Genomic DNA, 57671 nt, shown 5'->3' with positions numbered 1-57671 from the left:
GCTACCACCTCCCATTATCGCGATTTTTCCGGGCAAATCCATCGTATCACGCTTTTATTCTCCTACATTGGCTATCCAAGCTTCTATTTCTTGGATCGTAGGATTTTGCAGTTCTAACTTATATTTTTTATTAAGCTCACAAAGCTCTTGTCTTAATTTGTTGGCGTTCGCTTCTTTCAGCGTGTCAACCGTCAGGTAGCCGGCTTTCTGCAAAGCGGGAACCCACTCCTCGGAAATACCCAAGGCTACGTATTTGTCGGCGTTATCTTTCTTTGCGGTTTTCTCCGGACGCATTTGCGGGAAAAGCAATACCTCTTGGATCGTTGTCTGTCCGGTCATCAACATAACCAGTCGGTCGATACCGATACCGATACCCGACGTAGGAGGCATACCGAATTGAAGGGCGCGTAAGAAATCTTGATCGATGAACATCGCCTCGTCGTCCCCTTTCTCGCTCAAGCGTAATTGCTCCTTGAAACGTTCTTCTTGGTCGATCGGATCGTTCAGCTCGCTATAAGCGTTCGCCAATTCCTTCCCGTTTACCATCAACTCGAAGCGTTCGGTCAATCCCGGTTTGCTACGGTGCATTTTAGTCAGCGGGCTCATCTCAACCGGATAGTCGATGATGAAGGTCGGCTGGATAAACGTACCCTCGCAGAACTCCCCGAAGATCTCGTCGATCAATTTACCTTTACCCATCGTATCGTCGATCTCCATCTTCAATTCCTTGCAGATCGTACGGATCTCGTCCTCGCTCTTACCTTCCAAGTCGTAACCCGTCTTTTCCTTGATCGCCTCCAAGATCGGCAAACGGCGGAAAGGAGCCTTGAAGCTGATTGTCTTACCGTCGATCGTGCTCTCGCTCGTACCGTTCACGGCGATACAGATACGCTCCAACAGCTTCTCAGTGAAGCTCATCATCCAGTTATAGTCTTTGTATTGGACATAAAGTTCCATACAAGTGAACTCCGGGTTGTGCGTACGGTCCATACCCTCGTTACGGAAATTCTTACCGATCTCGTATACACCCTCGAATCCACCGACGATCAATCGTTTCAAATACAACTCGGTAGCGATACGTAAATATAAATCGATGTCCAAGGAGTTATGATGTGTCGTGAACGGACGTGCGCTAGCTCCTCCGGCGATAGATTGCAGGATCGGAGTCTCTACCTCCGTATATCCGGCCTCATCCAAAGCGGTACGCATGGTCTTGATGATAGCCGCACGTTTCATGAAAATATCTTTTACGCCATCGTTTACTACCAAATCCACGTAACGTTGACGGTAGCGAAGCTCCGGGTCATTAAAACCGTCGTAAGCGACACCGTCCTTATATTTAACGACCGGTAGCGGACGAAGTGATTTAGACAGAACTGTCAATTCTTGAGCATGAACGGAAATTTCTCCCATCTGAGTACGGAAAACGAATCCCTTGATCCCGACGAAATCACCGATATCCAGTAATTTCTTGAAAACGACATTGTAGGTGTCCTTATTCTCATCCGGACAAATATCGTCACGGGAGATATAGACCTGTATTCTGCCCTCGGAATCCTGCAATTCCATGAAGGAAGCCTTACCCATGATACGACGGCTCATGATACGGCCGGCGATACTTACCGGGCGTGGCTCAGCGTCGTCTTTGAATGTCTCTTTTATTTCTTTGGAAAATGCGTTCGTTACATACTCAGCTGCGGGATAAGGCTCTATCCCCATCTGACGCAACTGCTCCATGCTATTACGTCTTATTATTTCCTGTTCACTCAGTTCTAATAGATTCATTATGCTATTATTTTGTATAATACGGCGCAAAAGTACAAAATATTTCTGATTTATGCTGACTTATGTGGTAAAAGGTTGAGGTCACCGATCTTGTTTGTTCATGGATAAAGTATCTTAGGTTCATCGGTAAAGTATCTTAGGATCCTTGGTGAAGTATCTTAGGTTTGTAGGCCAATGAACTTAAGACCCAATAATTTTATCTTTACATCCTGTTTTGATCCCGGGGATGAGACAAATGGAATAAACAGCCCTCACTCCGATAAATCCGGTAGCCAAAACTCAACCAACGGTAATGTCTTTCTCCGTCCTCCAAGCCCCAGCCATAGAAATCCTCATTTTCCATACCCGCTTGCAGGTATTTGTTCGTTTGGACAAAAATCGCTCCTCCGACTGCCCCAATTACTCCTTCCACCATATACAAAGAGTTCATTTTTCTTTGGTGTTTTTTTAGGAAGTCAATGTCTCTATGTGTCCAGTAGTGTTCCCTCAATATATTTGAAGTGTCCAAAGCATTCCCATCGTATGGATAAGCTACCTCGTATGTCTTAGATCTTGTCAAGTCTATTCGCATAAATATCTTTGCTTAATGTTCAACAATGCCAATATCACACCGGGGAAACCATTCAGTAATCCTCGGTGTAACCGTTAGTTATTCACTTGACAAGGCTCAAATTATATATTTGGATACTCCAAAAAGATTATCGAGTGAGCCTGTTTTGATGTTACGGGGATCATCTTTAACGGCTGTGCTGTAAAACATGTTTTAATGGGAATTTTGGCAGATTGCCCTAAGATGGCAAAGCTGTAAATAATCACGGTATAACTTCCCTTCTCGAAGAATATATACTTCAAGTGGCATAGGATATATACTTCATAGCCCAAGTAAGTATATCTTCTATCGCAGGTATGTCACTGATTTGCTACTGACCCGAAATAAGGCCGCACTCCTTCCGGCAGGAAGAAACGGATATCCTTGCCGGTTTGGTAAGCGTTACGGATAAATGTGGAGGAGATTTCCATCAAGGGAGCGTCTACCTTTTTCACGTTCGGATAAATGGTTGGGATCGAGATATCGAATCCTAGGCGGGGATAAATCAGCAGTTTGTAGTTTTGGAGTATTTTTTCATATTCTTTCCATCGGGGAAAAAGCAGCCAGTTATCGGCTCCCATGATAAAATAAAAGTCCCTATCCGGATAGTTGCTGGATAAGGCTCGCAAGGTATCAATGGAATAAGAAGGTTTCGGCAGGTGGAACTCAATATCGCAGACCTTGAATTTCGGATATCCGTCAATGGCGGCTTGGGCCATTTCCAACCGTAGTGAGTCATCTAGCAAGTCATCCTTTTTCTTCAGCGGATTGTGAGGCGTGACTACGAACCACACCTCATCCAATCCCTCGAACTCACATAGCCAGTTCGCCAAGGCGAGATGGCCTATGTGAATGGGATTGAATGATCCACTGTAAATCCCGGTCTTGAGTCCCATACGATTTTTACTTAACCCTTCTTTTGCCAACCCTTATAGTTGATAAAACAAATGAATATATTAAATATCAGGGCACCCCCGATGATATACTCCTTATAATACAGGCTGATACCACCTAATACGAGGCTCGCTATCCCACAAACGATAGAAAGCCCCATCATAAAACGGGTATTCTTGAATATATTAGGCATAGACTATTTGTTTAAGAACTCACGAATGATCTTCAACGCGTCTTTTTGGGCAGTCTCCAGATCATCGTTTACGACAACCTTATCAAACTGTCCCGTGAACCCTAATTCATACTCAGCCTTGGCGATACGGCTTTCGATAACTTCCGGGCTGTCTGTTCCCCGTCCTTCCAATCGCTTCCGCAGGTCATCGATGCAAGGAGGTTGGATAAAGACAGACAGGGCACGGTCTCCATAGAATTTCTTGATATTGCATCCGCCTACCACATCCACATCGAAAATCACGTTGTCCCCTTCATTCAAGATACGCTCTACCTCGCTCTTTAACGTACCGTAATATTTATCGGTATACACCTCCTCATATTCCAAGAAGTCTCCATTAGCGATACGACTGCGGAACTCTTCCGGCGTAAGGAAATAATATTCCACACCATTCTTCTCGGTTCCCCGCGGAGCCCGGCTGGTAGCCGAGATGGAGAAACGAAGGTGTAAATCTTGTTTCAAAAGATAATTAATAATGGTTGATTTTCCGGAACCCGAGGGTGCGGAGAAGATAATTAATTTGCCAGCCATTCTCGTTAATCTTATTATAATACGTTTAGTACCTGTTCCTTGATTTGTTCCAACTCGTCTTTCATCTGGACCACGATCTTCTGCATCTCGGCGTGGTTGCTCTTTGATCCGAGCGTATTGATCTCACGCCCCATTTCCTGAGCGATAAAACCGAGCTTCTTGCCTTGGCCGTGACCGGATTCCATGGTTGAGATAAAATATTTCAAGTGGTTGTCCAAACGGTTCTTTTCCTCGTTGACATCCAGCTTCTCTATGTAATAGATCATCTCCTGCTCGAAACGATTCTTGTCGTAGTCCTTCTCGGCTATCTTTTGCAGGTTATCCATGATACGAGCCTTGATCTTCTCGATACGTTCCCCCTCGTATTTCTCCACTTCTTTCAACAGAGTGGCGATATTGGCTATCTTTTGCTCGAAAAGCTTTTGAAGCATGGCTCCTTCTTGGATACGGAAATCACACAGGTGCTTGATAGCGTCCTTTACCGTTTCTAAAACCACCTCCCATTCGGATTCGTCCGGTTCTACGGTCTCGGACTTGATTGCGTCCGGCATTCGGAGCAAGGTCTGGAACCAATCGTTCGGAACGCTGATATTCAGTTTCTCTGCGATCTCCTTGATTTGGTTGTAATAATTCTCTACGGCGGCAAGATTGATCTGTGTAGGAGTATCTTTGCCTATATATTCTATAAAGATATTGAACTCAACTTTTCCCCGCTCCAAAGATTGAAGTAACAGGCTCCGAAGCTCCATTTCCTTATCCTTGTATATGGAAGGGATACGGGTGGACAAATCCAATTGCTTACTGTTTAAAGCCTTTATCTCTACGGTTACTTTTTTTGAAGGGAGCTCGGCAGTAACCTTACCGAACCCAGTCATTGATTGTATCATTTTTCTCAAAAGTTTGCGCAAAGATAGAGATAAAAACTGAAAGGTGCTCTGTTATCCTTTAATATAGTTGTCGGTAAAAGGTTTAGAATATCTATTGCGTAAAAAATACGCATAAATACTTGTGGGTTGAATTAATCTTCATATCTTTGCGTAATAATTACGCAATATATGTGTGCTGCAAGAAATAAATAGCATGGAAGAATTAAATTATAGGTATAAATATCCTCATCCATCCATAACAACGGATTGTGTGATGTTCGGCTTTGATGGTGTGAATCTTAAGGTGTTATTAATTGAGAGAGGTCTTGATCCGTATAAAGGACATTGGGCTTTTCCCGGAGGGTTTATGCGGATAGATGAGACGGCTGAGGCATGTGCTAGGAGAGAGTTAGAAGAAGAAACCGGTTTTAAAAGTGGTTTTATGGAGCAGTTGCAAGCTTTTTCTGATGTTAACCGTGATCCAAGAGAGCGTGTTGTTACAATTGCTTTTTATGCATTGGTTAAAATTGCAGAAGTTAAAGGTGGGGATGATGCGGTTAAGGCACGATGGTTTGGGTTGAATGAGATCCCGCAATTAGCCTTTGATCACGATTTGATACTTCGTGTAGCGATGAGTAAATTGAAGGAAAGAATTCATTTTGAACCGATCGGTTTTGAGCTATTACCGGAAGTGTTTACGATGACAGAGTTGCAAAATTTATATGAGGCGATACTTGAGGTGAAATTCGATCGCCGGAATTTTTATAAGAAGATGATAAAATTGGGATTACTGACAGTCGTGGAAGAACGTTCGGGAAAGGTTTCGTTAAAACAACCGATTAGGTATAGCTTTAATGCGGAACAATATGAGAAATTGAAACAAAAAGGATTGAGATTAGAATTTTAGAATGAATCATTAAATTATTTATTATGTTTAAGACTATAGAGATTTCAGATCATCAACTTGTCCCAAAATATTCTTTGGATTGGGCTAAGGCATGTGTTTCTGATGGAAAGGATTTAAATTATTTGTTTTTCTGGGGACATACAAATAATGCGCCTCGATTGACAAAAGTTTGTTTTAGTCAATGGTGGCGTTGCGGTTTTGAGGTTGATGGGCGTATCTATAATTGTGCTGAGCAATATATGATGGCAGAAAAGGCTCGGATCTTTGGGGATATGAAAATTCTCCAAGCAATTCTTCAAGAGACGGATCAAAAAACGATTAAGGGGTTGGGAAGGAAAGTGAGGAATTTCGATGAGGCCATTTGGGATAAACTCAAATATGCGGTTGTAATTAAAGGTAATTATCACAAATTCTCTCAGAATAAGAATATGAGGGATTTCCTTTTGAAAACAGAAGATGCCGTAATAGTTGAAGCTAGTCCTTATGATCGCATATGGGGAATTGGGTTAAAAGAATCTGATTTGGATGCTCAAGATCCTTTTTCTTGGAGAGGTAAGAACCTTTTAGGCTTTGCGCTTATGGAAGTAAGAGACGAACTGAGATAATTTATTAGGATAAGTGACAGATCAATAATAATTCAAATATTTATATGCGCTTTACTATGGGGGGCTTATGTGTGCACCCCTATGGATATTTTAAGTTGAACTAGACTTGTTACTTAATCATTTAGTATCTTATTACAGATTAAGATTAAATTCTCTTTTTTTCTTTTCTTTTGTGCATTGAACAATTAAAAGTTAAATGTATGGAAAATCTAAAAAAGTTATGTGCTGGCTTATTGCTAAGTTGCATGATCTCATGTTCGGCTCCAATGGATGAACAGGTAGTAAAAGATTATTTATCCCAATCTCCTGCGGTTACTTTATATGCGCCCGGTTATAGCGAAAAGAAATTAGAAGGTTGTGATGAGGATTATTTGGGAAAGAAAGATGGGCTTTGGAAAAATTCGGAACCTACCTATTATTATAAGGCATATAATTATGAGGTGGATCGAATAGAAAAATTTAGAAAAGATGATTACCAAGCGGTTTGTATCGTTTATTTACTACCTGATAATTTAACCAAGGCAGGGAAGATCTTGGAAGACAATAGCCCCCGGAGTCCTTATAAGGCACAGCTTAAAGATGGCTTGGATTGTGAGGTCGTATTTAAGAAAATTGAAGGGGAATGGAAACTTATTGTTTTTAAATCGCTAAACTTCCAACGTTCTTATTGGTACGAAGAAGATCAACAGCCATATGGCTATACGAATTTGTTACAATGGGATGAATGAAATTTTTGATGGAATTAGTTTAATGAATAAGAGGAGTGCTAAATTCCTCTTATTTATTCTATCTCCTGTGAGACTGGATAGATTTTCTCAAAATGAATGGAGTCCAAGAATACCGAAAACTTGGGAATTTTAGAATACGGGTCATATAAATTGGTTTCTAGTTCATATTTAATGATATGCAATGGCAGTTCGGAGCAGAAAAACGCCGAGGTGTCTCTGATATTGAATGCATTGTCGAATGGTTTATGTATGGATAGATAATATTGTGCCTTTTGACTTAATACTTGATTGGAATCGTTTCTGAATCGTACGATAATGATGGAATTTTCAATGCTTTCGGAGCAGAATTGGTCTATTGTACATTCCTGCAAACCATCTATACCGGAAATCTCTTTAGATAAGGAGTGAATGATAGATATGGAGTCTTTTTCTTTTATGAGTATACCGCAATGTGAAATCTCGATGCTGTCGGCCAATACATTTTTAATGGTTTCACTTATAATGCCTTTTCCCATTCTTAGAATGATATCTCCATTTTTTATACTTGCCTTGATCTGGTCGTCAAGTATATAAGGAATGTCTGTTTTAGGATCATGGCAAGATCCTAAAGACAGACATATTAATGCGATATAAAAGAAAAGTATGATTATTTTATCTTGAAAATAACTTCCCATTTACCATCTTTTTTCTTTAGCTGGACATCTTGCAGTTTGGGCTTTTTCTGTATTCTTCCTGTTATGTCTACTGTATTTATCACTGAGAGTTTTACGATGGCAGTTTTCTGGTCATCGGAAAGCTCACAGCTCACTACGGTGGCTTTAACGTCGGCAGATTTTATGGCTTCTGTCGTTTCGTCGGATAGCATTTCTTTTAATTGGTCGAAAACTTCTTTAGAATCATTACTGCAAAGACTTTTCGCCTTCTTGAAGTCTGCCGTGTAAAAAGCCTCAGTGAATGTTTTAGCCACTGATTCGGGGGAGTTACTCCCTGAACATCCTGTCATACCGATAAAGATTAGTATGAAAATGAAAATGTTTGATAGTTTCATGGTGTATTATGATTTAAATGCTATTATACTGTCTTTTTTGCAAATGTATATATAGGAAATGATAAAAAGCTTGACATAGATTAAGTAATGTAGAGACACTACACGCTACTATCGCTTTGCGAAGGGTTAATTCACTAGTAAGGGTAAGATCTTTGTACTGTGATTTGTCCCAGTTGCTTACCTTGTAGATTAAATAGTATTACCATGAGAGCATTTCGCATGAATTATAAACATAAGAGGCTATTTCCTATATACTTTACATCGTCATCTGACAATGTATGGTGACACCCTACAAAAAAAGCATGTTGCGACATGTAAATGGCATTAGAGCAATTATCATATGATATTTTATTAGTAAAGGCTGGTTGTTGACAAGTAGCTCCTCCCATGAGTGTTCGTATCTCAATATTCTTTTTTTTGAGAAACTCATAAATATCATTCACGGACTTATTTTTACAAAATACAGGAAATACAAATGGAGAATCATGCCTTGCATTATGAAATGGGTATACATGCAAATTGGTATTAGCTGACACTATATCATATAAAGTCTGATAATTACGTTGTCTTTGGTTCTCTATCTCTTTCCAATTTTTCAACTGCCAACGTCCAAAGCAAGCATTGAGTTCCGACATCTCTATATTAACACTGATATTCTCATAAGTAAACTGATGGGCGGGACCAGATGGAACGAAACAGAGTTTCTCATCTATATGGCATTTACAAGCACGACCCCAATGGGCAATACTGTCTAAAAGTGAATAATCTTCTCCCGAAATTGAAAATATAGCCCCTCCTCCATAAGAGGAAAGATGATGTGGGTGATAAAATGACCAAGTGATTATATCTCCATATTTGTATAAAGGTTTGTTACCAAGGTAGGTGTCAAGTGTTTCACAAGCATCTTGAAGAATGAAACATTTTGTTAGTGACTGATATTTTTTTAGGGCCTCCATGTCGGCGGGAAAGCCTAGGAAGTGTGTTACGACTACTAAAGATGGGATTTCTTTCTCGGCAGTAAGTCTGTCAATAGACATATTGAATCCCGATTTATCCACATCTATTAGCTTTATCTTGAATCCGGCAAGCAGTAAGGAACTTACCGTTGTAGGAAAAGTGAAAGCAGAGGCAACAGCAGTTAAGGGTTTATTAGCCTTTTTGCATTTCTCTGCTATAGTAAGAGCTGCCACAAGGTTTGCTGAAGATCCGCTATTCACTAGCACTAAATGATCTGCGATATTGTCTCCTTGGGCAGAGATAAGATTCCCGAATTCATTTGCAAAAAGTCGAAGATTTCGACGTGGTTCACCAATTTCTTTTTCAAGATATGTGCCAAAGCCATCTATGTTGATGTTGCGTGTGCAAGGATATTTGTAATTGTTATCAATTTTTCTCATGTTTATAATGAATTAGAATAAAATAATGAAAATACTGCACCATAATGGCGGAATCCATTGGCGGTAATATATACACGTTCATTTTCAACAGAAACCAAATCATTAGCCAAACAAAAGTCTAGTTGTTTTTTGAAATAATCAATCGCGCTTTGTCCGATAAGCTTAGTCACATGATTCAATGAAAAAGATCCATTATAAGCGCCGATGGCTATATACTTTGATGCAAGTTCTGCTGGCGGCAATTTATAGATATATTCATCAAGGAATGAACTTGATGACAGAAGTTTTTTTAATTGGCAGGAGTTTTTGCCAATATTATATGATATGCCTTCATTGTTCATACTTTGGGCAGATAAACCAAAACCTTTATATGCCACCCCGTCAAGCATACGGCTACGAAGATATGAGGATACACCATGATCTGCAATATACTTTGAAAATGTATTTTGACCAAATCGGGCATGATATCCTAATGCTATTAACCCTTCATATAAACACCTATAGGCATAATAAAGCTCATCTTTTGACAAATAGGATGGTTCACGTATCATGTTCGTTCGCAATTCATAGAGCGTAACTTGTTCGGGATTTAGAATCTCAATAGCTTTCAAATCTTTGGCTATACTTTTTGTGGTTTGTCCCTTCAATCCATACATCAAATCCAGATTAACTTTCTCGATACCTGCATGATGTAGCATTTCGATGGTTTCTAACATTGAAGTAAGATTGACTGTCACACGGTGATTGTCTTTTAATACGTTGGGGTCGGTGGATTGAATACCAAGGGATACTCGTCGGATTCCTGCTTCTGTAATCATTCTTGCTTTGTTGAGGGTAATCGTATCGAACGTGGTTTCTATACTTGGTTCAAAATCATCATTCCTACTAAGGCGATCAATAACCTTTCGGAATATATTCAAAAGAAATTGAAAATTTTCTTCACTCAATGTGGTCGGTGTACCTCCACCAATATCAAATCCACGTAAAGGCATATTTGCGTGGGTATGGACAAAATGCAGAACATCCTTTTCAAGATTAACTAGATAATTATATTGTAACTCTATGCTAGGACATTCCATTCTAGTATATTCACAGAATGAACATAGTTTTTTACAGAAAGGAATATGGATATAATATGAAATGCCATCTTTTTCGTTAAAGATCAAGGAGGTGTCCGTTCGATACTTTACCCAGTCATTCGGTGATAATGGGTAGGACGTATTCCACTTAGAATTATTCTTTCTGGACTCGAAAATCTGAGTTATATCCATTGTTTAGCTAATTATTTTGTTGATTTCTTAATCTTGCGAAGAATCAATGTGCTGGAAAAATAGAGATACTGTGTTTTTCCAGTCATAATTCTTATTTTTCTTTTCTACGGAAACCTCCTATGACTTCCTCCCAATCATCACCTTTATCATCTGTATATGTACTACCCCATTTTTTTTTCAGTTCTCTGGTATAACCATTTTCGTCTGTGATTTCAAAGTTATCATCTTCAGGCTCTTTGTTGGACTGGTCTGAACTGCTGTTGTCGAATAAGAAATCGATAAAGCCACCTTTCTTTCCACTGCTACCTGAATTGCCTAATAAGGCTCCGAAAATGAACTTAAGCATCAAATAAAGAAAGACCAAAATGATAACTAGGATAACGCCAAATATAGAAGTGCAAAGTAGTAGGAATGTAGTGATAACATAGTAAACTCCTTTTAGTGCGCCTTTCTTCTTATCTGTTGCGGTAAAAGTGAAATAGAGGATGGTGCCGATCGCCAGCGCTCCCATTATGTAGAGGGTAAGATCTTCATATGGTTTTAGAACTGAACTGATGAAAGCTAGGATAACTCCTAATATACAGCCGATAATCAATGTGATTTTATGTACGAGAAGAGTGCTTGGAGTGACTTCAACCGATAAGAGTTTCCGCACTTTGGCTTGATACCATTCGGACTTGCGAAACATAAAAAAAACTAAAGTTAATCCGATGATTAATAGAATAAAAGATTCTGCTGACATGGTGTTTAATTTTTAAGTTGTTAATTAATGAGTGATTATATTCGATATTACTTTTACTTTTGCGTCTTTCAATTGTGGCATCGCCTTTCCGATTGGCGCATTGATATAGGTGGGGTCGCAAACCGTATATCTTTTTCCGGAAACGTTCACGAAGTCACCATTTATCGGTCCGTTGAAAAGGACCGCTGTGGCCAAGTGCTGCGGGTAATTGAGCAGTACGACATCTAGTCCTAATAGCTCTCTTACCAAATAGGCGTAAAGAACAGCACGGTCTTCACAATCGCAATAGGGATAATAGAATGTCTCTTCCACGAAGAATGGTTTTTCGTATCCGAACTGTTCATGATCGGTTTGATAGAGGAATGCCGTTTGGACAAAATTCAGTAAGATGTTTGCTGCGTCTGTCTCGCTTTTCCCTTGAATAGCTTCTTGTAATGGAGGTAATATAGAGCTTGTTACCTCATCGCTTACGGGAGCGCAGGCATAGACTGTGAATTCACATTGAGGATATTCCTTATAGAAGTCAATAAGATCTTGATTTAGATTAACGGTTACTTTTACCGGATATCTTTTGGCTTCCAATGTACGGCTGAAGAGGGTTGAACTCCCTGTTTGCTTATCTTGAATATGCATGTGAATAGTCTGCGTGGAAGCGGAGAAATCTTTCTTATAGGTATAAATCTCTTGTTGGCTGAGTTTGGGAGTATTGATAATAAAGTATCTTTCCTTATCTATTGTGAGATAAGGAAAGCCGTAAACAATACAATCCGTGGAGATCATAAGGAGTAGTTGGTCCTCGGTCCGGCCGTTTTTCACTTTATAGCCGGATTGACAAAGTAAGAACATCTGCATGAACGCTATCTCGTTCTTTGCGTTTTCCCCGCAAAAATGTTGAGCGATCTTTTGGGTTAGTAGGAAGTAGGCCCAATCACAAAGATGTGATTTTTTCCGGATATGCAAGCAATCGTCTATTAGCGTTTTGTAAGGGGTTTCGCTTAGTCTGCTCCATGCTTGGGATATCTCGTTTTCCGTGATGCCGGTCAAGCGGAATGGTGCATCCAGTATTTTTGATAGGCGTAAGGATGCTCCGTAAAAGGTGAGTATAAAATGCTCATCATCCTCTTGAGGTTGCGGATTCTCATGAGGAATTGGCCGTAGGGGACGGGGCTTGTCTTCCGGATTGATTTTTAGGGGAGGAACAGTTGGTACGTTTGGTATTCGGTCGGGTTCCCGCAAAGGGTCGGTATAGACTACCGGATTTACAGGTTCAGGCTGGGTAGGAGCCTTGATAGCTTCCTCCTTAGTATAGGGTTTCCAATAGTTTTTTAGGAAGGAGGCGAATTCTTGATTTTCCTTTCTGCGGAAATCATTATATTCTTGCTTTTGTTTCTTTATGAATTCCTTATATTCCGTATATGGATCTTGTGCATACAGTTTTCCTATAGGAATAAAGGTATGAATGCAAATTAGTATCAATAGAGCTTTTCTCATGGTATAGGAGATTTAAGTTTATTGGATCGTCTGAATCGACCAATCCAAGAAAATATGGTTGTTCTGTATGCTCAAGATGACCGGTCTGGCAGATAAGGAGCAACAGTTTTTTTCTCTGTATAACTGTTGGTTCGTATCTTGATAGCTCTCAAAAACTTCTTGGATGGTTACTCCCGGAAAGTCAAAGTTTGTGAGGGCATCGTTTAGTGATTCCAGCAGGGTACTCCAATATCCGCTTGAAAGAGGATATTCTTTTTTTTCTTGTGCCAGCAGCGTTCCTTTATCCTTGTATAGATATAGATCGGTCGGAAGAGGAAGCGAAATGTCATTGATTTGTGTGGAGATGATTAGCTTTTCTTTGTTCCCTTTGAGCGTGAATGAATGATTTTTGAGGATCGAGTCATTGTCGCAGCGTATCGAAAGAGATAGTCTTTCCTCTTGTCGTTCATGGGATTCTTGGCTGGTACTTAGCATGAATTCATAAAAAGAAGAGAGCGTACGTTGCTCCTTGCCTTGGCTATTTACGGTGAGCCAGACGAACTGTTCCCCATATATTGAGGTGTGTTCTCGGATGACGGAAAAAGAATAGGTCTGAGGCTCGGAATGTAGTGTCGCCATGACCATCATTTTCTCGTGTTTGTAATCATTCATATTGGTGGCGACTTAATTTATGATGAAATAGTCCGTCAGCATACTCATATGTGTGCCTCGCTTTAGCGAATACAGGAATAAGGCCCGTTGTATGGCTTGTTCCCGGGCGATTTCCGGGCATAGTCCGGGATCTGAAGTACCCATGGTTTCCTCATCTCGTAAAGCCAATGGAAAATCATGTGGGATATTTTCCAAATACCCACTAGCCCAATGATATGATTGCGTATAGTTCTCATTATCTTGGGCAAATAGGGCTGAGAACCCTGATAGGAAAAGGACTAAATGTATAAGCCGTTTGCTCATTCTTCGTCTTTAGGTGATTGGTAAACCGTTTGGCCGTCCCCCTTACTTCGGTGAAGAAGTGAGAGGGGACGGGTGGAACAGTTAGTTAAACATAGTAACTTTAATTTTCCTTGCTCATCTCTTCCTCGAATACTTTTTTGAATTTCTCGTACTCGAAGTCAATTCGAAGTTTATCATCATTCTTGATGGAATTGCTGATTCCTTCCAAAAGTTCGTTGCCGGCTAGTTCTAGTGCGATATACACCTTATATTTATTATCCGGAGTTCTCATTGTTTGTTCGCAAATCGTTCGCAACCCGTTTAGCTTCTGTTGTACGGTAGTTCGTGCGATGTCTTGAAAACGTCTTTTACTCTCGTCATTTTCACCATTTTGATAAGAAGACGTATAGTCTTCCACCATAGCTTTTACTTTAGCCTCGATAGCGGTAGCTATTTCCGTACGGGCAGATGACTGCGCTTTCTTTTTGGCGATAGTCATATCCGTAGATAACCCCATGGCGCTAGCCCGTATATATTGGCTATTGGTCATGTATTCAGGACCGGAGCAAGGTACGATCACGGCGACATCTTGTTGCGCTACGCTTTTAGGACCTCCACATGCGGTTAATAAAAAGACGATCCCCATCGCCATTCCCATTACATAATTTAATCGTTTCATTTTTATTCTTTTTTAATTAAAAGCCTACTCTATCATTGGGTTTTTCGGCCTCCCCCCTTATTGCTATTCTAAGTTCCTGAGTTTGATCGTTCGATGATTCGTATTCGTGAGCTGGAAAAGAGCGATCTTTCCCGTCTTCATTATCTCTACTTCCAATAAAGTAGGGGTATTGGGTACAATGGTAGCTTGTATGCCATAGCTGTCTGATTTGGAACCAATTTTCACGGTGATACATTTCATTTCCTCCCCATTTCCATTGACGATGAGCAGCTCACGGTTATACAGGCCTAGCTTGTAATCTTCTTGATTCTTGTTCTCTATGTTGAATCTAAGAAACGTACGGTCGCTCATATCTTTTTTCCCATTATAACTTATGAATATCCCCGGCTCCAACTCCGCTTCTGTTTTTTTCTTGGCAAGAGTAGGAGAGACCGTAGATTGAGGTTTCTCCACCGGTGTCTGGCTTGTGGGTTTAGGATGTATCACAATGACAGGTTGGCTGGGTGGGGTGCTTACATGGCTCGGTCGCTTAGGTGCCGGTGGTGTATCATTTACTTGAGGGATTTCCCCGTTCGTATCTATTTTTACCTCTTTCAATTGTTTGCCAAGTTCTCTGTTGATTATTTTCATGGCTTCTCGAATAGCAGAATTACGTGCGTTCGCTATTGATGTATTTGCGGGAGATAAAGTCCTCTTTTTTTCCAATAGGTAATTTAACAGGATAGCGCCACTGCGGTTATTTTTGATTTGTATACTTATCGTGGTGAAATATTCTTTCATGTTGTATATATCTCCTTCCACGATATTCCCTTGTGAAAAATCACTTTGGATGAGTATAAGGACATCCGCTTTGTTCTGAGAGTCAGTGATGTCAAAGTAATTATTCGTCAGTAGATTATGTATTCCTCTGACTAGACCTTCATTTCCTTGTTGCTTGGATTGGATATACGCACGGATGTTCTTCTCCGAATCGCTACTTACCAACACTTGGCATCTGGGCGTATTGGCTGATAACTGTCGCTTTAGGGTGTTGAACAGAGGGTTCTTGATCTGCGTGAATGGGTGTATGTCCAGCGTAAAAAGAATCTCTTGGTTCGTGTTCTTTGAAGTGATATTCTGTAGATAAACAGTTGTTTCCCCATTGTCATCCGTTGGGATGATCTCTGATAATGAGCCTCCGCCGGAGTTGAATTCTCCTTTGATGGGTAAATTTCTTAATGGAATATTGTTTTTGTGTATGGTTAGTATGATCGGGGTACGGGAGGCTTGAAATGCGCTCGCTTGGATTTCCGAATTGGACGGTTTTAGCTGGATACCATCGAACACGCTTTGCAGTGAGGTATATAGGGCGTTGCCTACTAAAATGGTCTGTCCTTCATAAGAGCAGCTTAGATCCTCGTTAACGCAGGGTTCGATAGCGGTCAAACCCTGCATGAATAAGTCTATAGCGGTCAATAGATCACCTTGCCGCAAGGCGTTCTCCCCGTTATACCAAAAATCGAATCCTTGCCGGATTGCTAGTTCCCTGCGCTTCTGTACTTGCTCGGCGTATGTCTCTTTGTCGAGGCGGTAATAGACCCAATAATTTTGTTCGTCTTGCCAGTTGTCTACTTGTTCGAAATCCTTGATATGTTGTTTCACGGATGTTTGGATGATCTCCGAGAAGTAGGAGGATACAGATTCGTCCTCCTTTTCCAAGGTCGTCATTAAGGAGCTAGCCTCTACCTTGATCTCGATCTCGGAGACAAGTTCGGCTATCGCGTTTTGTTTCGCTACTTGTTGGTAGTTGGGAGAAGACTTCGAGGCGCTTCCTATACCAATATAAAAGATAGTCCCGTTGGGGCGTTCTGTCAACCAGTCCGGCTTTTTCTCCGCATGTATAGTGATTGACAGGCTGCTTATAAGTAGCCAACTGATCAGTGCTATAATGTATCTCATATGTTTATTGTATCGTTATATAATAGGTTTTACCGCTTTGCCTACGATTGCAACTAATGCCTAACTCATCACGCAAATAGGTATACAAACTCAAGATGAATTCTTGCTCTTGCCCTTGCTGTATTTGAACTTGGTCAAACTTGATATATTCATCTACGCTTCCAGCCAGATGGTATTTTCCGTTAAAGGCATGTTTTTTTATCCATAGGGTTAATACGTCGGCTAGTGGAAAACCCATGCTACCTACTTCGGTGCTCATATCGATGGCCGATTCCGGGGCGATGGCGAAATTGATGGCATATTGGTTCCCATCCGTGATCTTGCTTGCCCAATTGCTGGTAAGCTGCTGGATGAAACCATCTAAGCAATTCTCTAGGGCTCTGTCGTAAAGATTCGCGATTATGTAATCTCTGTAACGTTTTGATTTCCCTTCGGCAGAGCTGAGCAAGTTGCCGGTTGATACCTCATAAGCTTTTAGGTTTACGACCCCCATACCGCCATCCGGCCTCCTGTTATTCGCTAGGTCGACCGTGATATATACGTCAGCTTGGGTTTGATTGATAAGCTGTTTATCGTTTGACATGACTGTCTTGTCCATCTCGAATTGCAGGTCTCTTTCTGCGGCAGCCACTACCGCTAGGAAATCTTTAACCTCATATTTCTTGGTTTTTAGCATCGCCTCGATACGTGTGATCGCATTTCGTATTTCATAATCATTTTTTAATATGCCGCTATAGGTGGTTCCTTCCGGTTTGAAAGGAACGACGGTCAACGTGAATTGAGGTATCTCTTGGCGGATCTCAGTCGTGTTCATTCTTTCCAAGTCCTTTTTTATGACTTTGGAACGAAGCATGTCTTTATATAAGGCATCTGTTTTTAATTCGAATTGTATGGTTGCCTTAAATTGTCTTGTGGGCATTTTTTCAGGGGAGCCGTTGACTTCTGTTACTAGACCGATAAATTGAGTGTATCGGTTTTCCTTAAATATGCGTTTTACATAATCTTTCTGTTCTTGGGTCTCTAACTCTCCAATGAGGGGCATATCATCATTTAGTCCTGCAATGCCGGAAAAGAAATAAGTGTCGAAGGCTGATAGTATAGCCATGGCTACAGCCTCTTTTTTCTTCTCGTGGATACCGGACGAAAGGATGATAGCGGTTCTCCCTTGGTCAGATACCAAGGTAGCGTCGTTCGTGAAATTTTCACTGGATTGAGCAGAGACCGTATTTGGGATTATTAAGCAAATTCCTAGAATATAGGCATACAAGTAAATGATAAATTTGTTTCGCATATCCAATGTCGTTATTGAAAAGGCCATGGGCTGCAGAAATGCGGCCCATGACTGAATTTATAAACTAATAATACTGCCGTTAGATTTAGAACGAGATTCGATGGATAATGACTGGTTTTCCTCTAGGGCTTGTATTTTCTCAAGGATCACCTTTCCTTCTTTGGTTACATTACATAATGAAATATCATCACCTTCAACAGCTTTCACTTTCAGCTCTCCTATTTTTTTTCGGCTATTTCTTCCAGCGATTACTCGTTGCTCAAATACATCGAAGATATCTCCCTTTTTCACGCCACTTGTTTCTCCAAGGCTAATGTATACTTCTTCTGCTTTTCCTTTTTTCTCGGATGCGACTTCAAGGATCGTTCCTTTTAATGGAAAACATCCTTCTGCAAACGATTTGGCCTTATTCTTAAGAACTTTACTAGCGTTGGCAATAGCTTCTTCTTCGGTGTTTCCTATTGTTGTTTCTTTGCCAATGCCTGTTAAATCTATAAGGGCGTTTCCTTCAGTTGTGATTGTCTTTGTCTCTGTAATGGTTCCACTCGCTACATCGATAATGTTGGCAGAAACATTGATGGCTGCGTCGTAGTAATAACTACCATCACTATATTTTTTTCGGACAGCTTCTACATGAGTGATAGTTCCTGCAATTACCCAACGAGCGTTCATATTCCTTAAGACTGTGAAGCCATATTCCTCCTCGGATACGGAGGCATCGGCTGCTCTTTTAGTCATTTCAGCTTGGAATTGGGCATCCGACTTTAAATCTTTTACGATGAGCCTTTTAGCGTCTATCAATCCTTCTATTATGTTGTTGCGGATGGCGGCGATGGTAGAGCCCTCTAAATTGCCGCTGCCTTTAAACTCATTTACAAAAACGATTTCTTTGCCGGTTGTTTCTGTTGTTTGTGCTCTCATACTGAACGCTCCGATCAATAAGAGAAGTAGAAGTGCGATTCGATTCATAATCATTTTTTTGTTTAATGTTATTTTGGTAATAATGTTTGTTATCTTCGTAATACCCCATGACTCAAGAGTCGGCTATATAATTTTTTACAAAATTATAAGGTAAAAAGGATAAAAATCTTGTCTTAGATTAACTTTTCGATTGTATGATCATTAATGTCACATAGTAATAGGTCTAGCCGAATATAAAGACATTAATTTTGTGTGAATCCTTGATCAAAGACCGTTTCTGTCGAGATACTGAGTTATTCTTTTTCGAATATCAATTCTCCGGATGAGGTTTCTTCTGGAAAATAGACGAAGGTAAGAATCATCTTCTTATTGTTTAGTTCAACAACTGTATATTGGTTCTCCATATTATCGCCTGTTATTTTTAGTCGCATGACAATCGTGTTACTCATTAGGGAATAATTAGATTGATTTTTTTTAGATGTGTATACCTCGGTCAATTTATATGCGTTTCCTCCATTGGATGTTTCGGTAAAGATGAGTTTACATTGGGCTAATGGAACGGATTGGCCCTCTTTTTTCTCGGAAACCAATCGCCAAGTTCCTTTGAGATTGTCTGGGGTTAGTTTATTGCTTGATTCTGCCCGGATCATTTCTTCCGGACTAGGGTCTGTCACAGAGTCGACATGCTTGGATAAAAAGTACCCAATACCTATATATAGAGCTGTACTACAAACAAGCGTTATGATTAAAGGAATACGTTTTTCCTCATTTGCCATTTTTAGAAGTAAGCGAAATGATGCGAATAAACCTCCCACAATTACGATTCCCGCAACGTATGGTAGCAGGAATATCGCTATCTCTATCAAAAAATATAAGGCATAGTAGATAATAAGCGTGACTATCGCAGGCTTGATAATGAAATTACTTAATAATGTAGCTATACAACCATCCGTAGCGTTCTCTTCCTTGTGACCATCGGCGTATGTGTCCACCGCTTTATAATCATCCCAGCCTGTACCAAAAGAGATGATAAGGCCTATGATGAATAGCCCTCCAAACCAACTGCCTCCTTCAAAAACATTCGAGTCGATAGGGTTGTCGGAGATTGATAAAGCTCCTTGGTAGATTGAGTAAATACTCCAAATACAAACTCCTGCTGTTATGATCAAGTATATGATAATTAATAGCTTGTTTTGTTTGATTGTTGTGTTTTCCATAATCATAAGTTGTTTTTGTTGGCCAAATATAAAGATTAGATATAAGATAAATCTTATCCGATATTAAGATTTGTTCTAGGGTATAATGGGTTAAGAGGGGATTTGTAGATACTGATGCCTTAGTCCTATCGGAACTAATACAATAATATTTTCGCAAAAATACAATATATATAATGTAGAGCCTATTACTTTTTGTTGAAATTTTAATAAAAATACGATTTGATAGTCCTACTATATTTCCGCAAGTGTGCCTTTCTTATATCTTTTTCAATTTGAGCATATTGTAATTCCGCTATTTGAAATAGTTCCGATAGGACTAAATTTATTGTTAAATGATACTAAACGTAAACTATTGTGAAACAAAGAATAGATCTTTTTCCAGACCGGGCTTATGAGAGATTGTTTACTTTGGTCAGTGAATATGTACCAGTCTCGGATCGTTTCCGTGAATTGATTTATGAGAGGAGCTATATGGTCTCTTTTGCCAAAGAGGAATTATTACAAGAGGAGGGAAAGCTCTGTAATTCACTTTTTTTTATTGCTGGAGGTTTTTGTGCTTCTTATTATAGTACGGTAACGAAGGAGTGTATATTAGGCTTTTTCGAAGAGGGGCAATTCTGCACCTCTTGGTATAGTTTCCAAAGTAAAAGAAAATCTTTTATGGCGATAAAAGCGGTAGTGGATACGGCTGCCGTGGTAATCTCATATGAGCATTATGACTTTATATTAAGGGAATGTCCGGAATTCGCTTATGTCATTTGTAGGGTCTTGTCAAATATAATCCAAGTAGGTGAAGAGAGGAGCTATGTACTGCGTAGCCGATCCGCCCGAGGACGGGTGCAATATTATAAAGATAATCATGATATCTATTATTTAATGAAGCATGTTCCACAGTATAGCATCGCTTCTTTCTTAAATATGACACCGGAAACCTTTTCGAAGATAATCTCCGAACGTGATAAAGATAGAAAGTGATTTTTTGTATACCTTTGCGACATAATCTAATTATAATGTTGGTATTCCTATAGAAGAGATGCTAACTATCAACTGTTAATAGTCTATTATTATGTCATTGATCTTAAATATCGAGACATCCACTTCCGTATGTTCAGTAGCCCTGTCGGAAGGGGAGGAGGTGGTCTTTGAGAAGGCTTCCTTTGAGGGGCCGTCTCATGCGGCGTTATTGGGCGTTTATATGGAAGAGGCATTAGAAGCCGCGAAGTCGAAAGGGATAAAACTGGATGCCGTGGCGGTAAGTAGCGGACCCGGATCTTATACGGGGTTACGCATCGGGGTGTCTGTGGCTAAAGGATTATGCTTTGGGTATGGTATTCCTTTGATCGGTATTCATACGCTGGATATTTTAGCGTCTGCCGCTATCCGGAAAAATAAGGAGGAGGCCGATTGCTTGTATTGCGCTATGTTGGATGCCCGTCGTATGGAAGTCTACTCTTCGATTTATGATTCCCATCTCAACACGATACGTGCCACGACTGTTGATATCGTAGATGCTGATTCGTATGCTTCTTTTTTAGAGAACGGTAAGGTTTGTTTCTTTGGAGACGGTGCCGCTAAATGTGAGACGGTAATCACTTCTTCGAACGCCTGTTTTATAGATGGTATCTATCCATTAGCTGTAAATATGGCATCCTTGTCGCAGCAAGCATATGATGATGGCCGTTTTGAGAATGTGGCTTATTTTGAGCCTTTCTATTTGAAAGAATTCCAAGCAACGATCGCTAAGAACAAAGTGCTGAACGAGGCGTTAGGGAAAAACAAATAAGAGTAAGGGTACACAACCAAATTCATGTTCCGGCTGTTTATTCTAAAATGAATAAATCAGTTAAAGACATGAGAAAGAAAAGTGTGAATACGCTATTGGTATTTGGTGTGGTTGTCGCTATAATCCTTTTGATGATCTGGTTGTTCCTCGGGACAACGTTGGTGGAGGATACGAGTACGGAGATTAGTCCGGTTCCTATAGAGCAAGCTAACTGAGAACAATAACATAAAAAGGCGGGATCCTTTCGGACCTCGCCTTTTTTAATATAGATAGTTGTTTTTATTAACCAAGGAATCCTAGCAAGATACCGGCAGCTACAGCGGAACCGATTACACCTGCTACGTTCGGACCCATAGCGTGCATCAACAAGTAGTTGGTCGGGTCATATTCCAAACCTACAACTTGTGAGATACGAGCTGAGTCAGGAACGGCGGATACACCGGCGTTACCGATAAGCGGATTGATCTTATTGCCGTCTTTCAATATTAAATTGAATAACTTAACGAACAATACACCGGCGCAAGTAGCGATCACGAATGATAACGCACCTAGACCGAAGATCTTGATAGAGTTCAATGTCAAGAACTGTGTAGCTTGGGTAGAAGCACCTACCGTGATACCCAATAAGATCGTGATTGTATCGATCAGCGGACCACGAGCAGTCTCTGCCAAACGACGAGTCACGCCACTTTCTTTCAATAAGTTTCCGAAGAATAGCATACCTAACAATGGTAAACCGGACGGAACCAAGAAGCAAGTAAGCAACAAACCAACGATCGGGAAGATAATTTTTTCCGTGGAAGAAACGGCTCTCGGCGGTTTCATACGGATCAAACGCTCTTTCTTAGTCGTAAGCAATCTCATGAACGGCGGTTGGATAATAGGAACCAACGCCATGTATGAGTAAGCGGATACCGCGATCGCACCCATTAAGTTTGGCGCTAACTTAGAAGACAGGAAGATAGCCGTCGGACCGTCAGCACCACCGATAATACCGATAGCACCTGCTTGGTTCGGCTCAAATCCCATTTGAAGAGCAATCGTATAAGCACCAAAGATACCGAACTGAGCCGCTGCACCGATCAACATCAACTTAGGATTGGAGATCAATGCGGAGAAGTCGGTCATGGCCCCGATACCGAGGAAGATCAATGGCGGATACCATCCAGAGGTCACACCCTGATAGAGGATGTTCAGTACAGACCCTTGCTCATAAATACCTACCTGAAGACCTGCGTCCTTGAAAGGGATATTACCGATCAAGATACCAAATCCGATAGGGATCAAAAGCATCGGTTCAAACTCATATTTAATCGCCAGGAATATAAACAACAGACCTACCATAATCATGATGAGATGTCCCGGAGTAGCGTTGTATACACCTGTATAGGTAAGGAACAGTTGTAAGTTCTCACCTAAGAATGTTAAAAAGCTCTCTTGCATAGTCTTATCCGATTACTACGAGATCAGCACCTTCTAGCACAGAGTCTCCCTTGTGTACTTTAATTTCTATAATCTTACCGTCACGGTCTGCGTTGATGTTGTTCTCCATCTTCATAGCCTCAAGGATAATCAATGTTTGACCTCTCTTCACGGTATCACCTACGTTGCACTTAACCTGCAAGATAACACCTGGTAGCGGAGTCTTAACAGCGCCTTGTGTAGTAGAGGCTGCCGGACGAGTAACTACAGGGTCGCCACTTGCTGTTGTCGGCGCTTGAGCCGGACGTTTCAATGTAACCATTTGTTTCTTCGCCGGTTTCTCTAATTTTACTTGATAAGGTGTACCATTTACTTCAACATCTGCGATGTCATCCACTACAGAATTGATGTGTACTTTATATACGTTACCGTTAATGGTATATTTAAAACTTTTCATTCTTTGTTCGTTTTTAGATAATTACTTATGTGGGGTTTGACGCAAACCGTAGAGTTTTGAACTCCAAGGAGAATAAGTCCTTTGTACCTTGTGGATCGTAAGAACCGTGTGCTCGATGTCATGATTGTCATCACTCATCTCGTACAAAGCGGTAGCGATAGCGGCGAAGATCTCACCAGACTCTTGTCCGGCGTCAACCGATACACTTGTTGTTCCCGCAGCTTTCTGAGCGTTACGTTTGCTCGCGGATATAGACAATCTACCGATCTGTTTAAAGATGATGTATAACAAAAATAATCCCAAGAACACTACAGCCATAGCGGTAATGGTCATACCGATACCTAAAGAGTCATTCTGTTTGAAATTATCGATTTTCTCATTAGAATCCAATGTTAGGTTATTCGTACTGGGAGTAACTTTCTTCAGCTGTGCCCATTCATCTTTACCATCGATCACTCTACCGTAACTGATATCAGCCATTTGTCCGGCAGGGATCGTAACTTCGTCGATCAATGTTTTACCATCTGCATCATACAGAGCTATATAATTCTCTTTAAACGGGTCTAATACGAAGTTTACGTGGAAAGTACCCCGACTCGGTTCTCCGTCCGCCCAGAACAATGAGTGCTGGCGGGGTTGGATCTGAGTTAATACGTCTCCCTTCGGGATCGGATATTTCATGGGATTGTTTTTGTCGTCTGTCAAATAACATCCCGCGATATTTACCGTTCCGGCCGAAGTGTTGAACAACTCAATCCAGCCATGACGTTTGCCATAGTCATCAACGAAGTTATCCTCGTTGATAACCAATACTTCATTAATACGCATGGAGGTTGCGCGCTGTGCCTTTGCCCCGAATGAAATGAGCAAAGCGAACAGTAGCAATACCCCTATTTTCTTATTTATCATATTCATCTCCTGTTTTACGGATTATAGAGGCAGGTTATCATGTTTCTTAGCAGGATTGCTTAACTTCTTAGTCTGCAATTGCTGCAAAGCACGAATAATACGGAAACGAGTGTTACGCGGTTCGATAACATCGTCGATATAACCGTATTGAGCTGCGTTATAAGGATTAGCGAATGCTTTCTTATATTCAGCTTCTTTCTCTGCTGCGCATGCTTTCGGATCTTCAGCGGCTGCTACTTCCTTGGCGAAGATAACCTCTACGGCACCGCTCGGGCCCATAACGGCGATCTCGGCTGTCGGCCATGCGTAATTCATATCACCACGTAAATGTTTAGAACTCATCACGCAATAAGCTCCACCGTAAGACTTACGCAATGTAACGGTAATCTTAGGAACGGTAGCCTCACCATAAGCGTAAAGCAATTTAGCGCCGTGAAGGATTACACCGTTGTATTCCTGACCTGTACCCGGAAGGAATCCCGGAACGTCAACCAATGTTACCAAAGGAATATTGAAAGCGTCGCAGAAACGAACGAAGCGACCTGCTTTACGAGATGCGTTGCTATCCAAGCATCCTGCCATAACCTTCGGCTGGTTGGCTACGATACCGACGGATTGTCCGTTGAAACGAGCGAAACCTACGATGATATTCTTAGCGTAGTCCGCATGGACCTCTAGGAACTCGTTGTTATCGACGATTGTACCGATAACCTCATACATATCGTAAGATTGGTTGGCGTTATCGGGAATGATATCGTTCAATACATCATCCAGACGATCGATCGGGTCTTTGCACTCAACTAACGGAGTTTCTTCCAAGTTGTTCTGTGGTAAGAAACTGAGCAATTTACGGATCAATTGCAAACCATCCTCTTCTGTATCGACAGCGAAATGGGCTACACCCGATTTCGTGGTGTGTACGCTGGCTCCACCCAACTGCTCTTGGGTTACATCCTCACCTGTTACGGTTTTTACTACTTTCGGACCTGTCAAGAACATGTAGCTGGTACCACGTGTCATGATGTTGAAGTCTGTCAAAGCCGGAGAATAAACGGCTCCACCGGCGCAAGGGCCGAAGATACCGGAAATCTGGGGAACAACACCAGATGCCAAGATGTTACGTTGGAAAATCTCTGCGTATCCTGCCAAGGCGTTTACACCTTCTTGGATACGAGCTCCACCGGAGTCGTTCAAACCGATAACGGGAGCGCCCATCTTCATGGCTTGATCCATTACTTTACAGATCTTCATAGCCAAAGCCTCAGACAAGGCTCCACCGAATACGGTGAAATCTTGAGCGAAGATATATACCAAACGTCCGTCGATCGTACCATAACCTGTTACGATACCATCGCCTAAATATTTAGTTTTCTCGATACCGAAGTTTGTACAACGGTGTTGAACAAACATGTCGAATTCCTCGAAACTACCTTCGTCAAGCAACATGGCGATACGCTCACGAGCGGTATATTTGCCTTTTTTGTGCTGTGATTCGATTCTTTTCTCTCCTCCACCCAAACGAGCTTGCTCACGAAGTGCGATGAGCTCTTTTACTTTTTCAAGCTGGTTACTCATTGTATTTTGATTTGTTGTTAGAAATGAACGGATTAATTATTTGTTGCCCGGCATGCAAAGTTCTGTCAATACGCTGCAAGTTGATTTCGGGTGAAGGAAAGCGATGTTCAAGCCTTCCGCGCCACCACGGGGAGCTTTATCGATTAATTTAACGCCTTTTTCCTCAGCCTCGTTCAAAGCTGCCTGTACATCAGGTACCGCAAATGCGATATGGTGGATACCTTCACCTTTTTTCTCGATAAATTTCGCAATCGTGCTATCTTCGCTGGTCGGCTCTAGTAATTCAATCTTAGTCTGTCCTACCTTGAAAAATGCGGTTTTTACTTTTTGGTCTGCTACTACTTCGATATTGTAGCATTTTAATCCAAGAACGCCTTCATAATAGGGTAAACAAGCCTCGATACTCTTCACTGCGATACCTAAATGTTCGATATGTGTAAGTTCCATGTCAATAATAATTTAAAGATTTAGTAAATGTTTGTTTCTATTGTGTGCAAATGTACACTACTTTTTATGAATGAGGAAATAATTTTTTGTTTTTATCTCCCAGTAAATGTGTTTAAAGATACATTTTATTAAAAATCGACAATCAGACGAACGTTCAATTGACGTCCGGTCAGATAGTTTGGAACTGCGTATTGGACATTATATACATCTGTTATCCAATAGTAGGAACTAACATTTTTGATGTCTAATATGTTAAACACATCCAGACCTAGCCAAATGTTTTTCAAATGGCGGAAGAAGCCCCTGTCCATGATAGCGTCCGTGCCTCCTGCCAATTGATAGGAGAGGCCGATATCCACACGTTTGTAGGCGGGCGTACGGAAATAGCCGGCTTCGTATCCTTTGCCCGGGATTGTCTGGGGAAGTCCTCCGGATAGAACTCCTTTCAGATTTAGCTTGACTCGTTTATAGCCCGGGAAATAATCTTGAAAGAAGAGTGAGATGTTGTAGCCTTGGCTATTGGCCATAGGAACGGTCGTTGTTTCCCGGATGGTTTGCTGGGCTTTCATCAAGGAGAAGCTGATCCATGAGTCGGTACCCGGTACGAATTCTCCGAAGAATTTGACATCGAGTCCCATGGCGTAACCTTTGGCGCAGTTCTCGCCGTAATAGCGGATCTTGACGTTATCTACGGTGTAGGGATTCAGATTGTCCAGCTTTTTATAGTACATCTCGGCGGTCACCTTGAAATTCCGGTCTACGGCACGGAACGTATAATCTCCTCCCAATATGAAATGGATGGAGCGTTGTGACTTTAGATCTTTGTTCAATACCGTGATATTATTGCCGTTCTTATCTTTGTCTACTCTACGTAATTCCTTGTAGAAGGGCGATTGATAATACAGTCCGGTGGCGAAACGGAGCGTCAAGTCTTGGTCGAAGTTCGGGATAAAGCCCAATGAGGCACGGGGACTGAAAAGGAACTCCTTATTATAAGTCCAATAACTACCTCTAACCCCTGCGACTAACGTGAACAGACCTTGCTTGGTCCTGAATTTGAACGCGTCTTGCGCATAAGCGGAAAAGCGTGTGCTTTCTATCTGATTATCAGAAAAGAGGTTCGAATATACACTTACGTTATTACCGGTTTGGGGCAAAGAATAACCTGAGGAATCCCTTTTTTCCCATTCACTGATCTTATCATTGATTTTCTCCATTTGTACCGTGGCTCCCCATTTCAACGTATTGTTTAAAAGGCGGGCCATCCCATAATGCCCGACATTCATGACGGTGGAGTTCAAACGGTTTCGTGCGTGCTCGTGATAACGGCCTACGGACATGGCGGCTGACGCGTCGTCATCCGGATTTTCCGCTCCGTTCTCGCTCAGCCAATATTCTCCGGCGATATCGTATCCCTCTTCTTCCTTGCTTTTGAAAGCGGAGGCTTGAAGTCCCAACTCTGTGTTCTCATTGGGGTTGTGTTTCAATGTAAGCGCACCGAATAAGGTTTGGAAACGGTCTCTTTCCCTTCCGTCGAAATAGACTTTGAAGTTCTTGGGATGCTCGGCTGTACCGAAAGAGGTTTCCCGGCTATAAGGGGTGAATTTATAATTATTGTTAGCGAGGTTTCCCAAGAAATTGATTTCCCATTTAGGGGCCAATTGGTACGTGATGTAAGTTTGCAGATCGATAAATTTAGGGTCGTATTCAGCGTCTGTATCCATGGTACCCAAGATAGACCGACCGCTTTTAAAGCGGAAACCCGTTACTTGGGTAAATTTACCGATAGAACTGCCTACATAAGCATTTGCGCCCAACAAGCTCGCAGAAGCCGAGCCTTCGAACATCTTAGGCTTTTTATAGGTAATATCCAGCACGGAACTCATCTTGTCTCCGTAACGAGCCTCGAAGCCACCGGCGGCGAAATTGACCGCCTCCGTCAGGTCCGGATTGATAAAGCTAAGGCCCTCTTGTTGTCCCGAGCGAATCAGAAGCGGACGGAATACCTCGATCCCATTCACATAAACGATATTTTCATCATAACTACCTCCACGTACGGAGTACTGGGAACTTAACTCGTTATTGGACGATACTCCGGCAAACGTAACGACCAAGCTCTCTATACTACCTCCGGAGGGATCGGGCAATAACTTAATTTTGTCCGCATTTAGGGACTCCATGGTCGTGGTCTGCTTGCGGATGGCAGTAACGGATACTTCCCCTAAATCAAATGAGGTATTGTTCATCTGTACGTTCAGGCGCATATCGGCTTGTGCCGAAGGAATGATACGTTCAGCTTTATTATATCCCAGACAAGAGTAAATAACGGAGATAGAATCCCCCGGCGATATGGAAAAGGAATAATATCCCTTCTCGTTGGTCATGGAGCCGATCAACGTGTTCTTAACCCGGACATTCACTAATTCCAGAGGGTTACCGTCGGCGTCACGGACATAACCAGTGATTTTTATGCGGCCTTCGCCAAAGGCACTCACGGAAATAAGTATAAATAGCAGCGCGGCTATCGCACGAATCTTCATAATCTATTGTTCAATTATAAAAATACTAACGAGAAAAAAGAACGATACGTATATATGGGTGCAAAAAATTATATTTATATTTGCGAATCTTAATATTAAAAGAGTACAAAGAACGAAAAAAATGGAGAGTTTTGCAACACTTATACAAAATAGAAGAAGTACACGTAAGTTTACCGAACAACTACTTTCACCCGAGCAGGTAGAACTGATCTTGAAAGCGGCGTTGATGGCTCCGGCCTCAAAACGTAGTAATCCTTGGCAGTTCGTGGTCGTGGAAGATAAGGAAATGTTGAAGAAACTTGCCGGGTGTAAGAAAAATGGTTCCGCTTTTCTGGAGGGTTGTGCCTTGGCCGTGGTTGTCTTGGCGAATGTGATGGAAAGCGATGTTTGGATCGAGGACGCTTCGGTCGCTTCTATTTATATGCAATTGCAGGCGGAGGATTTGGGATTGGGCAGTTGCTGGTGTCAGATCCGGAACCGGGTAACAGAGGACGAGGCGGATTCGAATAATTATGTTCGTTCGTTGCTGGATATCCCTTATCAATTGGATGTCTTGTCTATCATTGGTATCGGTTATAAGGATCAGGTTCGTAAGCCTTTTGATGAATCCCATTTACAATGGGAGAAGATACATATAGGAAAGTTCTCTCTTCCGGAAGAAAATAAAGAGGCGGAAGAATGAGAGTCGTATTTGTTGGTGCTGGAAACTTAGCTACCCGGCTTTCGTTGGAAATGCGTAAGTCCGGAATGAGTATCGGGCAAGTGTATAGTCACACAAGTGAGCATGCTAAGATTTTAGCCGATGAATTGGGATGTGGGTGGACTGTTGTCCCGGAAGATATTGTGGAAGATGCCGACTTGTATGTTTTCTCTTTGAAAGATGCCGTGCTCCAAGATGTTATCGCCCGTGTAAAACCGAATAACGGTTTGTGGGTGCATACGGCAGGGAGTATGCCAATCTCTGTATTTGAAGGTCTTACGGCTAGATATGGGGTGGTTTATGCGTTACAAACGTTTAGTAAGAGTAGGGAGGTGGATTTCAAGAAAATACCGTTCTTTTTAGAGGCGAACTCGTCTGAAGATGAGAAGGTGCTGGGAGAGGTGGCTAGGGCGCTCTCCAGTGATGTCCGTTTCCTCTCCTCCGAGAAGCGAAAGAACTTACATTTAGCGGCGGTTTTCGCTTGTAATTTTACGAATCATATGTATGCGCTAGCTGAAAAGATCTTGGAAGAACAGCAAATACCGGGAGAGGTCTTGCTACCTTTGATAGACGAGACAGCCGCTAAGGTACATGTAATGTCGCCGGCGCGAGCCCAAACGGGACCAGCTATACGATATGACGAGAATGTGATAAACAAACATATGGCTATGCTTAAAGATCCGGATATGCGAAATCTATATGAGCTGATTAGCCGAAGTATACATAAGGAGGCTCGACATGAGTAGTATAAACTATGATTTGAGAAAAATAAAGGCTTTTGTCTTTGATGTAGACGGGGTGCTATCCTGCGATGTGATTCCGCTTCACCCGAATGGCGATCCGATGCGTACGGTCAATATCAAGGATGGCTATGCCTTGCAATTGGCCGTGAAGAAAGGTTATGAGGTCGCTATAATTACGGGCGGATATACGGAAGCCGTACAGATTCGCTTTTCTCGTTTAGGAATACAACATATTTATATGCGTAGCGCTGTAAAGGTGCATGACTTTAAGGATTTTATGGAAAAAACGGGCTTGTCTCCTGAGCAAATCATGTATGCGGGTGATGATATTCCTGATTATGAGGTAATGACGCGAGTCGGATTGCCGGTGGCACCTGCGGATGCGGCTCCGGAGATCAAGGAGATAGCGAAATATATATCCTCCCGGCGAGGTGGCGAAGGCGTAGCTAGGGACGTGATCGAGCAAACGATGCGGGCGCAAGGACACTGGTTCGGCGAGGAGGCTTTTGGGTGGTAAAATTTTGGTGAATGTGTAACGCTTAATCGAATAGGTTATGTTAGAGAATTTAAAAAAGTACAAGATCGTCTTAGCCTCTAATTCTCCGAGACGACGGAATTTGTTATCTGGTCTGGATATCGACTTCGAGGTGAGGATAATTCCGGATATTGACGAGTCTTACCCGGATTCTATTGACTCCATGGAGATCCCTTTATATATTGCCCGTTCGAAAGCGGAGGCCTATAAATCGACTATGGCGGATGATGAATTGCTAATCACGGCAGATACGATCGTTTGGACGTTTGACGGGGTTATGGGGAAGCCTGCGAACCGGGAGGAAGCTTATGCTATGCTTCATGCTTTGTCGGATCATGTACATCAGGTAATAACCGGCGTTTGTATCATGACGAAGGACAAAAATGTAGGCTTTTCCGTCGAATCTGCGGTTTGTTTCGCAAAATTGGGTGATGAAGAGATTAATTATTATTTGGATAAATATAAACCTTATGATAAAGCGGGAGGGTATGGCATTCAGGAGTGGATCGGTTATATCGGGGTAGAGGCTATCAATGGTAGCTTTTATAACGTGATGGGATTACCTGTGCAAAAGCTTTATCAGGAATTGAAACATTTTTAATCTCAATTCAAGGTAAAGTATTTATCCTTCATATAATATTCTATCTGATTTAATGTGTGCGCTAAGGCTGGGGGAATCGGTAAGACGACCGGTTTCTCCACATTCCATTCCGGGTCATTTATGATCATGTCGGATAGGCTGCCCGCATGTATTAAGATAAGGCGGGTAGGGGCTGAGGCTATAACCTTATGATTGGTGTTTTGCGCAAGTAGCATGAAATGATCTTTTGCCACTTCCGCTATATGTGTCCCTTCTTGGCTGTAAATAATAAGTTTTCCCGAAAATACGAAGATTAATAGATTATCCGTGGTTGTGGTATTAAACAGGGAATCTCCGGCTCTCAGTATTTTGCATTCAAGTTGATTTAGATAACGCTTCATGTAGGAACTTAAGGATTTTCGAGGATAGCCAATGTTTTTCTGTTAGGAAGGTATTCCAACATACCTTTTGAGTAGGTGACTTTCTGTTGTCCGTTGTTGTCCGCATAAATAATAAAATACTCTATTTGGGGGATGGATTGTGCCAGTAGCTTCGCTTTCTCGACTCCCAAAACCATGAAAGTCGTAGCGTAAGCGTCTGCTGTCATACAATCTTCCGCCACGATGGTTGCGCTAAGAATATTTTGTCCAGCGGGATAACCGGTCGCCGGATTGATCGTATGGGCATATTTCTTACCATCCTTGATGTAGAAGTTTCGGTAGTCACCAGAAGTAGCCACACCCCCTTTTTGGCATAATTGTACGATCTCTTCAACATCATTTGTTACGCCACTTGTCCCTATTTCCGGCTTGTTGATGCCGACTCGCCAACAGTCACCTTGTTGATTTACGCCTTTCATGGTGACCTCACCACCTATTTCTACCATGTAGTTCTTTACGCCTTCCTTTTCCAGCAGGCGGGCGATGACATCGCAAGCATAACCTTTTGCGATGGACGAACAATTCAATAGAATCCGGGGATCTTCTTTGATGATTTTCTTTCCTTCCAATCTCACTTTTTGATAACCGACGAAAGCCTTTATGCTATCGATCATCTGCGGGGTTACGCTATCCATCTTACTGAATCCGAATCCCCATAGATTAATTAATGGAGCACAAGTAATATCAAAAGCTCCTCCTGATTTTTGGGAGATTTCTTCCGCCTTATTGAATACTTCGGTAAACCATTCGTCTACCTCCACATCCTCGTTATTATTGACTTTCGCGATCGTGGAGTTGGGGTTGAAAGGATTTAAGGAGAGGTTAAAACGTTGCAGCTCGCTGTCGATCTTATCGGTTAGGATTTGCTTGGCCTTGTATTTGATGTGGTAACTTGTATGAAAAACAGAACCACTCTCTTCGAAATATTGGCCCTTGTCCGAGCAAGCCGTATGCGATAAGATCAACAGGCTGACTAATATGGTAATATTCTTGCGCATCATTATGAAATTTTATGTCGCGAACTTACATAAAAAATTCCATATATGCCCCTTTCATGGGGGAGACGCTATTGTGTGTATAAATATCAAGGATTCCTTTTTTATATTGTGACTCTGGTTTTATCCAATGTGCACGCCTTTCGGATAGGATCTTTTCTATCTCTTCCACGCTTCTCTCAATACTGTCGGTACCGATTATATCCAATGTTCTCGCTGGAATATCGATACGGATCAAGTCATCGTTTTCAACCAAGGCGATTGGTCCCCCCTCGGAAGCCTCCGGGGATACATGTCCGATCGCCGGGCCTCGGGTCGCTCCGGAGAAACGACCGTCGGTGATCAATGCGATGGTCTCTACCAACTCAGGATCGGAGGCGATCGCTTCTGTCGTATAAAACATTTCTGGCATTCCACTTCCTTTCGGTCCTTCATAACGGATAAATACCGCTTCTCCCGGATGGATTTTCTTTTGTAATACCGCCTCAATAGCGTTCTCCTCACAATCGAATACCCTCGCTTTCAGGGTGACTTGCATCAAGCGGGGTGAAATCGCCGAATGTTTTACGACTGCCCCTTCGGGCGCTAAATTTCCTTTCAATATAGCGATGGCTCCTTGTGCCTTGATCGGTGTATGAAAAGGTTTGATAATATCGCCAACCTTTACTCCTAGGGCAGGAAGATATTTATGGCAATTCTCATAGAAGCCGTTGAGTTGTAAATCTTTTAAGTTTTCTTCCAATGTTTTGCCGGTAACAGTCATGACGTCGAGATGGAGGAATTCTTTGATTTCTTCCATGATCGCCGGTACGCCTCCCGCATACCAGAAATATTCGCCGGGCCAAAAACCGCTGGGACGTATATTTAAAAGGTAGGGGATCTTACGATGTATCTTGTCGAACAAATCCGGTGATAACTGGATTCCCAGTTCATGGGCGATAGCTGGAAGATGAAGCAGGCTGTTGCTGGAACCCGCTATGGCGGCATGTACCATGATCGCATTTTCAAACGCTTGTATCGTCATGATATCGGAGGGTTTTAACTCTTCTTTCGCCAGTCCGAGTGCATGTTCTCCGGCTTTACGGGCGGTTTCTTTTAACTCGGGTAAATGGGCGGGGATCAAGGCGGAGCCCGGTAAAGCGATGCCAAGCGCTTCTGCCATTACTTGCATTGTAGAGGCGGTACCCATGAAAGAGCAAGCTCCACAATCCGGACATGCGTCACGCTTATAAACCATGAATTGTTCTTCCGTTATTTCTTTTCGCTCGTACTGGGCGCTATAGGTACCGATTTGTTCTAACGTGAGTAGGTTGGGACCGGCTTTCATTATACCACCAGGCATGAATATAGCAGGCATATCTAGCCGGGCTATCGCCATCAAATGCGCAGGGACGGATTTGTCGCAACTGGCTATAAAGACACCAGCGTCGAAAGGAGTCGCTTTTACATGAATCTCCATCATGGCGGCCATGATATCACGGGAGACTAATGAGTAGTTCATACCATCGTGTCCCTGCGCCTCTCCATCACAAATATCAGTGACGAAGTAGTTTGCGGCACGTCCCCCCTTTTCCTTTATACCGATTCCGGCCTCGTCCACCAATTTATCCAGATGGGCGCTTCCCGGATGGCTATGTCCGTAACTGCTTTCTACAATGATTTGCGGTTTACTCAATTCGTCGATTTTCCAACCGCTGCCTAGCCGGAGTGAATCCAGCTCCGGCGCTAGTTTTCGTAATTGCTGGCTTTTCATGTCTATTAATTAATGTATAAGGTTATTTATTCAATAAGGTATCCCTAGCTAAAGAATACATGCTCTATCAAAATCTTTGTACCGATACCGATTAAGATTAAACCTCCGATGAGGTCCAGCTTCAAGTCGATTCTCTTGCCGAATCGGTTACCGAAATAGACGCCGAAGGCAGAGATAGCGAAGGTGACAACACCGATAGTCGAGGCTTGCAGCAAGAGCGGTGATTTTAAGATCGCCAGAGAGATTCCTACGGCGAGGGCATCGATACTTGTCGCTATTCCCAATCCGCATAATGTCCGGTTACATAGAGGATCGAATTTCCCGTCTTCCTCCTCTTCCTTCGCGCTATCGTATATCATTTTTCCACCTAAGTAAAGCAAGAGGGTAAATGCGATCCAATGATCGAAGGCGCAAATGTATTTTTCGAATCCTAATCCCATCGTATAACCAATCACGGTCATTCCGGCTTGGAATATACCGAGCACGCTCGCTATCTTAATAATATTACCGGCGGTGCAGTTGTTCTTAAGAACTGCGCCGCCGGTAACTGATACTGCTAGGCTATCCATGGATAAGCCGATCGCTAGTAGCAGAACTTCAATGTATAACATACTAGAATGATTCCCGTTTAATAATTTCTTCTATGGGCTTACGTTTCTTTGGAGTCTCATCGAATAATGCCGGGTCGGAAGGATAGCCGAACGGTATCAGTACAACAGGCTCGATCGTTTCCGGAATTTTAAAATGTTTACGGCAAAGCTCCGTGTCGAAATTGCAAACCCAACAAGTACCCAATCCTTGTTCGGCAGCGGCTAAACAAATGTGTTCCGTGGCGATAGCCGTATCGATATCCATATGATCCTTATGATCGCCCCGTTTCCAAGATTGCTGATGATCTCCGCAAACGATCAAGTAATAAGGCGCTTGCTTGAACCATTCCCGGGGATAGCATTCTTGTAATTTAGCTTTTCCTTCCGCACTTTGAACCCATACAAAATAACAAGGTTGATAATTTACCGCCGAAGGGGCCAAACGAGCTGCTTCTAGGATATAATCAATCTTTTCTTGCTCTACGTTTTTGGGGGCATACTTTCGGATAGAGCAACGTTTTCTCGCTAATTCTAGGAAACTCATATCTCATCCTCTATTTTATAGTTATTGCGATTCGGAGAATTGCGGGAAATCAACTCCCCGATAAAGCCCGCTAGGAACATCTGGGTTCCCAGAATCATCGCTGTCAATGAAATATAGAAATAAGGGGAACTTGTAACCAAAGGTCTTAGATCTCCAGAGTACATCGAGATCAATTTCATGCTGAGTACGATTACTAGAGCGATAAAACCAATGAAGAACATAGCGCTTCCCCATAAACCGAAGAAGTGCATCGGTTTCTTTCCGAATTTGGAAGTAAACCAAAGCGTGATCAAATCAAGATAACCGTTCACGAAGCGATCCAACCCGAATTTAGTAGTTCCGTACTTGCGGGCTTGATGTTTCACTACTTTCTCGCCAATCTTGTGAAATCCGGCAATCTTAGCTAAATAAGGTATGTAACGGTGCATATCGTTATACACCTCTATATTTTTAATGACAACATTCTTATACGCTTTCAATCCGCAATTGAAATCGTGTAAGTTCTTTATTCCCGAGAATTTACGAGCTGTTGCGTTGAATAATTTCGTGGGGATCGTCTTAGACAACGGGTCATATCTTTTCTTTTTCCAACCGGATACCAGATCGTACCCGTCTTCGGTGATCATCCGGTAAAGTTCGGGTATCTCATCCGGGCTGTCCTGTAGATCGGCGTCCATGGTAATGACTACGTCACCTTTAGCCCGCTGGAATCCGCAGTGCAATCCCGGCGACTTGCCGTAGTTGCGACGGAACTTGATTCCCCGGATATGTGGAGAACGTTGTTTCAACTCCTCGATCACTTCCCAAGAATTATCTGTACTACCGTCATTCACGAAAATGACTTCGTAGGTATAATTGTGTTCTTTCATCACCCGCTCTATCCACGAGAATAACTCGGGTAAAGACTCGGCTTCGTTATACAACGGGATAACAACTGATATGTCCATTATTTGTCTGTAATTAACTTTTTAGCGGTTTTCAGTGATGGAACCAGTCGAATTGTTCCTGCACAAGAGAGCCGCTACCGGTATAGAAAGTATGATGCCGTAAAATACGTTATTAAATATTCCTTGTATGGCCATATGGATTGGCGAGATGCGAATATTGCTGAGCGAGTCGAGCATATCCGAGCTAACTTGGCTATCTTTTAATGCAGTCGTTAATTGCCCGATCGCATTTGCCACGAAATCAGGTGGGGCGATGAACTGATAAAAGACAAAGTATTCAAGCGAGACGATCAATGCGGCGAAAAAATACAACATCGTGCCGAATCTCCATGCATGAAAGAAACTGATCCTTCCACCGATGTCGTGCCGATATCTTTTCGTCATGTAGTAGGCGATGAAAGGGACGGCGAGCGTCAATAGCCAATAGACAAGACTCAAGGAGGGGACGGAAACGCTGAAGATGAAAAAGATGTATTTCACTACCCAATATATACCCATGGCCAAACCATAAGTCATAGCGCCTTTTAAAAGTAAATTCTTATTCTCTTCCATGATGTTGCTGTTTTGAATTCTTATCAGCAAAGTTAATATATTAATGCAAATGCGCAACTATATTATGTCTAAAATAGAAAAAAGGAAGCCTACGTATAAGCTTCCTTTTAAGTTGTGTTTTATCTGAGCCTCTTGTCGGATTCGAACCAACGACCCCGAGATTACAAATCACGTGCTCTGGCCAACTGAGCTAAAGAGGCAGGTGGGTAAGCTTACTACATCGCGCCGCTACAACCAAGTACCCTTGCTGCGGTCAAGCCCTGGGGGATTCCGAGGGAGCATGCCGTGTAGGACTTACCCGGGTGCAAAAGTAGATATTATTTTTTACTTTGCAAGCGTTTTCTTACTCTTGGGATGATAATTGTTTATAAAGAATTGAAAACCTTATGCTTTTGGTAGTGTTAAAGAATGTTTTATGTGTTGTGGCCGATGGTTTATCAAAGAATGTTGATTTTTTCATTGTGAGGAAAAAACATTTTCATCATGAAGAAAAAGTATTTTCACCGTGAAGAAAAAGTATTTTCACCGTGAAGAAAAAGTATTTTCATCACGATGAAAAAACAGTTTACTTGGAAGAGGTTCCGCTTTCCAATATGCTGACGATGGAGAACAACGTAAAGCAGATCGCTCCCAGTCCGGCCAATACCCGTGCGGGAATGGCATAATAACTATGCTCGGCCGCCATCTCGAAAAGGAAAGCGGAGAGGAAAAGGCAGAATAAAGCCGTGAATATAGGAATTAATGGAATCCGGTTGGCAAGCTTGAATTCTTCCCTCCATATTTTAGACAGCAAGATCACCTTGCTGGAGATACTATAGCAAACTAATCCAAGGCCGATCATGATATATCCGGTTGAGGCATTAGCCGGGTCGCTATCTCCTAATACGAAGAGACCCCATATCAGACTGATAGATCCCATCAGGATGACAAAACGGTGCCATAGCCTTTTTTCCAATCGGGAATATGTGTTTCTTATTTGTCGGGCGATCGTGGCGACTAAAGCGATTAAGCTGCTGCAAATACATGCTAGTCCGGCCATCACGTGCCCGGCGACAAAGTATTGGGAATGCTCGTCGCTATGCGCTAGCAACCGGTAAGCCCAAATCCATGCGACTATGGATATAAATGATGCTACAAGGATCAAGAATATCCCTTGCCAAAAGTTGAACGCTTTGTCTGGTATTCTGGGATCGTCGCTTTTGGCGTTCATTTGTATTAAGGTGAATCGGGTAGAGGCGGTAGCCGTTGTCGCTACGCATGCGGTTATAAGGCCCACCCCGCAAATGACATGGCCCGCGACAAAGTCTGCTGGCGCCGGTGAGGACATGAGTAAGATAAAGCCCGCCAGAAAAGTGATGGTTGCCGAGAGATATCCAAGGATAGGCAAGGCGAATCTGGCCACATTATTATATGTATGGATAATTTGACGAATAATGGTCGCTGCCGTAGCGAACAAGGCTATACAAATAAAGCCAAGAGAGAATACGACAGGTCCGGCGACGAATCTGCTGGAGTCCACTCCATAGTTAAAGACAAAAAATCCATAACCGAAACAAAAGAGGGCCATTAGCAATGGAATCGCCCTGAATAAGACACTAATCCCGTAATTCATAACTTGTTTTTTATTTAGATTTTTCTTCAAACAGAGATGCGATCCTTTTTGTTCAAGAAGAATTTTAGAGGTTATACGATGTTTTTGCGTGTTATTTCATCATTTTTGTTTTTCTTTGCGGAAAATATCAGAGAAGTGAATCTTATTATAGAACAAGGTAACACGTCATCAAAGGTCGCTGTGTATAAAAATGGGCATATAGAGGCTTCTTTTGTATACAAGCAATTCGGTGTATCTGTGGTCGCTGCTCTTTTTGAGAAGTACGCTTTTACGCAAGGCATTTTATCGACGGTGATAGATACGGACGATGAGTTGATCGCTTATCTAAAAAATAAGCTTCAGCGTTTTGTCTTTCTGGATGAACATGTAGCTTTACCGATCAAGGTGGAATATGGGACGCCGAAAACGCTAGGCAAGGACCGTTTGGCCGCTGTCGTGGGGGCAAATTATTTGCGGCCGGGAAAAAATCTGCTGGTTATCGATGCCGGTACCGCTATCACGTATGAGGTGATAGAAGCGCCGGGTATCTTTCTGGGGGGGAATATCTCTCCGGGGATGACAACCCGTTTTCGAGCGTTGAACCATTTTACGAAGAAGCTGCCTTTGGTAACGGAAGAGGATGATATACCGCTTATCGGGAGAAGTACGGAAACGGCTATCCAAGCGGGTGTGGTGAATGGGATTGTTTACGAGATGGACGGATATATTGACGAGCTGAAAGTAAAATATCCGGATCTTTTGGTTTTTTTAACAGGCGGTCATTCGTTTTATTTTGAAAGACGGCTAAAAAACTCCATCTTTGCAGACATTAATTTAGTGTTGACAGGATTAAACAGAATCTTAGAGTATAATGTTGAAAATTAATAAGGTAGTAATAATAAGTTTTCTTATCTTTACACAATTGCCATTGTGGGCTCAAAATAACACGAACTCGCCTTATACGCGATTTGGATATGGAGAGTTGGCGGATCGATCTTTTGGTGCCGGAAGGGCGATGGGTGGAGTCGGTTATGGATTAAGGTCCTCTAAACAGATAAATCCATTAAATCCAGCATCTTATAGTTGCATGGATTCGTTGACATTCCTTTTTGATTTTGGTGCGTCCGGTCAGGTGTCTTGGTTCTATGACGGTACGAACAAGCAACGACAGATGAATGGAAACGTGGAGTATATCGCCATGCAATTTCCGATCACCCGGCGTTTAGCGATGAGTATTGGTTTATTACCTTATTCATATGTAGGATATGATTTCGGCGAGAGCCGTACCGAGGGCGGTTTAAGTTGGGGAGAAAGCTTTAGTGGCGAAGGTGGCTTAAGCGATGCCTATTTAGGGCTCTCCTATGATATTTGGAAGAAGCGTCTTTCCATTGGTGTGAACGCCGGATTTTTATTTGGAAATATAACACATTCCCGCAACTTGATTTTCCCGAGCTCGACAGGGGCGGACGATGTGTATAGAAACCAACGTTATGAGATTCGTGATTTAAAGTTAGATTTTGGTATTCAATATACGCATCCTTTGAGTAAGACGGAGCATGTCACGGTAGGTTTCGTTTACTCTCCCGGAAAAAAGTTGAATACGACTGTGTATGATACTCAGCTTGTCGGTTCTTCGGCTACATCCGGATATACAAGGAACGATACAATTAAGAATTATCGGTTTGATATGCCGAACTCTTACGGAGCGGGTATCTCCTATGTGAAAGAGAATCGGTTGACATTAGCCGCAGACTTCTTATATGAGGACTGGGCGAACGCTTATTTTGATAACGAGAAAGGTCAATTCAAGAATCGTACACGTGTAGCGGCTGGTGCCGAATTTATTCCTCGTTATGATAATCGTAATTATCTGGGACGTATCAGATACCGTGCCGGTTTTCATTATAGCAATTCGTACTTAAGAGTCAGTCGCTCCGAGGAGAATGGTTATAAAGGACATGGTTATAATGAATATGGGGCGAGTGTCGGTTTTGGGCTTCCATTGATCGATAACCGTTCATTAGTGAACCTGTCATTTGAATACGTGAAGATCCGTCCGGAATTACGTACAATGATTGATGAGCAGTATTTCCGGTTTACGGTGAACTATACATTTAACGAATTATGGTTTTTTAAACGAAAAGTGGATTAAACCGGGAATGGCCGAAAGGGTCTAATGAGTATGATACTTTTTTGAAGGAATATAAATATTATAGCTAACTTTAATAGAAAGAGATATGAAGATCAAAGTTTTATTACTAGCGCTTGGATGTACTATGGGTACGTTAGGCGCTTATGCGCAGAAAGGAGTAGATAATGGTACACAGTTCGGTTCCGGTGAGGATAGCGTGCGTTGTATTACCAATATCAGCTTGTTCGTTCCTTACGCGAAAGCCGGAAACTTCAAAGACGCCTTTGATTTCTGGAAGATCGTGTACGATGAGTGTCCTGCCGCTACAAAAGATATCTATTTGTACGGTGTGAAAATTATGGGCTGGAAGATCGCCCAAGAGAAAGATCCCGCTAAGAAGAAAGCTCTTATTGATGATTTGATGGGAGTTTACGACAAGCGTGTGAAATATTTTGGAAATGATCGCCGGTATGGAAAAGACTGGATCGTTGCTCGAAAAGTGCAAGATTATTTAGCGCAAACTGGCGATAATGCCGACTATAATCAGGCCTATACTTGGTTGAAAGAGATCGTTGATGAGAAAGGTGCTGATACGGAGGCTCTAGGTCTCTCCTTGTTTAGTTTCTCTTCTATGAAGAAAATGGTTAACGATCCGAACTTCAAAGAGCAGTATATTCAAGATTATTTGAAGGTTTCTGGTGGCTTGGATGCTCAGTTAAAAGCTGCGCAGGCTGCAAACAATCAAAAAGAAGTGAATGCCTTGACCGCATATAAGAGTGGTGTTGATAATGCCTTTGCGAATAGTGGTGCTGCCGATTGCGAGACTTTGCAGAATTTGTATGCTGCTAAGATCGAGGAGAATAAGGACAACTTACCTTATTTGAAAGAGACTATATCCTTGTTGAGAAGAACAGGTTGCCAAGAAATCGAGGCTTACTTTTTGGCATCAGACTATGCTTATCGTCAAGAACCTAGTGCCGAGGCTGCTGTTGGGCTAGGAAAGAAAGCCGTTAAGATAAAGGATTATGATACGGCTATTAAATACTTTGATGAGGCCGCGAATTTAGAAACGGACGCGACTTCAAAAGCTGATGATTATTATATGATCGCATTGTTGCTGTTTGAGCAAAATGCTTATTCAAAGGCTAGACAATATTGCCAGAAAGCTTTGGAGGTAAATCCTAACTATGGCAATGCTTATTTATTGATCGGCAAGATGTATGCCGCTACTTCTAAATCTGTCTTCCCGAATGATGGAGTATTGGCAAGAGCTGCTTATAATGCCGCTATCGATAAATTTGAGAAAGCGAAACAGGTAGATCCGAGTGTTGCTGAAGAGGCTAATACTTTGATATCATCTTATCGTGCTCACCTTCCTTCTACGGAGGAGATCTTCATGCACCCGGATTTGGAGAAGGGCAAACCTTTCACTGTCGGTGGTTGGATCGGAGAGCGTACAACGATTCGGTAATTATGATAGGAAATCGTTTTCATTGTAAAACGGAAAATATGGGCATAACAACTACCTTCGTGGTGGTTGTTATGCTTCTTTTGTTTTCTGCCTCTTGCAGTAAGGAGCATAAGGAGGTGGTTGATGTTGAGTTTGACCCGGACAAGACTTATACGATGAAGGCTACGGATGTGTCATCCTTGATCTCCGATTCTGGTATCACGAGATATCGCTTGAAAGCGAAAGAGTGGCAGATTTATGGGAAGGCGGCGGAACCCCATTGGTATTTCCCCGAGGGGATCTACGTGGAGAAGTTCGATACCTTATTCCAGACAGAAGCGAGTATTAAGGCGGATACAGCCTATTATTATGATAAAAAGGGGCTTTGGGAGCTGATCGGTAATGTAGAGGTGGAAAGTCTGCAAGGGGAGCATTTTGAGACTTCCCAATTGTTCTGGGACCAGAAGCAAGAGAAGGTTTATTCTGATAAGTTTATGCGTATCGAGCAAGAAGATAAGATCATAACAGGTATAGGTTTTGAGTCGAACCAAGATATGACTCAGTATAAGATATTTAACTCACAAGGTATTTTCCCGGTGAGCGATGCTCCGGCCGATACGACACGGACAGCTCAGGGGGATAGTGCCCGGGTAGATGTGTCACAAATAGATTCAATAAAAAGTAATTAAGGTGGGGACGCTGACTTATATTTTAATTTCCCTCGCATTTTCCGCATTCTTTTCCGGGATGGAGATCGCTTTTATCTCCTCCAATAAGCTTCGTTTCGAGCTGGATAAGAAGGAACGTAGTCTATCCAGTAAGATACTGGGTATTTTCTATCGTAATCCAAATTTGTTTATCTCTACCATGTTGGTAGGAAATAATATTGCGTTGGTCGTTTATGGTCTTCAGATGGCAATCGTATTGGAGCCGTTTATAGCCAAGGTGGTTGCGAATGAGGCATTGATCGTTTTTATCCAATCCGTGATATCTACGATCTTGATCTTGTTTGCCGGGGAGTTTATTCCCAAGACCATATTTAAGTTGAATCCTAATTTATCACTCAATATATTTGCGATACCATTATTTATCATATATATCATCCTGTATCCGGTCTCCAAGTTCTCATCCCTGCTATCTTTTTTGATTTTGAAGTTAGGGGGCGTGAAGAACTTGAAAAGTTCACCTCAGGCATTAGGCAAGGTAGACTTGGATTATTTTATACAGCAAAGTCTGGAAGATGCTCCGCAAAATTCGGATATGGATACGGAGGTTAAGATTTTCCAAAACGCCTTAGACTTCTCGAATGTCCGTTTGAGGGATTGTATCGTGCCCCGGACGGAGATTGTAGCCTGTGATACGTCGGCTACGATAGAGGAATTGCGTTCTAAGTTTATCGAGACAGGACTTTCGAAGATATTGGTGTATAACGAGAATATTGACGATATTATCGGGTATATCCATTCTTCCGAGCTTTTCAAGAATCCGGAGGATTGGACCCAGCATATCCGTAGCGTATCGATCGTTCCGGAGACGATGGCGGCGAATAAACTGATGAAACTGCTGATGCAAGAGAAGAAGAGCTTGGCTGTTGTCGTGGATGAGTTTGGCGGTACGTCGGGTATCGTGACACTTGAGGATTTGGTGGAGGAGATTTTCGGAGAGATTGAGGACGAGCACGATATGAAGTCGCATGTGGCTAAAAAAGTATCGGACAATGAGTATTTGCTGTCGGGTAGGATGGAGATTGATACCTTGAACGAAATGTTCGGGTTGGATCTTCCGGAGTCGGATGATTATGTCACCATCGCCGGTTTTATCTTGCACTTCTATCAAAAATTCCCGAAATTGAACGAGACTGTCCAGATCGATAAATATTCGTTTAAGATAATCAAAGTAACGGCTACGAAGATCGAACTTGTACGTATGAAAGTAGGGATTTGATAAAAAAAAGGATTATATGCTGTGGAATTTCCTTTTTTTCATATCTTTGTGCCCTTAAAATGTGAAATAATAAACTTTAAAAAATAATAAAGATAAATGGCTACGCTGGAAAAAATTAGAAGCAAAGCAGGACTGCTGGTACTCGTGGTGGGTTTGGCATTGTTCGCTTTTATCATTGGAGACTTTTTAAACTCTGGTTCTACTTATTTTAGGCAATCACAGGAACGGATCGCCGAGATTGATGGAGAGGTTGTAAAAATTCAAGATTATCAAGGTCGCGTTGATGAGATGGCCGAGATGTATAAGATGCAATCCGGTTCAGCCAGCCTGCCCGAGGAATATATGACACAGATTCGCCAGTCCGTATTCGATGCGATGGTACAAGAGGTCGTGTTGGACGAGGCTACTGCTAAATTAGGTATGGGAGTAAGTCCGGAAGAATTGTTTGATATGGTTCAAGGTGAGAATATCTCTCCGTTGATCCAACAAATGCAAATGTTTACGAATCCTCAGACTGGTGCTTTTGATAAGGCCGCTTTGTTGAATTTCTTGAAACAAATCGATTCCGATAATATCGCTAGCTATCCGGCAGATCAACAGGCACAGCTGATTCAAGCTAAGAACTTCTGGTTGTTCTGGGAGAAGAACATCAAACGTCAACGTTTGGAGCAAAAATATACGACATTATTGAGCAAGGCTATTTCCGCGAATTCATTGGACGCTAAGGAAGCTTATAATGATAATGCCGAGAATTCGGATATCATTTACGCTATGCAATCATATGCTACGATTCCGGATTCAACGATTGAGGTAAGCAAGAGCGAGATCGAGAAATTGTATAACCAACGCAAGGAGCTTTATAAACAAAAAGAATCTAAGGTAATTAAATATATCGCCGTAGATATCCGTCCGAGTAAAGAGGATTATGATAAGGCACAGGCCGAGATCGAGAGCTTGAAAGAGGAGCTGGCTACGTCTGAAAGAGTGGCTGATGTAGTAAACGAGAACTCTGAGGTTCCTTATGTTGACGCTTTCTTCACGGAGAAGGCTTTGGATCCGGAGATGAAACAATTCGCTACGACTTCTGAGGTTGGCGCTGTTTATGGTCCTGTATTCGAGAATGACAAATACAGAATGTTTAAGTTAGTCGATAAGACGGTTGCTCCGGACTCAGTAAAAGTTAGCCACATCATGTTGGCCGGTAAATCTGAGGCTGAGACAACTGCTTTGGCTGATAGCTTGATGGGGGCGTTGAAAGGTGGCGCTAATTTCGCTGAATTAGCTAAGAAATACTCAGCAGACCAAGCCGCCGAGAATGGTGGTGAACTAGGTTGGTTTACAGAGGTTACCGCTTTGAGAGGTGTGAATGATGATTTTAAGAAGGCTGTCTTCTCAACTCCATTGAATGAGGTAGCGGTTGTGAAATCTTTATATGGTACTCACCTTGTAAAAGTAACAGAGAAAACAGGAAATGTTGAAAAATATAAGATCGCAGATATCGACATGACTGTATCTCCTAGCTCTAAGACCTATAGCAACATCTACAATGAGTTGAATCAATTCGTATCGAAGAACAACTCTATGGCTAAATTGGAGGAGAATGCGAAGGAAGCCGGTTATAACTTGATTTCAGGTGCAACGGTTACTACGGATGATCAGTTGTTAGGTTCTATCAAGAATTCACGTCCGGTAATTCGTTGGGCGTTCCAGAACGATAAAGGTTCTATCTCTGAGATCTTCGAGTGTAGTGATAAATTTGTCGTGGCTGCTGTAGAAGGAAGTATTTCCGAGGGGTATCGTCCGGTTGATATGGTCGCTCCGGCTTTGAGAGCTGAATTGGCTGCCCAGAAAAAAGGCGATAAGATCGCTCAGGAATTGGCTGCTAAGAATTTAACTTCAGTTGAGGCATATGCTGAAACGATGGGTTCTTCTGTAGACTCTGTAAAGTTCGTGAACTTTGGTACTCGCCGTATCGCTGGTATCGGTATCGAACCGAACTTGAACGCTATGGTTTCTATGGCTCAAGTTGACCAAGTAAGTGCTCCGGTTAAAGGTAACAACGGTGTATATGTGTTCAAGGTATACGCAAGAAATAAAGATGGTAAGGAGTTCAACGAGGCTGAGGAAATCCGTGCGTTGGATGCTTCGAACGCGTATCGTGTAGGATTCCAAGCTATCCAATCTATGGTCAACAACGCTAAGGTGGAAGACAACCGTATCCGTTTCTATTAATAAAGAGTATTTATACTTAAGATAAAAAAGATCCCCTGTTTTGTCGTCAAGATATATTTATTTTGACGGCAAAACAGGGGATCTTTATTTTGTGGAATATTTCTCGTACTTTCGCGAATAAGAAAATATCGATAGCATGGTTGACAAAAGACAATTATTAGGGATGACCTTGGAGGAACTGAAAGGTGTAGCGTCTGAGGTGGGTCTTCCCGCATATGCGGCTAAGCAAATGGCCGATTGGATTTATAAGAAGAAAATAACCCGGATTTCGGAGATGACAAATATAGCGGTAGCCAAACGTGCTTTATTGGAGGATTCATTCGAGATCGGGGCTTATCCGCCATCTGAGTATCAAAAGTCGAAAGACGGTACGATCAAATATCTATATGCTGCCGGACCGGGGCGTTTTGTTGAGTCTGTTTATATTCCTACGGATGATCGGGCGACTCTTTGCGTCTCTTCTCAAGTCGGATGCAAAATGAATTGCTTGTTTTGTATGACGGGAAAACAAGGTTTCACGGCAAACCTGACAGCGAACCAGATATTGAACCAGATCCAGTCCTTGCCGGAAAACGATTCATTGACGAATATCGTTTTCATGGGAATGGGGGAGCCACTGGATAACGTAGACGAGCTTTTCAAGGTTTTGGAAATACTCACGGCCCCGTATGGATATGCGTGGAGCCCGAAGCGTATCACGGTTTCAACCATTGGTGTGACGAAAGGCTTGAAACGCTTTTTAGAGGAGAGCGAATGTCATCTGGCCGTAAGTCTGCACTCGCCCTATCCTATGGAACGTCTTTCCTTGATGCCGGTTGAAAAGGCATTCCCAGCGAGGGAGGTGATCGATTTAATCGAACAATATGATTTTTCGCATCAACGACGTGTCTCTTTTGAGTACATTGTTTTTAAAAATTTGAACGATAGCTTGAAACATGCCGAAGCTTTGAGTTGTTTATTAGGTGGAATTCCTTGTCGGGTAAACTTGATCCGTTTTCATGCGATACCGAATGTGTCTTTAGAGACTTCCGATATCGTTAAAATGGAGGCGTTTCGGGATTTCTTAAACGCCAAAGGAGTTGTATGCACGATAAGGGCATCACGTGGGGAGGATATTTTCGCCGCTTGTGGAATGCTTTCTACCGCGAAAAATGTTACATTTGTATAATATAAAACACACAGGTATGAAAACACGTTCTTTATTCATCGGTATGTTGCTGCTTCTTGTTTTGATGGGAGCATGTAATTCAGGTTCTGTGATGACTCAAGCTACGGGCTTCGCATATGAGGTTGTCGTGGTTATGGATCAAAAGGATTGGAAAGGCCCTGCGGGAGAAGCCATAAAGTCTGAGTTGGCCTCTTCGGTGCCCGGACTTCCGCAAGCCGAGCCTTCTTTGAAGATTACCTACGTACAACCAAAGGATTTTACAGGTCTGTTACGGTATGTAAGGAATATATTAGTGGTTACGATAGACCCCACCGCTTATACGAAAGTTTCTGTAGGCTACGAGAATAATGTCTGGGCTAGAGGGCAGGTGGTTGTTTCGCTGAAAGCTCCTAATACGGAGTCGATCGTCGAGTATTCAAAGACCCATGAGAAGGCGTTGGTCGATTTCTTCGTAAAGGTGGAGATGAATCGTGCGATAGAGCAATTACAAAAGGAATATAGTATGGTGGTTATGGATAACCTGAAAAGCGACCTGAACGTGATGTTAAACGCTCCGGCAAACTTCACGTACTATAAGGATACGACAGATTTCTTCTGGTCTTCCAATAACGCTAACACAGGCCGTATGGACTTAATCGTATATACTTTCCCTTATACTGATCCGAATACGTTTACGGAGGAATATCTGGTCGCTAAACGAGATTCTGTATTGAAGGCGAATCTGCCGGGTTCGTTCCCGGGTTCCTATATGCAAACAGAAACGCGTGCGGGAGTGGAGTATACGCCAATAACCTTAAATGGTAAATATTGTGGCGTGATGCGCGGTTTGTGGAGAATGCAAGGCGATATGATGGGAGGCCCGTTCGTAAGCCACACCCGCTTGGATGAAAAGAATCATCGTGTGGTTGTAGCCGAGGGATTTGTGTATGCTCCGGAGACAGACAAGCGTAATTTCATGCGTAGAATAGAAGCTGCCTTATTTACGTTACGTTTGCCGGGTGAATTTGATGAACCGGTAACTGAGACATTAGATATCCCAAAAGAGAAAAAGTAATAAACAAACAAAATATATGGAAGAACGACTGATTAAAGTGGGGATCACCCACGGAGATATAAATGGTATCGGCTATGAGGTAATATTAAAGACCTTTTCCGATACCCGCATGGCGGAGCTTTGCACGCCGATTATCTATGGCTCGTCCAAGATAGCCGCTTATCACCGGAAGGCATTGGAGCTTCCTCCTATCAATATGAATATTATTTCACATGCGGAGGATGCAGGAGTAAACCGGGTGAACATTATTAACTGCGTGGAGGACGAGACCAAGGTGGAGTTGTCGAAATCTACGCCGGTTGCCGGTGAGTCGGCTTTCAAGGCGTTGGAAGCGGCAGTTACGGATATGAAGCGGGGAGTAGTGGATGTACTGCTTACCGCCCCGATCAATAAACATAATATCCAGAACGAGGATTTTCATTTTCCCGGGCATACTGAGTATTTGGAGAAATGCTTCGGTGGTTTGGATAAAAAAGCCTTGATGATCTTGATGAAAGATGATCTTCGTGTCGCTTTGGTGACGGGGCATATTCCATTGTCGCAAGTTGCGTCTTCCATCAACGTGGGCGATATCGTGAATAAGCTGCGTATTTTCAATCAGTCGTTAAAGCAAGACTTCGGTATTGTGAAGCCACGTATCGCGGTTCTTTCCTTAAACCCTCATGCCGGTGATGCCGGATTGCTGGGTACGGAAGAGGAGACGATTATCATACCGGCAATGCAAGAGGCGGAGAAAAAAGGCGTAATGTCATTTGGCCCTTATGCGGCTGACGGTTTCTTTGGTTCGCAGATGTATGATAAATTTGATGGTGTCTTAGCGATGTATCATGATCAAGGGCTCGCTCCTTTCAAGACGTTGGCGATGGATGACGGGGTGAACTATACGGCAGGATTGCCGATCGTACGGACTTCTCCGGCACACGGAACAGCTTATGACATAGCCGGGCAGAACGTGGCTTCGGAAGAGTCGTTCCGCCAAGCCTTATATGCGGCGTTGGATATCTTCCGGAACCGGTTGCGTTATCAAGAGGCTACCGCCAATCCGTTGCGTAAGCAATATTTCGATAGGGGGGGAGATAATGAGAAACTGGACTTGACGAAAGAGGACGATACGGACGGATTATAGTAGATCTTTCCTGACAAGTTTCAATAAATACATAAAATGTCATGTTAATAACGAATGGATGTTATTGACATGACATTTTTGTATGGGGCGTGGGACGCTTTTTGGTTTTAAACTTTTAAGATAGGAAAAGTTTGCGTAAGTTTGCGGTTTAAAACGAAAATTACGATTATGTTTAAAGACAAAACGATAGTATATACATCCGGGACGTTTGATATGTTCCATTATAATCATCTTAGGATGATCAATTACGCCCGTAGTTTGGCGGATATATTGATCGTCGGGGTTAGTACAGATGAGTTGGTCTCTTCTTATAAAGCGAAGCCGATCATTCCGTTCCATGAACGTTTGCAGATCATCGAGGCGTTGAAGACTCCCGATATCGTTATTCCACAACATTCCTTAGATCATACGGAAATCGTGAAGAAGCTGAATATCGACGCTTTCGTGGTAGGTGATGACTGGTTCGGAAAGTACGACTATCTGAAGGATTTAGGCGTTCAGGTATTTTATTTCCCTTACGGAACGGGGGTTTCCTCCTCGAATCTGAAAAAAACGATACATGATTCTTATGAGGCGAATCTGACAACCCAACGTCAGGCGAAGCCGGAAACAGTGAAAGGATCTGCCGCTAAATAACGATCAGTTTCATGGATAAATTTATTTTAATTACCGGTGGGACAAAAGGGATAGGAAAGGCGGTAGCGTCCTGTTTAGGAAAGGCCGGATATAACCTTATACTGACTTATGCTTCCGACCAAGCGGCGGCCGAGGAGGTACGTAGCGAGTTGGTGGGGCGTTTCGATATACAGGTTTCTATTCTGCGGGCCGATATCTCGGATCGGAATACGATCGGGGTTATCGATTCTTTCTTGGAGGAGAATAGGCTACGTTTGGACGGCCTTGTGTTCAATGCGGGAATGACCTGTCGGGATCCTTTTGAGGAACTTTCATTCGAGGATTGGGAACGGGTTTTCTTTGCTAATATCCATTTCCCGGTCTTTCTTTTACAGAAGATTGTTGGACGGATTAATAAGGGGGGAAGTATCGTGTTTACGGGTTCCTTGATGGGAATACAGCCTCATTCGGTATCCTTGGCATATGGGGTGACGAAAAGTGCTGTTCATGCGCTGGTCAAAAACATGGTGAAGTTCTTAGTTCCCTATGAACTGCGTGTGAATGCCGTGGCTCCCGGTTTTGTCGATACGGAATGGCAGAAAACAAAGCCTGCCGAGATCCGTCGGAATATAGAGAACAAGGTCTCTTTGGGACGGTTCTGCGACCCGGATGAATTGGCGGAAGTTTATAAAATGTTGATAGAGAATAGTTATTTTAATGGCGAGGTAGTCGTTGTGGATGGCGGTTACTCGTATAAATAAGAAACAAATGAGCGAGTTGGATAAGGAATACGAAGCATCGTTAAAGTCGATAGAAACAGAAAATAAGATAGACCGAATTTTTTATCGTCCGATAGGATTTCGTATTGCTCGTATGTTGCGAGGCACGGGGATTACCCCGAATATGATTACGGTTATCTCGATCTTCGTGGGTGCGGCGGTCGGATTTATGTTTTATCACGATAATTTGACATATAATATCTGCGGTATATTATTGTTGGTATTTGCCAATATCCTCGACTGCGTGGATGGGCAGCTGGCACGTCTTACAGGGATCAAGTCCGCTATCGGGCGTATCTTGGACGGATTCGCCGGGGATATCTGGTTCGCTTCGATCTATATCGGATTCGCTCTTCGTCTGTCTCATGATTACGGTACGGATTGGTTCTTTGCCTTGGCGGTCTTATCCGGTCTGTCTCATTTAGTCCAAGCGAATATCACGGATTATTATAAGACGCTTCACCTTTATTTTATCAGTAAGGATAAAGGATCGGAGTTTCAGTCTTTGGAACAGGTGGAGGCGAAACATAAGGAGATGAAGTATGGCATTAACAAGTTTTTCTACTTCTTATATCGTTGGTATACGATGTTGCAAGTGAAGGCTACGCCTACCTTACAGAGTATGTTACAAAATTTGCACGCGAAGTATGGGGATAATATTCCGGAGAATATCCGTGTGGACTTTCGTAAACAGAGTCGTCATTTAATGCGTTACATAGACTTGTTGACCTTTAATGGCCGGACGATGGTTATGTTTGTGATCGTACTAACGGGACAGGTCTGGGCTTATTACCTATACGAGATCATCGTGTTGAACATCGTACTAGCGATAGTGATGAGGAAACACGAGAAGATGTGTGCCTCGTTTTTAGGATAAAGTATGAAGAAGAGTGTTGTTGACATTTACGATTTGCAAGAGATGGCCCCGTTCTTCAAGGGGCGAGTGGGGACATGGTTGGGTAAGTTGCTGATAAAGTGCTTACGTGTGGATCTGGTTAATAAGGTACATGCCCGGAATTGTCATTTACGGGGCGCTGAGTTTACTTCCGCTTTATTGCATGACCCCATTATCGATCTCAGCTATGAGGTTCATAATAAAGAGATTTTAGATCATCTGCCGGAAGGGGCTTTTGTTACCGTTTCCAACCATCCGATCGGGTCGTTGGATGGAATCATGCTGATTGATATTTTCGCTTCCCGCCGTCCGGACTTTAAGGTGATGGTGAACGGCATCTTGACCAAGATCGGGGCGATGGAGGATAATTTCATATCCGTGGTGCCCGATTCCCACAAGCGAGGGGCGAATCCGGCGAATGTCAATGGCGTGCGACTATCCCTGCAACGCCTGAAAGAAGGTCATCCGATGGGTTTCTTCCCTGCTGGAGCGATCTCATTTTATAATAAAAAAGAGAAACAGGTACGGGATTTATCGTGGGCGCATAGCGTGATCCGCTTAGTTCGTAAGGCGAAAGCACCGGTATACCCTGTTTATTTTGATTTCCAAAATACCCATTTTTTCTATTGGCTAGGGAATATCAGCTGGCAAATACGTACCTTGCGTATTCCTACAGAGGCTTTCAATAAGCGTGGAAAGAAAGCGGATGTATATATCGGTGAGCCTATCTCGCCGGAAGAGATCGCCGCCATCCCGGAAGACAAGGATCTTGCCGAGTTCTTGTATAAACGTACATATGGTGCTAAAAAATAAGAAACGACCGATAGAATCTGTTATCAATAGTGGTAGTTTGAATTAAGATTTGTAATTTTGGCAGAGTAACTGAAATAATTACAGATTTTAAAAGTGAAAGAGTGATGAAGGTTGATGTACAACAGATAAAACAGCGTTTTGGGATTATTGGTAATAACCCCGGATTAAATCGTGCGATCGATGTTGCGCTCCAGGTAGCGCCAACCGACTTATCTGTTCTTATTACAGGAGAAAGTGGTGTCGGAAAGGAGACTTTCCCGCAAATTATTCATCAGAACAGTCAGCGTAAGCATGGACAATATATAGCCGTAAACTGTGGCGCCATTCCGGAAGGGACGATAGATTCGGAGCTCTTCGGGCACGAGAAAGGTTCTTTTACCGGGGCGTTGGCCGACCGTAAAGGGTATTTCGAGGTAGCGGACGGTGGAACGATCTTCTTGGATGAGGTCGGAGAGCTGCCAACTCCTACGCAAGCACGCTTGCTTCGTGTGTTGGAGACGGGTGAGTTTATCAAGGTCGGTTCCTCCAAGGTACAGAAGACGAACGTGCGTATCGTTGCCGCTACGAACGTGAATTTAGTGCAGGCGGTTTCGGAAGGTAAATTCCGGGAGGATTTGTACTATCGTTTGAATACGGTGCCTATTCAAGTGCCTCCCTTGCGGGAGCGTCCGGAAGATATCGTCTTATTATTTCGTAAGTTCGCCAGTGATTGCGCCGAGAAATACCGGATGCCGCCGATCCGCTTGGATGATGAGGCCCGTCAATTATTGGTTTCTTACCGTTGGCCGGGTAACGTGCGTGAGTTGAAAAATATCACGGAACGTATCTCCGTAATCGAGGAGACACGGGATATAACGGCGGATGTCCTGCGCCTTTATCTGCCGAACGTGAATGTTGAGAAATATCCGGTATTGGTGAAGCAAGATCCGGATCAAAAGATATTTAACAGCGAGCGGGAGATCCTTTATCAAGTCTTGTTCGATATGAAAAAGGACGTGAACGAGCTAAAGAAATTAGTGCATGATATCATGGGAGGGAATATCCCGATGCCAACGGTGGCAGACGATACCCCTTATGCGCATCCGATCCATCCGGCGGCGGTTCATGCCATGCACCCGACGATCCAAGATGCCGAGGATGTGGAAGAGGAGACTTTATCCTTGGAAGAGGTGGAGAAGGAGATGATCCGTAAGGCTTTGGAGAAGCATAACGGGCGACGGAAGAACGCGGCGGCCGACTTGAAGATATCGGAGCGTACGTTATATCGAAAAATCAAGGAATACAATTTGGAATAAAAATATGCTAAAGAAGATTGTCAACATACGTTTGTCGGCAGCCAATTGGCTTATACTCTCATTTTTGACGGTATTGGCTACGGCTTGCTCTATTTCCTATAAGTTTAATGGAGCCTCTATCGATTATACGAAGGTGAAGACCATTACGATTCGTGACTTCACGAACCAAGCTCCCTACGTGAATCCGACCCTTGCGCCGCAGTTTACGGAGGATTTGAAGGATATTTACATCCGTCAGACTCGTCTGCAACTGGTTCCGAGCAATGGCGACCTTGAGTTGGAGGGTGAGATCACTGGTTACGACTTCGCTCCAATGGCCGTGAAGGAGGATGCTATCGCCTCGCAGACGAGGTTGACGATCACGGTGCGGGTTCGTTACTCCAACCGGGTTAACCCGGATGAGGATTTCGAGCAGTCGTTCTCCGCTTACCGCGAGTTCGACAGTAACTTGATGCCGCAGCAGGTAGAGGGAACATTATGCGAGGAAATCATAGAGGAAATAGTAGACCAAATCTATAACGCTACGGTTGCCAATTGGTAGAATGAGGGCGGAGGATTTATATCGTTTGATGGAGGAGCCTTCGGAATTGACCGAGGGGACTCTTCTTGAGTTGCGACGAATCGTGGAGGATTACCCGTATTTTCAAGTGGCACGGATGTTGTATCTAAAGAATCTGGCCGTATTAAATGATATGAGTTTTACCTCGGAGCTGGAGAAGATGGCGATATTCTTGCCGGACCGGAAAATGCTGTTCCAACTGATAGAGGGAGATAAATATGGCTTGAACTCCCGTGTGGAGCATGAGCCGGATATGCGAAAAGAGGATACTTTCTCCTTGATAGACGCATTCCTCTCTAACCGTAACGAGGAACCGGAGCCTAAGAAAGAAGCCCCGTTCCTGTTCCAGCCATCGGTATCGTCAGATTATATGTTTTGGTCATTATCGAAAGAGGAAGAAGAGAAGCCATCTGGAGAGGATACGGAGAATAGGCTTCGACATCACGACTTGATCGATTCGTTCATTAAAAATGACCAACAGCGTATGCCGGGTAGTGGGCTGGAAATCCGTGAGGAAACCAGCCGTGCGGAGACTCCAGAGTCGGTGAAAGATTTGGATGATGAGCAGTCCAAATCGCTGGAAGACTCGTGCCTTACGGAAACTTTAGCCCGGATTTATATAAAACAGAAGCGATATGATAAGGCTTTGCAAATTATTAAAAACTTAAGCTTGAAATATCCAGAAAAAAATGTTTACTTTGCAGACCAAATCAGATTTTTGGAAAAGTTGATTATTAACACTAAAAAATAAAACTAAGATGTACGTATTTATTTCTATCTTAATCCTGATTGCCTCTATACTATTAATCTTGATCGTGTTGATCCAGAACTCAAAAGGTGGAGGTTTGGCTTCAGGATTCTCTTCTTCTAACCAAATCATGGGTGTACGTAAGACCACAGACTTTTTGGAGAAAGCTACTTGGAGTTTGGCGGGTGCCGTAATCGTACTGAGTATCGTGATTACCGCATTTATCCCCAGAACTGAGCATGCCGCTCAATCAGAGATCAAGCAACAAGTGAACGACGCTGTCTCTATCGATCCTAACACGATCGCTCCGGACTTTGGTACAGCGCAACAACCGGCAGTTCCGGCAGAGGAAACTCCCGCTACTACACCTGCGGAGGAAAGCAACAAATAAGATTGTATTTGAGAATAATATAGAAGCCATATCCACTAACAATGGATGTGGCTTTTTTTGTGCTACTTTAAGTGGAAGCTTCTTTAGGTCTTGATCTTTTCACTTATGTGAAAAGATCGTATCACAAGGGTGAAAAGATCGTATCACGTATATGAAAAGATCGTTTCATCTTTGTGAGACGATTATTGCGAATAGGGGCTTCTATCTCTTCATAGAAAGAAATGATCAGTTAAGTGGAATATTGTTCGTATATTTGTTACATATAATAGTAATAAGTATAAATACTCAGATATGGATATGATAAATTTTGATGGGTTGTTGATCGGTATCGTTACATTTTTGATTATCGGTCTGTTTCATCCGGTAGTCGTGAAGGCCGAGTATTATTGGGGGACGAAATGCTGGTGGATATTCCTTGTCTTGGGGATTTTAGGAGTGATAGCCTCCCTGTTTATAGACAGCGTGTTTGTGTCCGCTATTTGCGGCGTATTCGCCTTCTCATCGTTCTGGACGATCAAGGAGATTTTCGAGCAGGAGGAGCGTGTGCAGAAAGGTTGGTTCCCTAGAAATCCGAAAAGAAAATACCCTTGGGACGATAGTGAGGTGAAATGAATTCTTTTCGTATCTTTGCGCTCGTGAAAGCGATATAAAAGCAATAAAGCTATGAAGACAAAGAGAAAAAAGCAAGATCCGTTAGTCGAGTACATAAAGGCTAACCGGAAAGGCAGTCGTGAGGCCGAGTTAGAAAACCACGGCAGGCCGGTCAGTCATAACCGGATTCATGTATCGAAGAAAGTTTATAATCGTAAAAGAATGAAGGCAGATGCCCAGAGGCATCTGCCTTATTTGTTTTTAGTGGCCTAAAAGGAGACCTTAGTTCGCTGTATTGTTATTGATCGGTGTCTTTTCCTTGAACCACTCCACTAGTATCCCATTCTTGAAGCTTAGGATGTAGTAGCCTTCAGAGTAGTCGGCTATCGTCATGGTTACCGTCTTATAACTGATACTCTCTATCGGGCCGTCGGGGGTTATCCGTGCGCCAGCCGACTCAAAATCCTTTCCTAGTATCGATATAACCTTTTGCTTGGTCATCCCTAGCTCTATCTTATGCATTCGGTTGTCCATTTTATAAGGATTCATTACCGTAGCGCATCCCATCAATAGGAACATTGTCAGCAACACGTATATCCCTTTCACCATCTTCATCTCTCTTTTTGTTATTTGTTGTATTGGGGGCTAAAGTAGACATTATGGCTCACCCGATAAACCTGGGGGATTAAGCATACAGCTTTGTAAGTCTGAA

At 42.6% G+C, this 57671-nt stretch carries 64 protein-coding genes and 1 tRNA gene (1 of these 65 running past the window's edge); 29 read left to right on the top strand and 36 right to left on the bottom strand.

All coding sequences use genetic code 11. The features are described from left to right. The 7 genes from DW033_RS20575 to DW033_RS20545 all read right to left on the bottom strand — a co-directional run. Nucleotides 1-42, bottom strand: partial view of an NAD(P)H-dependent glycerol-3-phosphate dehydrogenase gene (locus DW033_RS20575; protein WP_005861487.1) — the 5' portion only. 954 nt of this gene lie to the left of the window's left edge; 42 of the gene's 996 nt are visible here — the first part of the coding sequence; the start codon lies at nt 40-42; the stop codon falls past the left edge of the window. A 12-nt stretch (nt 43-54) separates the two neighbouring features. Further along, nucleotides 55-1785 (bottom strand): lysine--tRNA ligase, encoded by a 1731-nt coding sequence (lysS, locus tag DW033_RS20570; RefSeq protein WP_022192869.1) that lies wholly within the window; start codon nt 1783-1785, stop codon nt 55-57. Between the two features lie 202 nt (nt 1786-1987). Next, the gene (locus DW033_RS25065; RefSeq protein ID WP_057329110.1) at nt 1988-2215 is read right to left on the bottom strand and encodes a galactosyltransferase-related protein; all 228 of its coding nucleotides are present in this window, start codon (nt 2213-2215) and stop codon (nt 1988-1990) included. A gap of 479 nt (nt 2216-2694) precedes the next feature. Next, nucleotides 2695-3270 (bottom strand): nicotinate (nicotinamide) nucleotide adenylyltransferase, encoded by a 576-nt coding sequence (gene nadD / locus DW033_RS20560; protein ID WP_122383101.1) that lies wholly within the window; start codon nt 3268-3270, stop codon nt 2695-2697. 11 nt (nt 3271-3281) lie between these two features. After that, nucleotides 3282-3461 (bottom strand): hypothetical protein, encoded by a 180-nt coding sequence (locus DW033_RS20555; RefSeq protein WP_022192875.1) that lies wholly within the window; start codon nt 3459-3461, stop codon nt 3282-3284. 3 nt (nt 3462-3464) lie between these two features. After that, nucleotides 3465-4031, bottom strand: coding sequence for a guanylate kinase (gene gmk, locus DW033_RS20550; RefSeq protein WP_005861508.1), 567 nt, complete (start codon nt 4029-4031; stop codon nt 3465-3467). 14 nt (nt 4032-4045) lie between these two features. After that, nucleotides 4046-4918 (bottom strand): YicC/YloC family endoribonuclease, encoded by an 873-nt coding sequence (locus DW033_RS20545; RefSeq protein ID WP_008774137.1) that lies wholly within the window; start codon nt 4916-4918, stop codon nt 4046-4048. Nucleotides 4919-5111: 193 nt separating this feature from the next. On the opposite strand from DW033_RS20545, the gene DW033_RS20540 reads away from it, so the two are divergent. From DW033_RS20540 to DW033_RS20530, 3 genes are all read left to right on the top strand, one after another. After that, entirely contained in the window at nt 5112-5804 is a 693-nt protein-coding gene (locus DW033_RS20540) for an NUDIX domain-containing protein (RefSeq protein ID WP_122368735.1), read from the top strand. A gap of 23 nt (nt 5805-5827) precedes the next feature. After that, complete coding sequence (locus tag DW033_RS20535) at nt 5828-6409, top strand: NADAR family protein (protein WP_122368734.1); 582 nt, start codon at nt 5828-5830, stop codon at nt 6407-6409. 200 nt (nt 6410-6609) lie between these two features. After that, nucleotides 6610-7137 carry a hypothetical protein gene (locus DW033_RS20530; RefSeq protein WP_146375669.1) on the top strand — a complete coding sequence of 176 codons (528 nt, stop codon included), beginning with the start codon at nt 6610-6612 and terminating at the stop codon, nt 7135-7137. A 53-nt stretch (nt 7138-7190) separates the two neighbouring features. On the opposite strand, the gene DW033_RS20525 is transcribed toward DW033_RS20530, so the two are convergent. The 13 genes from DW033_RS20525 to DW033_RS20465 form a co-directional block, all read right to left on the bottom strand. Next, complete coding sequence (locus DW033_RS20525) at nt 7191-7811, bottom strand: YiiX/YebB-like N1pC/P60 family cysteine hydrolase (protein WP_122368732.1); 621 nt, start codon at nt 7809-7811, stop codon at nt 7191-7193. Continuing rightward, entirely contained in the window at nt 7784-8185 is a 402-nt protein-coding gene (locus DW033_RS20520; protein ID WP_122383100.1) for a DUF4878 domain-containing protein, read from the bottom strand. The genes DW033_RS20525 and DW033_RS20520 overlap by 28 nt, the downstream gene beginning before the upstream one ends. Before the next feature lie 224 nt (nt 8186-8409). After that, nucleotides 8410-9582, bottom strand: a complete 1173-nt coding sequence (locus DW033_RS20515; protein ID WP_122368730.1) for a DegT/DnrJ/EryC1/StrS family aminotransferase — start codon at nt 9580-9582, stop codon at nt 8410-8412. 2 nt (nt 9583-9584) lie between these two features. Beyond that, nucleotides 9585-10853 carry a radical SAM protein gene (locus DW033_RS20510; RefSeq protein ID WP_122368729.1) on the bottom strand — a complete coding sequence of 423 codons (1269 nt, stop codon included), beginning with the start codon at nt 10851-10853 and terminating at the stop codon, nt 9585-9587. Between the two features lie 91 nt (nt 10854-10944). Next, nucleotides 10945-11595, bottom strand: a complete 651-nt coding sequence (locus tag DW033_RS20505; protein ID WP_122383099.1) for a hypothetical protein — start codon at nt 11593-11595, stop codon at nt 10945-10947. A 24-nt stretch (nt 11596-11619) separates the two neighbouring features. Beyond that, nucleotides 11620-13086, bottom strand: a complete 1467-nt coding sequence (locus DW033_RS20500; protein WP_122368727.1) for a hypothetical protein — start codon at nt 13084-13086, stop codon at nt 11620-11622. A gap of 18 nt (nt 13087-13104) precedes the next feature. Then, on the bottom strand, nt 13105-13737 hold the full coding sequence (locus DW033_RS20495; protein WP_122383098.1) for a hypothetical protein: 633 nt from the start codon (nt 13735-13737) through the stop codon (nt 13105-13107). Between the two features lie 12 nt (nt 13738-13749). After that, on the bottom strand, nt 13750-14040 hold the full coding sequence (locus tag DW033_RS20490; RefSeq protein ID WP_122383097.1) for a hypothetical protein: 291 nt from the start codon (nt 14038-14040) through the stop codon (nt 13750-13752). A gap of 100 nt (nt 14041-14140) precedes the next feature. After that, nucleotides 14141-14698 (bottom strand): LPP20 family lipoprotein, encoded by a 558-nt coding sequence (locus DW033_RS20485; protein ID WP_122368725.1) that lies wholly within the window; start codon nt 14696-14698, stop codon nt 14141-14143. A gap of 63 nt (nt 14699-14761) precedes the next feature. Next, nucleotides 14762-16636: an LPP20 family lipoprotein gene (locus DW033_RS20480; protein ID WP_122383096.1), complete on the bottom strand. Its 1875-nt coding sequence runs from the start codon at nt 16634-16636 to the stop codon at nt 14762-14764. A gap of 4 nt (nt 16637-16640) precedes the next feature. Beyond that, nucleotides 16641-17927 (bottom strand): DUF6175 family protein, encoded by a 1287-nt coding sequence (locus tag DW033_RS20475; RefSeq protein ID WP_146375668.1) that lies wholly within the window; start codon nt 17925-17927, stop codon nt 16641-16643. A 57-nt stretch (nt 17928-17984) separates the two neighbouring features. Continuing rightward, nucleotides 17985-18896: a hypothetical protein gene (locus DW033_RS20470; RefSeq protein WP_146375667.1), complete on the bottom strand. Its 912-nt coding sequence runs from the start codon at nt 18894-18896 to the stop codon at nt 17985-17987. A 245-nt stretch (nt 18897-19141) separates the two neighbouring features. Then, nucleotides 19142-20065, bottom strand: a complete 924-nt coding sequence (locus DW033_RS20465; protein ID WP_158595245.1) for a lipocalin family protein — start codon at nt 20063-20065, stop codon at nt 19142-19144. Between the two features lie 354 nt (nt 20066-20419). Here DW033_RS20465 and DW033_RS20460 point away from each other — a divergent pair, with 354 nt between their 5' ends. From DW033_RS20460 to DW033_RS24750, 3 genes are all read left to right on the top strand, one after another. After that, nucleotides 20420-21040 carry a Crp/Fnr family transcriptional regulator gene (locus DW033_RS20460; RefSeq protein WP_146375666.1) on the top strand — a complete coding sequence of 207 codons (621 nt, stop codon included), beginning with the start codon at nt 20420-20422 and terminating at the stop codon, nt 21038-21040. Nucleotides 21041-21131: 91 nt separating this feature from the next. Beyond that, nucleotides 21132-21848 carry a tRNA (adenosine(37)-N6)-threonylcarbamoyltransferase complex dimerization subunit type 1 TsaB gene (tsaB, locus tag DW033_RS20455; protein WP_122383093.1) on the top strand — a complete coding sequence of 239 codons (717 nt, stop codon included), beginning with the start codon at nt 21132-21134 and terminating at the stop codon, nt 21846-21848. Between the two features lie 68 nt (nt 21849-21916). Further along, the gene (locus tag DW033_RS24750) at nt 21917-22063 is read left to right on the top strand and encodes a hypothetical protein (protein WP_005861514.1); all 147 of its coding nucleotides are present in this window, start codon (nt 21917-21919) and stop codon (nt 22061-22063) included. A 67-nt stretch (nt 22064-22130) separates the two neighbouring features. Here DW033_RS24750 and DW033_RS20445 read toward each other — a convergent pair whose 3' ends face one another. From DW033_RS20445 to DW033_RS20420, 6 genes are all read right to left on the bottom strand, one after another. Next, nucleotides 22131-23291 (bottom strand): sodium ion-translocating decarboxylase subunit beta, encoded by a 1161-nt coding sequence (locus DW033_RS20445; RefSeq protein ID WP_122383092.1) that lies wholly within the window; start codon nt 23289-23291, stop codon nt 22131-22133. Nucleotides 23292-23295: 4 nt separating this feature from the next. Beyond that, on the bottom strand, nt 23296-23727 hold the full coding sequence (locus DW033_RS20440) for a biotin/lipoyl-containing protein (RefSeq protein ID WP_005865787.1): 432 nt from the start codon (nt 23725-23727) through the stop codon (nt 23296-23298). A 21-nt stretch (nt 23728-23748) separates the two neighbouring features. Then, the gene (locus DW033_RS20435) at nt 23749-24636 is read right to left on the bottom strand and encodes an OadG family transporter subunit (RefSeq protein WP_122383105.1); all 888 of its coding nucleotides are present in this window, start codon (nt 24634-24636) and stop codon (nt 23749-23751) included. A gap of 21 nt (nt 24637-24657) precedes the next feature. Continuing rightward, complete coding sequence (locus tag DW033_RS20430; RefSeq protein WP_005861522.1) at nt 24658-26211, bottom strand: acyl-CoA carboxylase subunit beta; 1554 nt, start codon at nt 26209-26211, stop codon at nt 24658-24660. Nucleotides 26212-26247: 36 nt separating this feature from the next. After that, on the bottom strand, nt 26248-26658 hold the full coding sequence (gene mce / locus DW033_RS20425) for a methylmalonyl-CoA epimerase (protein ID WP_005861524.1): 411 nt from the start codon (nt 26656-26658) through the stop codon (nt 26248-26250). Nucleotides 26659-26786: 128 nt separating this feature from the next. Further along, entirely contained in the window at nt 26787-29198 is a 2412-nt protein-coding gene (locus DW033_RS20420; protein ID WP_122383091.1) for a TonB-dependent receptor, read from the bottom strand. A gap of 121 nt (nt 29199-29319) precedes the next feature. Between DW033_RS20420 and DW033_RS20415 the strand changes: the two genes are divergently transcribed. The 4 genes from DW033_RS20415 to DW033_RS20400 are packed head-to-tail and all read left to right on the top strand — an operon-like array spanning nt 29320 to nt 31777. After that, the gene (locus DW033_RS20415; RefSeq protein ID WP_005861528.1) at nt 29320-29880 is read left to right on the top strand and encodes a nitroreductase family protein; all 561 of its coding nucleotides are present in this window, start codon (nt 29320-29322) and stop codon (nt 29878-29880) included. Further along, nucleotides 29877-30644 (top strand): Rossmann-like and DUF2520 domain-containing protein, encoded by a 768-nt coding sequence (locus tag DW033_RS20410; protein ID WP_005865792.1) that lies wholly within the window; start codon nt 29877-29879, stop codon nt 30642-30644. Before DW033_RS20415 ends, DW033_RS20410 begins: the two co-directional genes overlap by 4 nt. Further along, nucleotides 30637-31158 (top strand): HAD family hydrolase, encoded by a 522-nt coding sequence (locus DW033_RS20405; protein WP_005865795.1) that lies wholly within the window; start codon nt 30637-30639, stop codon nt 31156-31158. The genes DW033_RS20410 and DW033_RS20405 overlap by 8 nt, the downstream gene beginning before the upstream one ends. A 37-nt stretch (nt 31159-31195) precedes the next feature. After that, the gene (locus tag DW033_RS20400) at nt 31196-31777 is read left to right on the top strand and encodes a Maf-like protein (protein WP_005865796.1); all 582 of its coding nucleotides are present in this window, start codon (nt 31196-31198) and stop codon (nt 31775-31777) included. A 2-nt stretch (nt 31778-31779) separates the two neighbouring features. Here DW033_RS20400 and DW033_RS20395 read toward each other — a convergent pair whose 3' ends face one another. From DW033_RS20395 to DW033_RS20350, 9 genes are all read right to left on the bottom strand, one after another. Further along, entirely contained in the window at nt 31780-32157 is a 378-nt protein-coding gene (locus DW033_RS20395; RefSeq protein ID WP_005865798.1) for a hypothetical protein, read from the bottom strand. Between the two features lie 8 nt (nt 32158-32165). Continuing rightward, on the bottom strand, nt 32166-33197 hold the full coding sequence (locus DW033_RS20390) for an FAD:protein FMN transferase (protein ID WP_008778034.1): 1032 nt from the start codon (nt 33195-33197) through the stop codon (nt 32166-32168). Nucleotides 33198-33219: 22 nt separating this feature from the next. Further along, nucleotides 33220-34944: a dihydroxy-acid dehydratase gene (gene ilvD, locus DW033_RS20385; protein ID WP_005865802.1), complete on the bottom strand. Its 1725-nt coding sequence runs from the start codon at nt 34942-34944 to the stop codon at nt 33220-33222. Nucleotides 34945-34988: 44 nt separating this feature from the next. After that, entirely contained in the window at nt 34989-35555 is a 567-nt protein-coding gene (locus DW033_RS20380; protein WP_005865804.1) for a manganese efflux pump MntP family protein, read from the bottom strand. Between the two features lies 1 nt (nt 35556). Beyond that, nucleotides 35557-36078 (bottom strand): nitroreductase family protein, encoded by a 522-nt coding sequence (locus tag DW033_RS20375; protein ID WP_122383090.1) that lies wholly within the window; start codon nt 36076-36078, stop codon nt 35557-35559. After that, nucleotides 36075-37025 carry a glycosyltransferase family 2 protein gene (locus tag DW033_RS20370; protein ID WP_005865808.1) on the bottom strand — a complete coding sequence of 317 codons (951 nt, stop codon included), beginning with the start codon at nt 37023-37025 and terminating at the stop codon, nt 36075-36077. Before DW033_RS20370 ends, DW033_RS20375 begins: the two co-directional genes overlap by 4 nt. Before the next feature lie 21 nt (nt 37026-37046). Continuing rightward, nucleotides 37047-37577 carry a DUF4199 domain-containing protein gene (locus tag DW033_RS20365; RefSeq protein ID WP_008774125.1) on the bottom strand — a complete coding sequence of 177 codons (531 nt, stop codon included), beginning with the start codon at nt 37575-37577 and terminating at the stop codon, nt 37047-37049. A gap of 126 nt (nt 37578-37703) precedes the next feature. After that, nucleotides 37704-37777: transfer RNA gene (locus DW033_RS20360), tRNA-Thr, on the bottom strand. Between the two features lie 365 nt (nt 37778-38142). Beyond that, on the bottom strand, nt 38143-39189 hold the full coding sequence (locus DW033_RS20350; protein ID WP_057327072.1) for a DUF2776 domain-containing protein: 1047 nt from the start codon (nt 39187-39189) through the stop codon (nt 38143-38145). Between the two features lie 36 nt (nt 39190-39225). Between DW033_RS20350 and DW033_RS20345 the strand changes: the two genes are divergently transcribed. From DW033_RS20345 to DW033_RS20255, 19 genes are all read left to right on the top strand, one after another. After that, nucleotides 39226-40053, top strand: a complete 828-nt coding sequence (locus tag DW033_RS20345) for a type III pantothenate kinase (RefSeq protein WP_005861554.1) — start codon at nt 39226-39228, stop codon at nt 40051-40053. Then, nucleotides 40040-41320 carry a membrane protein gene (locus DW033_RS20340; protein ID WP_005865814.1) on the top strand — a complete coding sequence of 427 codons (1281 nt, stop codon included), beginning with the start codon at nt 40040-40042 and terminating at the stop codon, nt 41318-41320. The genes DW033_RS20345 and DW033_RS20340 overlap by 14 nt, the downstream gene beginning before the upstream one ends. 85 nt (nt 41321-41405) lie before the next feature. Beyond that, nucleotides 41406-42770, top strand: a complete 1365-nt coding sequence (locus tag DW033_RS20335; RefSeq protein WP_005865816.1) for a lipopolysaccharide assembly protein LapB — start codon at nt 41406-41408, stop codon at nt 42768-42770. A 2-nt stretch (nt 42771-42772) separates the two neighbouring features. Continuing rightward, on the top strand, nt 42773-43438 hold the full coding sequence (gene lptC, locus DW033_RS20330) for an LPS export ABC transporter periplasmic protein LptC (RefSeq protein WP_008774124.1): 666 nt from the start codon (nt 42773-42775) through the stop codon (nt 43436-43438). Nucleotide 43439: 1 nt separating this feature from the next. Further along, nucleotides 43440-44693, top strand: a complete 1254-nt coding sequence (locus DW033_RS20325) for a hemolysin family protein (RefSeq protein WP_005865821.1) — start codon at nt 43440-43442, stop codon at nt 44691-44693. A gap of 96 nt (nt 44694-44789) precedes the next feature. Next, on the top strand, nt 44790-46925 hold the full coding sequence (locus DW033_RS20320) for a SurA N-terminal domain-containing protein (RefSeq protein WP_005861564.1): 2136 nt from the start codon (nt 44790-44792) through the stop codon (nt 46923-46925). A 136-nt stretch (nt 46926-47061) separates the two neighbouring features. Continuing rightward, on the top strand, nt 47062-48093 hold the full coding sequence (rlmN, locus tag DW033_RS20315; protein ID WP_057327073.1) for a 23S rRNA (adenine(2503)-C(2))-methyltransferase RlmN: 1032 nt from the start codon (nt 47062-47064) through the stop codon (nt 48091-48093). 16 nt (nt 48094-48109) lie between these two features. After that, nucleotides 48110-49147 carry a DUF4837 family protein gene (locus DW033_RS20310; RefSeq protein WP_008774122.1) on the top strand — a complete coding sequence of 346 codons (1038 nt, stop codon included), beginning with the start codon at nt 48110-48112 and terminating at the stop codon, nt 49145-49147. Nucleotides 49148-49163: 16 nt separating this feature from the next. Beyond that, nucleotides 49164-50273, top strand: coding sequence for a 4-hydroxythreonine-4-phosphate dehydrogenase PdxA (pdxA, locus tag DW033_RS20305; RefSeq protein ID WP_005865827.1), 1110 nt, complete (start codon nt 49164-49166; stop codon nt 50271-50273). Between the two features lie 168 nt (nt 50274-50441). After that, entirely contained in the window at nt 50442-50909 is a 468-nt protein-coding gene (locus DW033_RS20300) for an adenylyltransferase/cytidyltransferase family protein (protein ID WP_005861572.1), read from the top strand. Nucleotides 50910-50920: 11 nt separating this feature from the next. Beyond that, on the top strand, nt 50921-51649 hold the full coding sequence (locus DW033_RS20295; protein WP_005865829.1) for an SDR family NAD(P)-dependent oxidoreductase: 729 nt from the start codon (nt 50921-50923) through the stop codon (nt 51647-51649). 7 nt (nt 51650-51656) lie between these two features. After that, nucleotides 51657-52544 (top strand): CDP-alcohol phosphatidyltransferase family protein, encoded by an 888-nt coding sequence (locus tag DW033_RS20290; protein WP_005861576.1) that lies wholly within the window; start codon nt 51657-51659, stop codon nt 52542-52544. Between the two features lie 3 nt (nt 52545-52547). Then, nucleotides 52548-53375: a lysophospholipid acyltransferase family protein gene (locus DW033_RS20285; protein WP_005861578.1), complete on the top strand. Its 828-nt coding sequence runs from the start codon at nt 52548-52550 to the stop codon at nt 53373-53375. A gap of 104 nt (nt 53376-53479) precedes the next feature. Beyond that, nucleotides 53480-54670 (top strand): sigma-54-dependent Fis family transcriptional regulator, encoded by a 1191-nt coding sequence (locus tag DW033_RS20280; protein WP_005865833.1) that lies wholly within the window; start codon nt 53480-53482, stop codon nt 54668-54670. 4 nt (nt 54671-54674) lie between these two features. After that, nucleotides 54675-55211, top strand: coding sequence for an LptE family protein (locus DW033_RS20275; RefSeq protein WP_005861582.1), 537 nt, complete (start codon nt 54675-54677; stop codon nt 55209-55211). A 1-nt stretch (nt 55212) separates the two neighbouring features. Beyond that, on the top strand, nt 55213-55980 hold the full coding sequence (locus DW033_RS20270; RefSeq protein ID WP_122383089.1) for a hypothetical protein: 768 nt from the start codon (nt 55213-55215) through the stop codon (nt 55978-55980). Between the two features lie 7 nt (nt 55981-55987). Further along, a complete protein-coding gene (secG, locus tag DW033_RS20265; RefSeq protein ID WP_057327074.1) occupies nt 55988-56368 on the top strand; it encodes a preprotein translocase subunit SecG in 381 nt (126 codons plus the stop codon). Nucleotides 56369-56659: 291 nt separating this feature from the next. Beyond that, on the top strand, nt 56660-56980 hold the full coding sequence (locus DW033_RS20260) for a DUF4491 family protein (protein ID WP_008774116.1): 321 nt from the start codon (nt 56660-56662) through the stop codon (nt 56978-56980). Between the two features lie 51 nt (nt 56981-57031). Continuing rightward, entirely contained in the window at nt 57032-57232 is a 201-nt protein-coding gene (locus DW033_RS20255; RefSeq protein ID WP_005861590.1) for a hypothetical protein, read from the top strand. A 9-nt stretch (nt 57233-57241) separates the two neighbouring features. Here the strand turns inward: DW033_RS20255 and DW033_RS20250 are convergent, their stop codons facing one another. Then, nucleotides 57242-57574: a hypothetical protein gene (locus DW033_RS20250; protein WP_008774115.1), complete on the bottom strand. Its 333-nt coding sequence runs from the start codon at nt 57572-57574 to the stop codon at nt 57242-57244. Nucleotides 57575-57671: the final 97 nt, after the last annotated feature.

It is taken from the genome of Parabacteroides sp. AF39-10AC, from assembly GCF_003635405.1.
Classification (GTDB): domain Bacteria; phylum Bacteroidota; class Bacteroidia; order Bacteroidales; family Tannerellaceae; genus Parabacteroides; species Parabacteroides distasonis.
The sequence above is the reverse complement of the archived record's forward strand: the minus strand, read 5'-3'. Positions and strand labels throughout refer to the sequence as shown.

Coding starts and splice junctions, on each gene's coding strand:
- lysS (WP_022192869.1), bottom strand. CDS start 1,785: ATGAATCTATTAGAACTGAGTGAACAGGAAATAATAAGACGTAATAGC.
- DW033_RS25065 (WP_057329110.1), bottom strand. CDS start 2,215: ATGAACTCTTTGTATATGGTGGAAGGAGTAATTGGGGCAGTCGGAGGA.
- nadD (WP_122383101.1), bottom strand. CDS start 3,270: ATGGGACTCAAGACCGGGATTTACAGTGGATCATTCAATCCCATTCAC.
- DW033_RS20555 (WP_022192875.1), bottom strand. CDS start 3,461: ATGCCTAATATATTCAAGAATACCCGTTTTATGATGGGGCTTTCTATC.
- gmk (WP_005861508.1), bottom strand. CDS start 4,031: ATGGCTGGCAAATTAATTATCTTCTCCGCACCCTCGGGTTCCGGAAAA.
- DW033_RS20545 (WP_008774137.1), bottom strand. CDS start 4,918: ATGATACAATCAATGACTGGGTTCGGTAAGGTTACTGCCGAGCTCCCT.
- DW033_RS20540 (WP_122368735.1), top strand. CDS start 5,112: ATGGAAGAATTAAATTATAGGTATAAATATCCTCATCCATCCATAACA.
- DW033_RS20535 (WP_122368734.1), top strand. CDS start 5,828: ATGTTTAAGACTATAGAGATTTCAGATCATCAACTTGTCCCAAAATAT.
- DW033_RS20530 (WP_146375669.1), top strand. CDS start 6,610: ATGGAAAATCTAAAAAAGTTATGTGCTGGCTTATTGCTAAGTTGCATG.
- DW033_RS20525 (WP_122368732.1), bottom strand. CDS start 7,811: ATGGGAAGTTATTTTCAAGATAAAATAATCATACTTTTCTTTTATATC.
- DW033_RS20520 (WP_122383100.1), bottom strand. CDS start 8,185: ATGAAACTATCAAACATTTTCATTTTCATACTAATCTTTATCGGTATG.
- DW033_RS20515 (WP_122368730.1), bottom strand. CDS start 9,582: ATGAGAAAAATTGATAACAATTACAAATATCCTTGCACACGCAACATC.
- DW033_RS20510 (WP_122368729.1), bottom strand. CDS start 10,853: ATGGATATAACTCAGATTTTCGAGTCCAGAAAGAATAATTCTAAGTGG.
- DW033_RS20505 (WP_122383099.1), bottom strand. CDS start 11,595: ATGTCAGCAGAATCTTTTATTCTATTAATCATCGGATTAACTTTAGTT.
- DW033_RS20500 (WP_122368727.1), bottom strand. CDS start 13,086: ATGAGAAAAGCTCTATTGATACTAATTTGCATTCATACCTTTATTCCT.
- DW033_RS20495 (WP_122383098.1), bottom strand. CDS start 13,737: ATGAATGATTACAAACACGAGAAAATGATGGTCATGGCGACACTACAT.
- DW033_RS20490 (WP_122383097.1), bottom strand. CDS start 14,040: ATGAGCAAACGGCTTATACATTTAGTCCTTTTCCTATCAGGGTTCTCA.
- DW033_RS20485 (WP_122368725.1), bottom strand. CDS start 14,698: ATGAAACGATTAAATTATGTAATGGGAATGGCGATGGGGATCGTCTTT.
- DW033_RS20480 (WP_122383096.1), bottom strand. CDS start 16,636: ATGAGATACATTATAGCACTGATCAGTTGGCTACTTATAAGCAGCCTG.
- DW033_RS20475 (WP_146375668.1), bottom strand. CDS start 17,927: ATGCGAAACAAATTTATCATTTACTTGTATGCCTATATTCTAGGAATT.
- DW033_RS20470 (WP_146375667.1), bottom strand. CDS start 18,896: ATGAATCGAATCGCACTTCTACTTCTCTTATTGATCGGAGCGTTCAGT.
- DW033_RS20465 (WP_158595245.1), bottom strand. CDS start 20,065: ATGGAAAACACAACAATCAAACAAAACAAGCTATTAATTATCATATAC.
- tsaB (WP_122383093.1), top strand. CDS start 21,132: ATGTCATTGATCTTAAATATCGAGACATCCACTTCCGTATGTTCAGTA.
- DW033_RS24750 (WP_005861514.1), top strand. CDS start 21,917: ATGAGAAAGAAAAGTGTGAATACGCTATTGGTATTTGGTGTGGTTGTC.
- DW033_RS20445 (WP_122383092.1), bottom strand. CDS start 23,291: ATGCAAGAGAGCTTTTTAACATTCTTAGGTGAGAACTTACAACTGTTC.
- DW033_RS20440 (WP_005865787.1), bottom strand. CDS start 23,727: ATGAAAAGTTTTAAATATACCATTAACGGTAACGTATATAAAGTACAC.
- DW033_RS20435 (WP_122383105.1), bottom strand. CDS start 24,636: ATGATAAATAAGAAAATAGGGGTATTGCTACTGTTCGCTTTGCTCATT.
- DW033_RS20430 (WP_005861522.1), bottom strand. CDS start 26,211: ATGAGTAACCAGCTTGAAAAAGTAAAAGAGCTCATCGCACTTCGTGAG.
- mce (WP_005861524.1), bottom strand. CDS start 26,658: ATGGAACTTACACATATCGAACATTTAGGTATCGCAGTGAAGAGTATC.
- DW033_RS20420 (WP_122383091.1), bottom strand. CDS start 29,198: ATGAAGATTCGTGCGATAGCCGCGCTGCTATTTATACTTATTTCCGTG.
- DW033_RS20415 (WP_005861528.1), top strand. CDS start 29,320: ATGGAGAGTTTTGCAACACTTATACAAAATAGAAGAAGTACACGTAAG.
- DW033_RS20410 (WP_005865792.1), top strand. CDS start 29,877: ATGAGAGTCGTATTTGTTGGTGCTGGAAACTTAGCTACCCGGCTTTCG.
- DW033_RS20405 (WP_005865795.1), top strand. CDS start 30,637: ATGAGTAGTATAAACTATGATTTGAGAAAAATAAAGGCTTTTGTCTTT.
- DW033_RS20400 (WP_005865796.1), top strand. CDS start 31,196: ATGTTAGAGAATTTAAAAAAGTACAAGATCGTCTTAGCCTCTAATTCT.
- DW033_RS20395 (WP_005865798.1), bottom strand. CDS start 32,157: ATGAAGCGTTATCTAAATCAACTTGAATGCAAAATACTGAGAGCCGGA.
- DW033_RS20390 (WP_008778034.1), bottom strand. CDS start 33,197: ATGATGCGCAAGAATATTACCATATTAGTCAGCCTGTTGATCTTATCG.
- ilvD (WP_005865802.1), bottom strand. CDS start 34,944: ATGAAAAGCCAGCAATTACGAAAACTAGCGCCGGAGCTGGATTCACTC.
- DW033_RS20380 (WP_005865804.1), bottom strand. CDS start 35,555: ATGTTATACATTGAAGTTCTGCTACTAGCGATCGGCTTATCCATGGAT.
- DW033_RS20375 (WP_122383090.1), bottom strand. CDS start 36,078: ATGAGTTTCCTAGAATTAGCGAGAAAACGTTGCTCTATCCGAAAGTAT.
- DW033_RS20370 (WP_005865808.1), bottom strand. CDS start 37,025: ATGGACATATCAGTTGTTATCCCGTTGTATAACGAAGCCGAGTCTTTA.
- DW033_RS20365 (WP_008774125.1), bottom strand. CDS start 37,577: ATGGAAGAGAATAAGAATTTACTTTTAAAAGGCGCTATGACTTATGGT.
- DW033_RS20350 (WP_057327072.1), bottom strand. CDS start 39,189: ATGAATTACGGGATTAGTGTCTTATTCAGGGCGATTCCATTGCTAATG.
- DW033_RS20345 (WP_005861554.1), top strand. CDS start 39,226: ATGCGATCCTTTTTGTTCAAGAAGAATTTTAGAGGTTATACGATGTTT.
- DW033_RS20340 (WP_005865814.1), top strand. CDS start 40,040: ATGTTGAAAATTAATAAGGTAGTAATAATAAGTTTTCTTATCTTTACA.
- DW033_RS20335 (WP_005865816.1), top strand. CDS start 41,406: ATGAAGATCAAAGTTTTATTACTAGCGCTTGGATGTACTATGGGTACG.
- lptC (WP_008774124.1), top strand. CDS start 42,773: ATGATAGGAAATCGTTTTCATTGTAAAACGGAAAATATGGGCATAACA.
- DW033_RS20320 (WP_005861564.1), top strand. CDS start 44,790: ATGGCTACGCTGGAAAAAATTAGAAGCAAAGCAGGACTGCTGGTACTC.
- rlmN (WP_057327073.1), top strand. CDS start 47,062: ATGGTTGACAAAAGACAATTATTAGGGATGACCTTGGAGGAACTGAAA.
- DW033_RS20310 (WP_008774122.1), top strand. CDS start 48,110: ATGAAAACACGTTCTTTATTCATCGGTATGTTGCTGCTTCTTGTTTTG.
- pdxA (WP_005865827.1), top strand. CDS start 49,164: ATGGAAGAACGACTGATTAAAGTGGGGATCACCCACGGAGATATAAAT.
- DW033_RS20300 (WP_005861572.1), top strand. CDS start 50,442: ATGTTTAAAGACAAAACGATAGTATATACATCCGGGACGTTTGATATG.
- DW033_RS20295 (WP_005865829.1), top strand. CDS start 50,921: ATGGATAAATTTATTTTAATTACCGGTGGGACAAAAGGGATAGGAAAG.
- DW033_RS20290 (WP_005861576.1), top strand. CDS start 51,657: ATGAGCGAGTTGGATAAGGAATACGAAGCATCGTTAAAGTCGATAGAA.
- DW033_RS20285 (WP_005861578.1), top strand. CDS start 52,548: ATGAAGAAGAGTGTTGTTGACATTTACGATTTGCAAGAGATGGCCCCG.
- DW033_RS20280 (WP_005865833.1), top strand. CDS start 53,480: ATGAAGGTTGATGTACAACAGATAAAACAGCGTTTTGGGATTATTGGT.
- DW033_RS20275 (WP_005861582.1), top strand. CDS start 54,675: ATGCTAAAGAAGATTGTCAACATACGTTTGTCGGCAGCCAATTGGCTT.
- DW033_RS20270 (WP_122383089.1), top strand. CDS start 55,213: ATGAGGGCGGAGGATTTATATCGTTTGATGGAGGAGCCTTCGGAATTG.
- secG (WP_057327074.1), top strand. CDS start 55,988: ATGTACGTATTTATTTCTATCTTAATCCTGATTGCCTCTATACTATTA.
- DW033_RS20260 (WP_008774116.1), top strand. CDS start 56,660: ATGGATATGATAAATTTTGATGGGTTGTTGATCGGTATCGTTACATTT.
- DW033_RS20255 (WP_005861590.1), top strand. CDS start 57,032: ATGAAGACAAAGAGAAAAAAGCAAGATCCGTTAGTCGAGTACATAAAG.
- DW033_RS20250 (WP_008774115.1), bottom strand. CDS start 57,574: ATGAAGATGGTGAAAGGGATATACGTGTTGCTGACAATGTTCCTATTG.